Below are 56,365 nucleotides of genomic sequence, written 5' to 3' on the forward strand. Positions count from 1 at the left end.
TCACAAGCACCCACACGAATTGCTTGATTCGATTTGTTAAAGAGCGTTTGGTTAAGAGCTTTTCGTCTCAACCGAGGCGCGCATTCTACGCTTTCCTCATTTGCTGTCAAGCGTTTATTTTGAAGTTTTTTACAACCGGTTTCTTTCGAAACCCTTCAACCTCAACAACTTACCGCTTGCCTCGAAGCGTTCATCGCTGCGAGGAGGCGAATAATACGCGCTTTGAAATCAGAGTCAACACCTTGATCTGAAAAAACTTTCTGCCGGCGTTTGTCTCCTCGCCGGCAACTAATGAAAGCGCCGCGAATCTGTAGAGAAACACCCCCACGGAGCGTAGCGGCCATGAGCGATGCGCAAAGCGAGAAAACCCCGGGCCTGTCGGCGGACGAGGAGCAGGAAGTCAGCCTTAGCCAGCCGCCCCGCGCGGCAGTACTGCACGAGATCATTCGGTATCAGGGCGACCAGGAACTGGAGCGTACACTCGCCGCACTGTGGTGGTCGGCACTGGCCGCAGGCTTGTCCATGGGGCTGTCGCTCATGGCCATGGGCCTGTTCTACGCTCGTCTGCCGGAGGGGGACAGTGCTCAGGTGGTCGCCAGCATCGGCTACAGCGCTGGCTTCCTTGCAGTGATACTGGCGCGTCAGCAGTTGTTCACCGAAAACACCCTGACCGCCGTGTTGCCGGTAATGACCGCCCCCACCCTGGCCAACTTCGGGCGCCTGCTGCGCCTTTGGAGCGTGGTACTGCTTGGCAACCTCGCCGGCACCTTGCTGGTGGCCTGGGTAATGCTGGAACTGCCGATCTTCGACAGCAAGACCGACGTGGCCTTCCTGGAGGTGGGCCGCAAGGTCATGAAGAACGATATCAGCCAGATGTTCGCCAAAGGCATCGTATCGGGGTGGATGATCGCCACCATGGTCTGGATGATCCCGTCGATGGAACACGCCAAGATCTGGATCATCCTGATGATCACCTACCTGATGGCCCTGGGCGACTTCACCCATATCGTGGTCGGCTCGGTCGAGGTGTCCTATCTGGTCTGGGCTGGCGATGAAACCTGGCGCAGCTTCTGGTTGGAGTTCGCGCTGCCGACACTGGCGGGCAACATCATCGGCGGCAGCTTCATCTTCGGCTTGATCAGCCATGCACAGGTGCGCAGCGACAGCGGCAAACCGCCCTCACGGCTACTGAAAGAGGACCAGCCACCCTCCCCGCGCCGCAACAACGGCAACAAATGAACTTCAACGTGCCGCGACCACACGCTCGTTCGCCTGACCGCGCTGACGCACAGGCCGCGGCTGCCACCAGTTCTGCCCGGCGTGAGGAGAGTCGAGGCTGACCCGCTCCCCCATCTGCGGCGTGCTCAGGCGCACCTGTGCCTGGTTGGCCAACGCCAGGATGCGCTCGAACGGCTCCTGCCAGCCATGCATGGACAAGTCGAAGGTGCCGTTGTGAATCGGCAACAGCCAGCGCCCGCGTAGATCCAGATGGGCCTGCAGGCTCTGCTCCGGCTGCATGTGCACATCGGGCCAGGCGACGTTGTAGGCCCCGGTCTCGATCAGGGTCAGGTCGAACGGCCCGAAGCGCTCGCCAATCTGCTTGAACCCATCGAAGTAGCCGGTATCGCCACTGAAGAATACCCGCACATCCTCGTCGACGATCACCCACGACGCCCACAAGGTCCGGTTGCTGTCCAGCAGCCCACGCCCGGAAAAGTGCTGAGCCGGGGTGGCGACAAAGCGCACACCCTCGACCTCGCTTTCCTGCCACCAGTCCAGCTGCCGCACCTTTGCCGGTGCTACGCCCCAGGTCATCAGCAGGTTGCCTACGCCCAGCGGCGCCAGGAACACACTGGTGCGCGGTGCAAGTTGGCGAATCGCCTGTTCGTCAAGATGATCGAAGTGATCGTGGGACAGTACCACCGCAGCCAACGGCGGCAACTGGTCCAGCGCCAGGGGCGGCGCATGGAAGCGCAGTGGGCCGGCCCACTGCACCGGCGAGGCGCGCTCGGCGAATACCGGGTCGGTAATAAAGAAGCGCCCGCGCAGCTTGAGCAGTACCGTGGAATGGCCCAGGCGCCAAAGGCTGCGGTCGGGCGCATCGAGCACCTGCTGGCGGGTCATGGGCTGGAGACTGACCGGTGTGGCCGGCCGGGTTTCCGGCGGTTTGCGCAGGAACAGGTACTTGAGCCCGATGCGCAGCTTCTTCAATACGCCATCCTGTGGCAACGACGCCTGATTGTGAAAGCGCCCTTCCCGCTGAGGCGCCGGCTCGCCGGCAGGGTTGGCCAAAGGGACCATCAGCAACACTCCGAGCAACAGGAAAGCCTTCATGTTACCCCACAGTGATCGGATCAACCGTGAATTGGCTTGTAAGGTCATTTTTCGTCGATGAAACACTGTTCAACAATATTCATGCGAGTTATGCGATAAACGGTGCTTCAGCAGAAGAACGATGACCAATATGGATAAACGCAGCGGCAAAGGACTTTCATTCGCCAAACGCATCTACCTGCCGCGGGTCATCGGCCTGGGGATCGGTCTGTTCAGCGTCATGGCCGCCATGGCGCCGCTGTCACCGCCCACCTGGGCATGGCTGCTGTTACTGTTCAACGGCCTGCTGTGGCCGCATGTGGCCTACCTGTGGGCCGCCCGTTCGGCCATGCCCTATCAGGCAGAACAGCGCAACCTGGTGCTGGACTCCCTGATGGGTGGGTTCTGGACCGCCGCCATGCATTTCAATCCATTGCCCAGCGTGACCGTGCTGTCGATGATGACCATGAACAACGTCGCCGCCGGCGGCAAACGCATGGTCGTTCGCGGGGTGCTGGCCCAACTGGCGGGCATGCTCGTCGCCATCCTGCTGCTGGGCCCCGGCCTGCAACTGAACGCGACGCCCCTGCAGGTCTATGCCTGCCTCCCGATGCTGACCCTCTACCCGCTGGCGCTGGGCTGGGTCTGCTACCAGTTGGCGATCAAGCTGGCCGACCACAAGCGCCGGCTGAGCACCCTGAGCCTTACCGACAGCCTGACCGGGCTGCTCAACCACGGCGCCTGGAAAGACCTGCTGCTGCTGAAGTTTCAGGCTTGCCAGCAGCAACAGGGGCACGCGGTGATTGCCCTGATCGACATCGACCACTTCAAGACCATCAACGACACCTTCGGCCACGTGGTCGGCGACTGTGTGCTGCGCCAGCTCGGCGCCGAGCTGCGGCGCAATCTGCGCGAAGGCGACCAGGCCGGGCGTTACGGCGGTGACGAATTCTGCGTGATCCTGCCGGACACCAGCGAGGCCCAAGCCTGCCAGGCCATGGAGCGCCTGCGCGAGCAGGTCGCCAGCTACCGTAACCCGCAGTTGCCGCACCTGCGCATCAGCCTGAGCATCGGCCTTTCGGCACTCGAGGCCGACCTGGAGTCACCCGAACACTGGCTCGAACAGGCGGACAAGGCGCTGTACACCGCCAAGCATGCCGGGCGCGACCAGGTCAATTTTGCCCACAGAGACGCTGCGGCGCTCAGGCTGGCCTATCCTGATTGAACCTCCTTCCTGACCAACTGGCGGGAGGCTGCCTGAAGGAGCCGCTCGCGCATGGCCAGGACCGCCAACCTTCCACCCGCCAGCCCCACACCACGCTTCCAGGTGCGTCGCCTGATTGCCGGCTTCAGCACAGTTTTCGGTCTGGCCTGCCTGATCATCCTCGGCGCCCTGTTCAATATCGCGGGTACTCTTGACCATCAGGAACGCCAGCGCAGTGCCTCGCAGGCAACCAAGGCGCTGGAGCAACGGCTGCTCGCCTCGCGCCAGTTCCTGTCCAGCTATGCCGTGTGGGATGCTGCCTTCGAACACCTGGCGGGCCAGGCCGACTGGAAATGGGCCTACGAAGAAAAGAACGTGGGCGAGTCGCTGTACAGCGCCAGCGGCTATGAAGGGGTGTTCGTGGTGGAGGACGCTCGCACCACCTACGGTTTGTTCAAAGGCCAGCCTACCCAGGCAGCGGCCAATACCTATATTGATGCAGCGCTGCAGCCAATCATCGACCAGGCTCGGGCGGCGGCCATCCCACGTGAACAGATCACCCGTTTCGTCCTGTTCAACGGTTGGCCGGCAGTGCTCAGTGCCGCGGCGGTGCGCCCGGACCGGGATGTCACCGATAGCGAGGTGCGCCAGGCGCCGGTGATGCTGTTCGTCGACCAGCTCACCGAGGAAAAGCTGGCACAGCTGAGCAGCGGTGCCGGCCTGACCGGCATGCATGTGGAAAACGATGATGTGCGGGAGCACGGCCACCTGCGCATCGACCTCGGCGATACCGGCTACCACCTGTCCTGGAGCAGCCCGCTGCCAGGACACCAGTTGCTGCGTGCGGTGTTGCCGCCGCTGGCGGGTGCCTTGCTGATACTCGGCCTGGTCATGCTGTACCTGTTCCGCCATGCCTTGCGCAGTTCGCGGGCGATCGACCTCACGCTCGCCGATCTGCAGCAGAGCAACCAGGCCCTGGAGGCCAGCGAGCAGCGTTTTCGCGCGGTGGCCGAGTCGGCCTCCGACTGGATCTGGGAAACCGATCGGCAACAACGCCTGACCTACCTTTCGCAACGCTTCGTCAATGTCACCGGCTACCCGGTGGACGACTGGCTCGGCCACCCGCTCAATCAGTTGCTGGCCTGCGATACCACGCCGCTCTCGCCGTGGCTGGATGCCCTGGCCGCGGCCGACCCGCAACAACTGGCCAACCTGCGCTGCACCTACCGCGACCAGAATGGCCAGAACCGCTACTGCCGGATATCGGCCCGCGCCATCTGGTACGACGGCAAGCCCGTCGGTTTTCGCGGCACCGCCAGCGACATCACCGACGAAGTCGACGCTCATGCGCGCATCCAGCACCTGTCGCTGCACGACCCGCTGACCGGGCTGGCCAACCGCAACAAGCTCGCCCGGCACCTCGAGCAGGCCTTGTTGCGCGGCAGTGATTCGCCGCCACTGACCTTGCTGCTGCTGGACCTGGACAACTTCAAGCCGATCAACGACTCCCTCGGCCATGCCGCCGGTGACGCCGTGCTGCAGGAGGTAGCAACACGCCTGCGCGACAGCACCCGCGATGGCGACCTGGTCGCGCGCCTGGGCGGCGACGAGTTCCTCCTGGTGCTCGGCGGCATGGACAACCGCAGCGAGATCGACCGCTTCTGTGCGCGCCTGATCAGCCTGCTGCAGCAACCGATCATCTTCGATAACCAGCCCCTGCACGTTGGCGCCAGTATCGGTGTCGCCCAGACCCGTACCCAGGGCTTCGATGCCGGCGAGCTGATTCGCTGCGCCGATATCGCCCTGTACCAGGCCAAGGCCGACGGCAAGTGCACCTGGCGCTATTTCGCTGCCGAAATGAACCAGCAGATCCAGTACCGCCGCCAACTGGAGAACGACATGCGGCGGGCCCTGCGCAACCAGGAATTCGAGCTGCACTACCAGCCGCGCTATCGCCTCAGCGACCTGCGCATCGTCGCGGTCGAGGCTTTGCTGCGCTGGCAGCACCCGCAGGAGGGGTTGCTGGGGCCGGACACCTTCATTCCGTTGGCCGAACAGAGTGACATCATTGTTGCGCTGGGCCGCTGGGTGCTGCGCGAAGCCTGCCGCACCGCCCATGACTGGCCCGCCGATGTACTGGTTTCCGTGAACCTGTCACCGGCGCAGTTCCTGCGCAGCGATGTGGTGGCCGATGTACGCGAGATCCTGCTGGAAACCGCCTTCCCTGCCCAGCGCCTGGAGCTGGAGATTACCGAGAACGTGATGCTCAATGACATCGAAGGCGCGCTGGGCACCATGCTGTCGCTCAAGGAGCTGGGCGTGCGCCTGAACATGGACGACTTCGGCACCGGCTACTCGTCGTTGGGCTACCTGCGCACCTACCCGTTCGACAGCATCAAGATCGACAAACGCTTCATCGGCGGGCTGAACAACACCGCTGGCAGCGACCGCGCCGTGGTCCAGGCCATCATCAACCTGGGCGAAGCGATGGGGCTGACGGTGACGGCCGAAGGGGTGGAGAGCGAGCAGCAGCTCAGGGCATTGCAGAAGGACCGCTGCCATGAAGTGCAGGGCTATTACCTGAGCAGGCCGCTGGACAGTGCGGGGCTCGAGGCGTTGATGCAGCAGGCATCCCAGCGTTCGGCGCCCTAACTGTAGCGCGTGGAGGTAACTGTCTTGTCCAGGTTTGATACTTGCACACCCCCTGTGGGAGCGGGTTCACCCGCGAAGAATGCGACGCGGTATATGGCACCGGCTTCGCCGGTGTTCGCGGGTGAACCCGCTCCCACAGTGATGGTGCAGGTTTTCGGTATTCGAGCTAGGCAGTTACTCCGCTATTACAGAGCGGAATCCCGCTGCAAGCTGCGCTCTGCCACGATTTCCGGCAGGTCGCGCCGGCGCAGGTAGGTGCGCAGCGGTTCACCGATGTTCAAACGGTCATCCACATGCTGCTCCAGCAACAGCGCCAGCCGTTCGCGGCACAGGGCCATGCGCTGCCCTTGCTCGGGCCGCCAGACAAACTCGCTGCAGGGCGTGATGCTGGCGTCGGCCACGTCCATGCCGAACGAATCTTCGGAAAAACGCACGATGTGCACACCGCGCTTGCCATGAAAACCGACGAAGCCCTTGAGCTGGTCGGCAGCGTTGCAGATGTCCTGGGAAGTGATGGCCATGACGTAACCTCGCAATGAAATCGGAAGATACGCACGCCAGGCGGGGTGGTTGCCTCTGCCGGGCAACTCGTGACTGGCAGCCTAACGCAAGCCGTCGCACAGGCGCCACGGTTTTCATCGATCAGCGGTCACCGTCAACCTGCGAATGCAGCACCTCGCCCAGCCACTGCATGAAGGCCTGCACCCGGCGTGGCACGTGCCGTTGCCGGGCATACAGCAATGACACGGGCATGGCCGGGGCCTGCCAGCCTTCCAGTACCGAAACCAGCTCACCGCGCTGCAGGTGCTCGGCCACGCCCACCGCCGGCACCTGGATCAGTCCCAGACCGGCCAGGCAGGCCGCCGAGTAGGCCTCGGCATTGTTGACCGTGACCACACCGGCCATGGCCTGGAAGTGCAGTTCACCGCCCTGCAGGTATTCGAAACCGGCACTGCGCCCTCCCAGGGTGCGCACGTAATGCACCAGGTGATGCTCGGCCAGGTCCCGCAGCGTGCGCGGCACTCCATGGCGGGCCAGGTAGGCAGGGCTGGCACAGTTGCGCATGCTCAGTTGCCCGACCGGGCGCGCCACCACGTCCAGGTCATGCAGGGCACCAATGCGCATCACACAATCGAAGCCTTCACGCAGCAGGTCGACCTGGCGGTCGGTGCAACTGAGCTCCACCTCCAGGCGCGGGAAGCGCTGCAGAAACTGCGGCAGCGCCGGGATGATGACCCGGCGGGCCATCATGGTCGGCAGGTCGACCCGCAGGCGCCCGGCCAGCTCGGCATCGTCGGCGCAGAACAGGCTCTCGATTTCGTCCATGCCCGACAGCAGGTCCTTGCTGCGCTCGTACAGCAAGGCGCCATCCTGGGTTGCCTGCACCCGGCGGGTGGTGCGGTTGAACAGCTGCGTACCCAGCAAACGCTCCAGCGCCCTGACCTGCTCCGACACGGTAGAACGGGGTAGCCCCAGGCTCTCGGCAGCCAAGGTGAAACTGCTGACCTCACTGACCCGCACAAAGGTGCGCAACAACTCCAGCTTGTTCAATTCAGGCCTCATCTATCCGGTTTTACCGAACAGTATTTCCATATTTGCTGGATTTAACAGCACAACACCGACCAATAACCTGTGCTCATCAGCCCACCATGAGGTTTTCACCATGACCCGCAAGATTGCCCTGATCACTGGCGCCAGCCGCGGCCTGGGCCGCAACACTGCCGAACACCTGGCCGCACGCGGCATCGATGTCATCGGCACTTACCACAGCAAGGCCGAGGAAGCCCAGGCCGTGGCCGCGCGGCTGGAGCAGGCGGGGGTCAAGGCCGCCATGCTGCAACTGGACGTCAGCGACAGCGCCAGCTTTGCCGGCTTCGCCGAACGCCTGGGGGCAACCTTGCAGCAACACTTCGGTCGCGAGCGTTTCGATTTTCTGGTGAACAATGCCGGGATCGGCTTGAACGTGCCATACACCGAAACCAGCGAGGCGCAGTTCGACCAGTTGCTGAACATCCAGCTGAAAGGGCCGTTCTTCCTCACCCAGCGCCTGCTGCCGCTGCTGGTCGACAATGGCCGCATCGTCAACATTTCCACTGGCCTGGCGCGCTTTGCACTGCCGGGGTATGCCGCCTATGCCGCGATGAAGGGGGCGATGGAGGTGCTGACCCGCTACCAGGCCAAGGAACTGGGCGCGCGTGGTATTCGCGTGAATATTCTGGCGCCGGGGGCGATCGAGACGGACTTTGGCGGCGGCGTGGTGCGGGATAACCGCCAGGTGAATGAATACATTGCCGGCAACACGGCGCTGGGGCGGGTGGGCTTGCCGGATGATATCGGGGCAGCGATTGCGCTGTTGCTCGAAGATGGCAATGGCTGGATCAACGGGCAACGGCTGGAGGTTTCAGGCGGGATGTTCCTCTGAGGTCAGGTTTTCTGGGGCCGCTTTGCGGCCCATCGCCGGCAAGCCAGCTCCCACCTCGACTGCATCGACCTCAAGCATTGTGCAGTACCTGTGGGAGCTGGCTTGCCGGCGATGATGCCAGGACAGGCAACACAGGACAGTTGCTCCCAACACCGCATGAGCCTGGGCTGCCAGCGATCGGGCCACAGAGTAGCCACCTGCCTCATTGCTCATGCACCTGCACACTGGCCGTCATCCCCGCACTCAGGGTCACCCCCTCCGGCACCTGGTCCAGGCGGATCCTCACCGGTATCCGCTGCGCCAGGCGCACCCAGTTGAAGGTCGGTTCAACCTCCGGCAGCAACTGGCTGTCGGGGTTGCTGTTGCGGTCGGTGATACCACGGCTGATGCTCTCTACATGCCCTTGCATCGGCTCGCCTGCGCCCATCAGCCAGACCTTCACCGCATCCCCCACACGAATGCGCGGCAGCTTGGTTTCCTCGAAGTAGGCCTGGATATAGAAGGTTGAATCGTCCACCAGGGCCATCACCGATTCCCCGGTGTTCACATAGTTGCCCTCGGCCAGGCGCAGGTTGGTGATATGCCCGCTGCGCGGTGCCCGCACTTCACTGCGCGCCAGGTTGATTCTGGCAACCTGCAACTGTGCCTCGGCCTCATGCAGCTCACCGCGGGCGATGGCCGCATTGATCTGGGCGTTCTCCCGCAATTCGGCACTGATCGCCTCCGGCCCAAGGGCGGTACGCCGGGCCGCTTCACGCTCGCGCAGGCGCAGTTGCTGACTGCGGGTCTCGGTCACCGCGCTGGCCTGGTCGAAGGCCGCCTGGAAGCGTTCGCGGTCGATGCTCATCAGCAGGTCGCCGGCCTTGACCTGCTGGTTGTCACGGGCCTTCAGCTCGCGCACCCAGCCGGACACATCGGGAGCGATCACCACCACATCGGCGCGCACACGGGCATCGCGGGTCCAGGGGGTGAGCATGTAGTACTGCCACAGCTGATAGCCGGCGAAGACGGCAAGGGCCACCACACACAAGGTGACCAGGGTACGTACGGCCGCACGCATCGAAACACTCCTTTATAAAGCTCCCAGCAGTCGCACTACCAGGAACAACACACAAACGAACAACGCCGCATCGAACAGCGCTTCATGCCAGATCCAGCGCCCCAACGGCGTGGCCTGCACCACCAGACGCAACACGCCGGTAAGCACCAGCGCCAGCAACACATAAACCAGGAAAGGGCTGAACAGCACGCCGCCCAATTCCCACTCACGCAACCCCATGGGCTTCCTCCTGCCAGTGGCACCACTTGCCCCAGCTTTTTTGCAGTTGCAGCACCGCCCCTTCGGCCAACCGCAGCGGATCGCTGGAGGGTAGACGGCGCAAGGCGCCAATGAACTGTTCGCTTGCGGCATCCAGGCTCTGTCCACGCCCTGGCGCCGGCCCTTTGGCCAGCACTGCCTCTACCTGCTGCAGGTATTCGCGCTCGGCCCGCCCCAACGGGGCTTGGGCAACCGCCAGGCACATGCGCAGGTGCACCAGTTCGTCGCCGATATCCAGGCCGTGCAGGCCGTCGTCCCAGCGCTTGCGTTCGCTCTCGGGCAGTTCGCCGGCATGCCGCGCCAGTTGCATCAGGCGGTCGGCCATGCGCCCGCCAAACCAGCTGTCGGCCCCGCGCAGGTCGCGCCGGGTCAGGCGCACCAGGTCGTTCTGGGTCGCCGCACGCAGGCGCCGGCCCAGCCAGGCCGGGTGGCGGAACACCAACAAACGGAAGGCCATCACCGCTGCCGACACACCCACCAGCATGGCCAAGGCACTGTTGAGCATGGTGGCCACGCCGAACTGCATGGCATTGAGCGGCGACACCAGCACGATGAAATGCAGGCAATAGGAGGTGGCCGTGGCCCCGGTCCGCGGGTGAGCCATGCCCAGCGCACCAAGAAACAGCGGCACGCCCATGCCCAGGCAGAGCATGGCGAAGCTGCTCCATTGCGGCAGCAGAATCTGCCCGACCAGAAACGCCGCAGGTATCGCCAGGAAAATCCCACGCAAGAAGCTCAGGCCGATCTGCGCGCCGTTCTCGCGGCTGGCGAACAGGCTGCAGACCACGCAGGTCAGCACCAGGCCACCTGGTGCCGAAGGCCAGGCGGTGGCCAGCCAGAAGCCACTCATTACCAGAAAGGCCAGCGCACTGCGTGAGCCGAACAGCAAAGCCAGCGACCAGTCGCGGTGCGCGGCCAGGCCTTGGGACACATCTTTGGGCGCCCTGCCCGCCTCCACATCGTCCAGCGCCTGGCTGGCAGCCATGGCGTAGTCCAGCAGCAGCGCCATGCGCGCCAGGCAGAAGTGCTCCGCCGGGCTGATCTGTTCATCGTGGGCAGCATCCCAGATGCGCTGGCGCAGCAACAACAGGTTCGGCTGGTCGGGCTTGCCCAGCAGTGCACGCACTTCCTCCAGCCAGGGTGCCAGGCGTTCGGCCTCGCGCTCATCAAGTTGCCGCCACTGCCGGCGCACCGAACGGGAAATGCGCAACAGCACCATCAGTTTCTGGCTCAGGCCACGAATGGCACGAGCGCGCTGGCGCCCGCGGTTGCCTTCGAACCAGGCGTGTTCGCGTTGGCTGTCGATGGCAACGATACGCCCCAGGCTTTCCAGCAGGCCTTTGCGCGCCTCGTCTTCGCCGCCCAGCATGGCACTGGCGGCCTGCAGGCCGTTCTGCCAGGCCTGGCGGGCCTGCCCGCCCAGTTGCTGCTCTACCCGCATGGGCCAGAGCAAGGCACTGCTGGCGGTGGCACAGAAGATACCCAGGCAGATCTCGGTGCAGCGCGCCACGGCCTGGTCGAACACATGCAACGGGTGGTCGATGGCCGGCAGGGCAATGATCGCCGCGGTGTAGCCTGCCAGCACGAAGGCATAGGCCCAGGCGCTGCGCAGTTGGGTGGAGGCGGCGGTGCACAGGGCCAGCCACAGGGCCAAGGTGAGCAGGAACAGCCATGGGGTCTGGGCAAACAGGCCGATGAACAGCACCGACGCAAACGTGCCGACCAAGGTACCGGCCAACCGCGCCAGGCCCTTCTGCACCACCATGCCCGACAACGGCTGGGCGACGATGAAAGCGGTCATCAGTGCCCAGGACGGTTGCTCCAGGCCCCAGCGCATCGCCAGCCACAGCGCCAGGCCGCCACCGAGCAGGGTCTTCATGGCGAACTTGAGGGCGAGGCTGCTGGGGGCGAATAGGGCCTGGAGGGTGATGGGCACGAGACGGACCTTGCGGGGATGGTCTTGTAGAAAGATAGACAATGGGGGAAGGATAAAGCGGAAACGATTAATTAGCTAGCTAATCATCTTTGTTGTGGACAGGCTTTCCTGTGCTGCCCTCTTCGCGGGCACGCCCGCTCCCACATGGGACCGCGCACAGTCCGAATCCTGTGAAGTCATTGTGGGAGCGGGTTTACCTGCGAAAAGGCCGGTACAGGCAACACCAAAATTGCAGGCAAAAAAATGGGCGACCGAAGTCGCCCTAAATGCCTTGCGTGCTCGTGTACCCGGAAGGTCAGCGCGGCTTGCGCTTGTTCGAGTCCTTCCAGATGAAAATGCCCAGACCGGCAAAGAAGACGACCATCAACCCGACCGTTACCACTCCGGCGATAACCACGTTGTCGAAGAACATGCTGGCCTCCCCATTCGTTTGCCGTTGTCCGATGGGTGCAAGTTAACCAATGTGGGGGCGGGGAAAATTGATCGGTGTCAATGGTGCCCGGGGCCGGGCACGCGAGGCGGGTGCAGGGTTGACCTGCGTCAAGTTTCAGCGCTTCTTCGGCTTGCCCTTGGGCTTCTTTTTCTTGGCGGTGTTCAACGGCAGGGCCTGCTCGAACGCATTGCGCATTTCGTTCAGGCGCTTTTCCTTGAGGTCGTGGACGCGCTTGGCGCGTTCGGCATCGAAATCGATGAGGTTGTCTTGGCTCATGGGTGGGCTCGACGATCAACTGAGACTTGCATGATGAAGCCAGGCGCTGGCGCTGACCAGCCCCATGTCAGACTTCGATGTCCACCAGCAGCCCCTGGCGTACATGCTCGCCCATCAACGGCGCCACCGGCACGGTATTGTCGGCGTTGACCTCGTCACCGGGCATCGCACTGTAGCGTTCGTCGTCGCCCTTCTGCCGGCGTTGCTGCTGGCGGCGCTGCTCGTCGCGCAGCAGCAGCGCCTGCTCCTGTGGGTCACGCTGGTGCTTGAGGTCGATGGCACTTTCACCGGATGCAGGCTGCGTCGGCACCACCGGCTTGATGTCGGGTGTCGGCTTGACCGGGTCCTGTTGCGAGGTCACCGGCGCGGCACTGAGCGGAATGATCGGTGGCAGCATGGACGTTCTCCTATGCCCACTGTATCGGCAGGCGCGGGCTTACCTTGATGGCAGGCACAACACTTATTCGGCTTCGTCGTCAGGGTCGTCGTCGCTTGGCGGGCTGGCCTCGCTCCAGGGCCGCTTGTACACCTGCTGCCAGACCGCGTCCATGTGCTCGCGAAGCACCTGCGGCGCGGCCTTGAGCGAAGCGCTGTCCTCACGCTCACCGCCGATCGGCTCTTCACCCGCCGGGGTGATCAGCGACTGGCCGGTGATACTGTAGCTGGCCTGCCCTTCACGCATCTCGATGGCGATGTCGTGCGGGTCGATGCCACCGCCGCAGAAGGCATGGCTGGCGACCGTCACCTCGGCGACACCGTCCTTGTTCAGGTCGCCGACATCGCTTACGTCGTTATAGAAGTCCACGTCCAGGTCCAGGCCCGGGCAGGTGGTTTCCTGTTCGATCTGCCAGCGCGCCTTGAACGCGTCGTTTTCGGCGGTGCGCCCGTAAAGCGTGGCCTTGAGTACCACCTTGTCCACTTCCTGCTCGCTTTCCGGGTCGCTGGCCTGGCCATCGCTGCGGCTCAATACCAGCAGGCCTTCACCGTCGCGGTCACGAAAGTGCACGCTCTTGATCGGCGTCTGCACGCCCAGTACCTCGAGCTGCTCGATCGGGATGGCGGGCAAGGTCTCGAAGTTTTTCTGCTCGCAGGCGGCCAGCAGCAACAGGCTGCCCACGGCCATCGAAGTGCTGATCCAGCGGTGCTTGGCAGACATGTTGATCCGGGGCCCTCGTCGGCAGCACGGTGGGGGCGATGAAGCGGCTAGACTGTTGCTACCTATCGCACTTCGGCACCTTTCGATGCGCTCGGCACTTTGGTCTGACCGGCCGATCCGTTAACATAACCGGCTTTTTCATCGCGGGAGTTCAGGCAGTATGGCGCAGCAGTATCAACCGGGGCAACGCTGGATCAGCGACAGCGAAGCCGAGCTCGGCCTGGGTACCATCCTGGCGCAGGATGGCCGCCTGTTGACCGTGCTCTACCCGGCCACTGGCGACACCCGCCAGTATTCCCTGCGCAATGCGCCGCTGACCCGCGTGCGCTTCTCGCCAGGTGACCAGATCACCCACTTCGAAGGCTGGAAGCTGACCGTGCGCGAGGTCGAGGACATCGACGGGCTGATGGTCTACCACGGCCTGGACGGGCAGAACCAGCCGCGCACCCTGCCGGAAACCCAGTTGTCGAACTTCATCCAGTTCCGCCTGGCCAGCGACCGCCTGTTCGCCGGGCAGATCGACCCGCTGTCGTGGTTCAGCCTGCGCTACAACACCCTGCAGCACACCAGCAAGCAGATGCAGTCGGCGCTGTGGGGCCTGGGCGGCTGCCGTGCCCAACCCATCGCCCACCAGTTGCACATCGCCCGCGAAGTCGCCGACCGCAGCGCGCCGCGCGTCTTGCTGGCCGACGAAGTGGGCCTGGGCAAAACCATCGAAGCCGGCCTGGTGATCCACCGCCAGCTGCTGTCGGGCCGCGCCAGCCGCGTTCTGATCCTGGTACCGGAAAACCTCCAGCACCAGTGGCTGGTGGAAATGCGCCGCCGCTTCAACCTGCAGGTGGCCCTGTTCGACGCCGAGCGTTTCATCGAAAGCGACGCCAGCAACCCGTTCGAGGATGCCCAGCTGGCGCTGGTGGCCCTGGAGTGGCTGGTCGACGACGAAAAGGCCCAGGACGCGCTGTTCGCCGCCGGCTGGGACCTGATGGTGGTGGACGAAGCCCACCACCTGGTCTGGCACGAAGACCAGGTCAGCGCCGAATATGGCCTGGTCGAACAGCTGGCCCAGGTGATCCCGGGCGTGCTGCTGCTCACGGCCACCCCCGAGCAGCTCGGCCAGGACAGCCACTTCGCCCGCCTGCGCCTGCTCGACCCCAACCGTTTCCACGACCTGGCCGCCTTCCGCGCCGAGAGCGAGCACTATCGCCCGGTGGCTGAAGCCGTACAGGAACTGCTCGACGAAGGGCGCCTGTCGCCCAAGGCCCACGCCACCATCCAGGGCTTCCTGGGTGCCGAAGGCGAAGCCCTGCTGGCCGCGGTCAGCGACGGCGATACCCAGGCCAGCGCGCGCCTGATCCGTGAGCTGCTCGACCGCCACGGCACCGGCCGCGTGCTGTTCCGTAACACCCGCGCGGCGATCCAGGGCTTCCCTGAGCGCCAGCTGCACCCTTACCCACTGGCCACACCCGAGCAGTACCGCGACCTGCCAACCGGCGAACATGCCGAGCTGTACCCGGAAGTCGCCTTCCAGGCCCAGGGCGAGGTGGCCGATGACGAGCGCTGGTGGCGTTTCGACCCGCGCGTCGACTGGCTGATCGACACCCTGAAGATGCTCAAGCGCACCAAGGTGCTGGTGATCTGCGCCCATGCCGAAACCGCGATGGACCTGGAAGACGCCCTGCGCGTGCGCTCCGGCATCCCGGCCTCGGTGTTCCATGAAGGCATGAGCATCCTTGAACGCGACCGCGCCGCCGCCTATTTCGCCGACGAAGAGTTCGGCGCACAGGTGCTGATCTGCTCCGAGATCGGCAGCGAAGGCCGCAACTTCCAGTTTGCCCACCATCTGGTGATGTTCGACCTGCCGGCGCACCCCGACCTGCTCGAACAGCGCATCGGCCGCCTCGACCGTATCGGCCAGAAGCACACCATCCAGCTGCATATCCCGTACCTGCAGGACAGCCCGCAAGAGCGCCTGTTCCAGTGGTACCACGAAGGCCTCAACGCCTTCCTCAACACCTGCCCTACCGGCAACGCCCTGCAGCATCAGTTCGGCCCACGCCTGCTGCCACTGCTCGAAGGTGGCGAAAGCAAGGCCTGGGAAGCCCTGGTGGCCGATGCCCGCAGCGAGCGCGAACGCCTGGAAGCCGAACTGCATACCGGCCGTGACCGCCTGCTGGAACTCAACTCCGGCGGTGCCGGCGAAGGCCAGGCGCTGGTCGAGGACATTCTCGAACAGGACGACCAGTTCGCCCTGCCGATCTACATGGAAACCCTGTTCGACGCCTTCGGCATCGACAGCGAAGACCATTCCGAGAACGCCCTGATCCTCAAGCCGAGCGAGAAGATGCTCGACGCCAGCTTCCCGCTGGGCGACGACGAAGGCGTGACCATCACCTACGACCGTGGCCAGGCGCTGTCGCGCGAGGACATGCAGTTCCTCACCTGGGAGCACCCGATGGTGCAAGGCGGCATGGACCTGGTGCTGTCCGGCTCGATGGGCAACACCGCCGTGGCGCTGATCAAGAACAAGGCGCTCAAACCCGGCACCGTGCTGCTTGAACTGCTGTTCGTCAGCGAGGTGGTGGCACCGCGCAGCCTGCAACTGGGCCGTTACCTGCCACCGGCGGCATTGCGCTGCCTGCTCGACGCCAACGGCAACGACCTGGCGTCCCGCGTGGCCTTCGAAACCCTCAACGACCAGCTGGAAAGCGTGCCACGCGCCAGCGCCAACAAGTTCGTCCAGGCGCAGCGCGACGTGCTTGCCCAGCGCATCAGCAGTGGCGAGGCCAAGGTCATGCCGGCCCACGTCGAGCGCGTGGCCGAGGCCCAGCGTCGCCTGACAGCGGAAGCCGACGAAGAACTGGCGCGTCTGGTCGCGCTGCAAGCGGTCAACCCGAGCGTGCGCGACAGCGAGATCGAAGCGCTGCGCAAGCAGCGCGAAGAGGGCCTGGCGATGCTGGAAAAGGCCGCCCTGCGCCTGGAAGCCATTCGCGTGCTGGTGGCTGGCTAATACAGGTCAGACACCGCCGCCTTTGTGGGAGCGGCCTTGTGTCGCGAAAGGGCCGCAACGCGGCCCCAGAATTGACGCGCAACAGTTGAAATTGCTGGGGCTGCTTTGCAGCCCTTTCGCGACACAAGGCCGCTCCCACAGGGGAGACCAACTTTCAGAACCCATTTACATATTCCAGGCTGCGATCAGGTTCATAACCAAATCGTAGGAATCAATGTGCCATTAGTCAGGAAGGGTTAAACACCTCTTCCTATACTGCCTCTGGACAGTCTGCACAGGGTTGTAGCGCAGACGAGTGAAAACTCGATCATGAGGCATTCCATGGAATGGCTGGGGCTGCAACTGTTCGCCGACCTGCCGGCAACCGGGCGCATCGTCATTGATTGCCGGCATGAACCGTTCCTGGTTCTGCTCGCCTACCTCGTCGCCTGTGCGGCCTGCTTCGCCACCCTGGACATGGCCGAGCGCCAATCCCACAGCGAAGACCCCACCGCCCACCGACAATGGAACATGCTCGGTGCCTGCTGCCTTGCTGGTGGCATCTGGGCCATGCACTTCATCAGCATGCTGGCCTTCCAGGCGCCAGTTGAAGTGCATTACGACGCGTCCCTGACCATACTTTCGCTGCTCATCGCCCTGGCCGTCGCCTGGCTGGCCATGCACAGCCTCGACCGCAGCCAGATGCAAACACACCATTACCTGCAAAGTGCGGTACTGATCGGCCTGGGTATCATCGTGATGCATTTCGTAGGCATGGCCGCCCTGGAAACCGGCGCCCGCCAGTACTACCAGTCCGGCCTGCTGCTGGCCTCGGCCACCATTGCCCTGCTCACCAGCCTGACCGCGCTGTACCTGGCCCGCTACTTCCGCCATGGCAGCGGTACCCTGCACCAGGCCATGAAGTACGGCGCCAGCCTGCTGATGGCCGGCGGTATCGTCGCCACCCACTTCACCGCGATGTCGGCCATGACCCTGGTCATCCCGGCAGACACCGCCCTGCGCCTGCCCTCTGGCGATAACAGCCTGCAACTGGCGCTGGGCATCGGCTTCATCACCCTGCTGATCAGTGCTGCCAGCATCAGTACCGCGCTGGCCGACAAGAAGCTGCAAAGCAAGGAACACGACCTGCGCCGGGTCAGCGTGCTGCTCAGTCAGCTCGACCAGGCCCGCGCGTCGCTGCAGCAGGCCGCGCACTACGATGCCCTGACCAGCCTGGTAAACCGCCGCGGTTTCAACCAGGTGTTCGCCGAACGCCTGGCCGAACACCAGGCCACGGAAAGCCACCTGGCAGTGATGTTCCTAGACATCGACCATTTCAAGCGCATCAACGACAGCCTCGGTCACGACGCCGGCGACGAACTGCTCAAGGTGATCGCCAGCCACATCAAGGCCGCCACTCGCAACCACGACCTGGTCGCACGCTTTGGCGGCGACGAGTTCTGCGTGGTCACCAGCCTCAACAACCGCGACGAAGCCCGCCACCTGGCCCAGCGCATCATGCAGAGGATGAAAGAGCCCATCAACCTGGGCGGCCGGCGCATGGTCATGACCACCAGTATCGGCATCAGCATCTTCCCCGACGACGGCACCACCGCCGAAGAGCTGCTCAAGCATGCAGACCTCGCCCTGTACCAGTCCAAGGGCAACGGGCGCAACAGCCTGAACTTCTTCAACGACAGCCTGAAGACCCAGGCCTCGATTGCCCTGCAACTGGAAGAGGAACTGCGGGTGGCCCTGCTCGAGGAGCATGGGCTGTGCGTGCACTACCAGCCGATCTTCGACCTGCGCAGCAGGCAAGTGGCCAAACTGGAGGCCCTGGTGCGCTGGCGACACCCGCAACACGGCCTGCTCGGGCCCGATCGTTTTGTCGCTATCGCCGAAGCCAACGGGCTGATCATCGACCTCGACCTGTGGGTGCTGCGCCACGCTTGCGCCGACCTGGCCTACCTGCAGCGCCACGGCCATGGCAACCTCAAGGTCACGGTCAATTGCTCGGCCGTCACTCTCAGCCACGACGAACTGCCCAACGAAGTGGAAAAGGCGCTGTTCCACGCCGGTCTCGCGCCTCGGCAGCTGGAACTGGAAGTGACCGAGAACGCCCTGATGGGTGATATCCAGCGTACGGTCAACCTGCTCAAGCGCGTGCGCGCCCTGGGCGTGGCGCTGTCGATCGATGACTTCGGCACCGGCTACTCGTCACTGGCCTACCTCAAGCGCCTGCCGCTGGACGTGCTGAAGATCGACCGCAGCTTCCTGCAGGATGTGCCGGGCAGCCAGAAGGACCGCGAGATCGTCCAGGCGATCATCGTCATGGCGCATACCCTGCATCTGCAGGTGGTCAGCGAGGGCGTGGAAACCGCCGAACAGCTGGCGTTTCTCGAAGCCCACGGCTGCGACTACCTGCAGGGCTACCTGCTGGGCCGCCCGGAGCCGCTGGCCGAACTGCGCTCGCTGCTGGAGCGGCTGCAGCACCAGGGCGGCGTGTTCAGCTCCTGCTGCGATACAGCTCAACCAGGGTCGCCGGATCTTTTTGCAGGTACCCCTGGCTCGCGTGCAGGCGCATCAATTGTGCGGCAAGGCCACTGAGCGGCGTCGCCGAGCCTTGCTCGCGAGAAAACTTGACCGCGCCATCGAGGTCCTTGAGCAGCGTGCGCACGTGCCACTTGATCGGCTCGAAGCGGCTTTCGGCCATTTGCGGGGCGAGGATCTGCAACGGTTTGGAATCGGCAAAGCCGCCCGCCAGCGCTTCGGCGATCAGCGTCGCATCGACCCCGGACTGTTCAGCCAAGGCCACCACTTCGGCGATCACCAGGGCATTGCAGGCCACGATCATCTGGTTGCAGGCCTTGGTCACCTGGCCAGCGCCCACCGCCCCCATGTGCGTCACCCGCTGGCCGAGTACCTGCAGTACCGGGCGTGCCCGCTCCAGGTCGGCCGCCTCGCCACCGACCATGATCGCCAGAGTGCCGGCTTCGGCCCCCGGCGTGCCGCCGGAAACTGGCGCGTCCAGCCAGGCCATGCCGCACAGCGCTGCCAGTTCGGCGGCCATTTCACGGGTGGCGGTTGGCTCCAGGCTGGAGAAATCGATCAGCAACTGGCCGCTGCGCCCGCCCTGGGCGATGCCTTGCTCGCCGAACACCACTTCGCGGACCACGGCCGTGTCGGCCAGGCACAGCAGCAGCATGTCGCTGTCGCGGCACAGTTCGGCAGGGCTGCTGGCCAGGCGCGCGCCGGCGGCGACCAGTGCAGCGCACTTGTCCGGGCTGCGGTTCCACACGGTCAGCGGGTAACCCGCTGCCAGCAGGCGCCGGCACATGGGCAGGCCCATCAGGCCGATGCCGGCGAATCCAAGCGAAGGTAGTTTTGAGTTCATCAATGACTCCGGACAAATTCGATATCGATCCGGGCCGCTTTGCGGCCTTCGCGGGCATGCCCGCGAAGGGCTGCAAGGCAGCCCCCATTACGCATCCCGTAAACTGTTACCGCCACGCCGAATTGTTACTTCCCTCTACCCGCCTTGAGCGCCCTCGAGCACCAAAACGGGGCTGCTGCGCATTTTCGCGCACCAAAAGCGATCACTCCTCTGCCGGGGGCTTCACCTGGATCACGATGAACGGCGAAACCACCACCGCCCAGATCTCTGGATCGCGGCTTTGCAGGTCATGGGCCTGCTCGGCGGTCACCGGCCCAACAGTGCCATCACTACGCCACTTGGCGAAGATCTCGCTGCGATTCTCGGCCATCGCCTCAGCAACGGCGATCAGGTCGAGGCTCGGGTCGACCCAAATCAGGTCACCCTTGGCCCAGAAACGCTCCAGCGCTTTCCACTCGATGATTGCCGTCTCGCCAAGCAATTTGGCATAGAGGGTGCTTGTTTGATCAGTCATGGGTGGTTTCCGCAAAAATCGGCCAATAAAAAAGGTCGGCATTTTTGCAGAAAAACCCGGTTTCAAATATGTAATTTGGTCGATTGATCCCGAACTTGTGGGGCGGGGTCGCAGATGCAGGCAGTTTGATGGCGCCTTTCTGTATCTTTGTGTCGACCATGCGACAACCCAGGAAGCAGGCACTTTTCGACCGCTTTTCAAGCGCTCGAACAGCGCTCTACACTGTACCGGTACAGTTCCGGGACATGTTCCGGGGGAAGGTGGGCTTGCGCGTTGGCATGGCCACGCCGCAAATCCCGCCCGGTCTGTAGCCCTGGCCGCCAGGACTATAAGAATTACAACAGAATGAGTGGAGCACTATGATCAAGATTTCCAAGCTGTTCGCCGCAATGGTTCTGGCAGGGGTAGCCAGCCATTCGTTTGCCGCCGATACCATCAAGATAGGGATTGCAGGTCCCAAGACCGGCCCTGTGACCCAGTACGGCGACATGCAGTTCATCGGCGCAAAGCAAGCCATCAAGGATATCAACGCCGCGGGCGGCGTGGATGGCAAGATGCTCGAAGCCAAGGAATACGACGACGCCTGCGACCCTAAACAGGCCGTTGCAGTCGCCAACAAAGTGGTCAACGACGGCGTCAAGTTCGTCATCGGCCACCTGTGCTCCAGCTCCACCCAGCCTGCGTCCGACATCTACGAAGACGAAGGCGTGATCATGATCACCCCGGCCGCCACCTCCCCGGAAATCACCGCCCGCGGCTACAAGCTGATCTTCCGTACCATCGGCCTGGACAGCGCCCAGGGCCCGGCTGCCGGCAACTACATCGCCGACCACGTCAAGCCGAAGGTGGTAGCCGTCCTGCACGACAAGCAGCAGTACGGTGAAGGCATCGCTACCGCGGTCAAGCAGACCCTGGAAGGCAAAGGCACCAAGGTTGCCGTGTTCGAAGGCCTGAACGCCGGTGACAAGGACTTCTCCTCGATCATCCAGAAGCTCAAGCAGAACAACGTCGACTTCGTCTACTACGGCGGCTACCACCCAGAGCTGGGCCTGATCCTGCGCCAGGCTCAGGAAAAGGGCCTGAAAGCCAAGTTCATGGGCCCGGAAGGCGTGGGCAACGACTCCATCTCGCAGATCGCCCAGAACGCCTCCGAAGGCTTGCTGGTGACCTTGCCGAAGTCGTTCGACGCGGACCCTGCCAACAAGAAGATCGTCGACGCCATCAAGGCTGACGGCAAGGACCCAAGCGGCCCGTTCGTGTTCCCGGCCTACTCGGCTGTCGAGCTGATCGCCCAGGGCATCAAGGCCGCCAAGTCCGAAGACGCCGAGAAGGTGGCCGAGGCCATCCACGCCGGCACCTTCAAGACCCCGACCGGCGAATTGTCCTACGACGCCAAAGGCGACCTGAAAGACTTCAAGTTCGTGGTGTACGAATGGCACTTCGGCAAGCCGAAGACTGAAGTCTCCCCTCAGTAACTGCGTGACTAATAGCTGACCGTAGAAGCCCACTGTGCGAGCAGTGGGCTTTGTTTTACGAGGTTCATGGGCCTGATCCCCGCGATCCGGGGGCGGGCTCACCTGAAAATCTTAAAACCGTCACCCGCGGTTTCCTGGCCTACCCCCGCCAGCGAAATGCAAATCAGGTTTTTAGGAGCGCTGTAATGCCTGAGATCTACCATTTCTTCCAACAACTGGTTAATGGATTGACCATCGGCAGCACCTATGCCTTGATCGCCATCGGCTACACGATGGTGTACGGCATCATTGGCATGATCAACTTCGCCCACGGCGAGGTGTACATGATCGGTTCCTACGTGGCCTTCATCGCCCTGGCGGGCCTGGCCATGATGGGTATCCATTCGCTGCCGATCCTGATGACCGTCGCCTTCGTCGCGACGATCTTCGTCACCAGTGCCTATGGCTACAGCATCGAACGGGTTGCCTACCGCCCCCTGCGCAACAGCAACCGACTGATCCCGCTGATTTCCGCCATCGGCATGTCGATCTTCCTGCAGAACACCGTCTTGCTTTCGCAAGACTCCAAGGACAAGTCCATCCCCAACCTGATCCCCGGAAGCTTCTCGTTCGGGCCGGGCGGCGCGGAGGAAGTACTGATCAGCTACATGCAGATCCTGGTGTTCGTGGTCACCCTGGTGGCCATGACCTGCCTCACCCTGTTCATCTCCCGTTCCCGCCTGGGCCGCGCCTGCCGCGCCTGTGCCGAGGACATCAAGATGGCCAACCTGCTGGGCATCAACACCAACAACATCATCGCCCTCACCTTCGTCATCGGTGCCGCCCTGGCGGCGGTGGCGGCCGTGCTGCTGAGCATGCAGTACGGGGTGATCAACCCCAACGCCGGTTTCCTGGTGGGCCTGAAGGCCTTCACCGCGGCGGTGCTGGGTGGCATCGGCAGCATCCCGGGCGCCATGCTCGGCGGGCTGGTGCTGGGCGTGGCCGAAGCGTTCGGTGCCGATATCTTCGGCGACCAGTACAAGGACGTGGTGGCATTCGGCTTGTTGGTTCTTGTCCTGCTATTCCGGCCGACCGGCATCCTGGGCCGCCCGGAGGTTGAAAAAGTATGAACAGAAATCTCAAACAGGCGTTCTTCAGCGCCTTGCTGGTATGGGCCGTGGCCTTCCCGGTACTGGGCCTGAAACTGAGCATCGACGGCATCAGCCTGTCCGTGCACAGCCAGGGCTCGTTCAACCTCAGCATCATTGCCCTGTGCTCGGTGCTGATGTTCCTGCGCGTGCTGTTCGACAAGCAGTGGAACTCGGTAATGGGCCGCCGTTCGGATCGCAAGCTGATCCCGCCGGCGGTCAGCAACTACCTGACCCTTCCGAAAACCCAGCGCTACGTGATCATGGGCCTGATCGTCGCGGCACTGGTGTGGCCGTTCTTCGGCTCGCGCGGTGCGGTCGACATTGCCACGCTGATCCTGATCTACGTGTTGCTGGGCCTGGGCCTGAACATCGTGGTCGGTTTGGCAGGCCTGCTCGACCTCGGTTACGTCGGCTTCTACGCCGTCGGCGCCTACAGCTACGCCATGCTCTCGCACTACCTGGGCTGGAGCTTCTGGGTATGCCTGCCGATCGCCGGCCTGATGGCCGCTACCTTCGGCTTCCTGCTCGGCTTCCCGGTGCTGCGCCTGCGCGGTGACTACCTGGCGATCGTGACCCTCGGCTTCGGCGAGATCATCCGCCTGTTCCTGCGTAACCTCACCGACTGGACCGGCGGCCCCAACGGCATCAGCAACATCCCCAAGCCAGAGCTCTTCGGCCTGACTTTCGAACGCCGTGCCGCCGAGGGCATGCAGACCTTCCATGAGTTCTTCGGGCTGGAATACAACTCGATCAACAAGGTCATCTTCCTCTACCTGGTGGCCCTGCTGCTGGCCCTGCTGGCGCTGTTCGTGATCAACCGCCTGCTGCGCATGCCGATCGGCCGCGCCTGGGAAGCCCTGCGCGAAGACGAGATCGCCTGCCGTGCACTTGGCCTGAACCCGACCGTGATCAAGCTGTCGGCATTCACCCTGGGCGCCTGCTTCGCCGGTTTCGCCGGCAGCTTCTTCGCTGCGCGCCAGGGCCTGGTGACGCCGGAGTCGTTCACCTTCATCGAGTCGGCGATCATCCTCGCCATCGTCGTGCTCGGCGGCATGGGCTCACAACTGGGCGTGATCCTCGCGGCCATCGTGATGATCCTGCTGCCCGAGCTGATGCGTGAGTTCAGCGAATACCGGATGCTGATGTTCGGTGCGCTGATGGTGTTGATGATGATCTGGCGTCCGCAAGGCCTGCTGCCTATGCAACGTCCACACATGGAGCTGCGTCGATGAGCCGCGAAATTCTGCAAGTCAGCGGCCTGAGCATGCGCTTCGGCGGCTTGTTGGCGGTCAACGGCGTGGGCCTGACCGTCAAGGAAAAACAGGTGGTGGCACTGATCGGCCCGAACGGCGCCGGCAAGACCACGGTGTTCAACTGCCTGACCGGCTTCTACAAGCCCAGCGGCGGCACCATCCTGCTCGATGGCCAGCCGATCCAGGGCCTGGCCGGGCACCAGATCGCCCGCAAGGGCGTGGTGCGGACCTTCCAGAACGTGCGCCTGTTCAAGGAAATGACCGCGCTGGAAAACCTGCTGATCGCCCAGCACCGCCACCTGAACACCAACTTCTTCGCCGGCCTGTTCAAGACCCCGAACTTCCGCCGCAGCGAGAAGGAGGCCATGGAGCGCGCGCAGTACTGGCTGGAGAAGGTCAACCTGACCGAGTTCGCCAACCGTACCGCCGGCACCCTCGCCTACGGCCAGCAGCGCCGCCTGGAAATCGCCCGCTGCATGATGACCCAGCCGCGCATCATCATGCTCGACGAACCGGCAGCGGGCCTGAACCCGAAGGAGACCGAAGACCTCAAGGCGCTGATCGCCTACCTGCGTGAGTCGCACAACGTCACCGTGCTGCTGATCGAGCACGACATGAAGCTGGTGATGAGCATTTCCGACCATATCGTGGTGATCAACCAGGGCACCCCCCTGGCCCACGGCACGCCGGAAGAGATCCGCGACAACCCTGACGTGATCAAAGCCTACCTGGGGGAAGCGTAAATGCTGAAGTTCGAGAACGTTTCCACCTTTTACGGCAAGATCCAGGCGCTGCACAGCGTCAACGTGGAGATCAACCAGGGCGAGATCGTTACCCTGATCGGCGCCAACGGTGCCGGCAAGTCGACCTTGCTGATGACCCTGTGCGGCTCGCCGCAGGCGCACAGTGGCAGCATCAAGTACCTGGGTGAAGAACTGGTCGGCCAGCCGTCCTCGCACATCATGCGCAAGAGCATCGCGGTGGTGCCGGAAGGCCGCCGTGTGTTCTCCCGCCTGACCGTCGAGGAAAACCTGGCGATGGGTGGTTTCTTCACCGACAAGGGCGATTACCAGGAGCAGCTGGACAAGGTGTTGCAGCTGTTCCCGCGCCTGAAGGAGCGTTATATCCAGCGTGGCGGCACCATGTCCGGTGGCGAGCAGCAGATGCTCGCCATTGGCCGGGCGCTGATGAGCAAACCCAAGCTGCTGCTGCTCGACGAGCCCTCGCTGGGCCTGGCGCCGATCATCATCCAGCAGATCTTCGACATCATCGAACAGCTGCGCCGTGATGGCGTGACGGTGTTCCTGGTGGAGCAGAACGCCAACCAGGCGCTGAAGATCGCTGACCGGGCCTATGTGCTGGAGAACGGCCGGGTGGTGATGCAGGGTACTGGGGAAGCACTGTTGACCGACCCGAAGGTGCGCGACGCGTACCTGGGGGGTTGACCGGGAAAAGGGCCATCTACTGGCCCTTTTTTCTACCTGTCAGAAATGTATTGCCTGTACTGGCCCTATCGCCGGCTGCCAGCTCATGGCTGACGCCCCCAGCGACCCGAACATCGGCACCACGCGCATGCAGGGCGAGCTGCGTGCCGCCGGTGGCCAGCTGCTGTTCAAGCCGTGCAGCGAAAACCGCACTTTCGTGATCAACGACGTCGCCGCCACCGGCATCCTGCAGGAAGCCGCCAACCTCGCCAAGGACGCCAACGACAAGCTGTTCGCCGACGTCCGTGGCCGCCTCACCGGCAGCAGGCAGGCCAACAACGACGGCCAGCTGGAAGTTCGCCGCCTGTACCGCCTGGAACCTTCCACCCGCGCTTGTGAAGACCCCAACTTCAAGCAGCTGACCCTGCGCGCCAACGGCCACGAGCCGGAATGGGACATCAAGGCCAGCGGCAAAGGCATGGTGCTCAACCGCGTCGGCCAGGACCCCCTGCCCCTGCCCTTCCTGGAAGAAGAAGTGCCCGGCGGCGGCCTGACCCTGACCAGCGAAGCCAACGGCCAGCACGTGGAGCTGTGGGTCGCGCCACAACGCTGCGTAGACACCGCCACCGGTGCCATCCACCACCTGCGCGCCGAACTGCGCATCGACGGCAAGACCCTGCAGGGCTGCGGTTACTACGGCGGTGCGCGCGACAACTGATCGCCGGGCGCTTTTATCCTGCCAGTCGGGGCGGCGAACAGCTTATACTTGGCGGTTTGTGTAAAGCCGCCGGCCGCCCATGGCCGGGATACTGGACCCTGCCATGCTACGAATCACCGAACTGAAGCTGCCCCTGGACCATCCCGACGAAGCCCTGCGTGAAGCCATCGTCCAGCGCCTGGGCATCCGCGACGAGCAACTGCTCAGCTTCAACCTGTTCAAGCGCAGCTACGATGCGCGCAAGAAGAACAGCGAACTGCTGTTCATCTACACCATCGACCTGGAAGCCAGCAACGAAGCCGAACTGCTCAGCAAGTTCGCCGACGATCGCAACATCGGCCCGGCGCCAGACGTGACCTACAAGTTCGTCGGCCAGGCCCCTGCTGATCTGCAGGAGCGCCCGATCGTGGTCGGCTTCGGCCCGTGCGGCATCTTCGCCGGCCTGTTGCTGGCACAGATGGGCTTCAAGCCGATCATCCTCGAGCGCGGCAAGGAAGTGCGCCAGCGCACCAAGGACACCTGGGGCCTGTGGCGCAAGAGCGTGCTCAACCCCGAGTCCAACGTGCAGTTCGGCGAAGGCGGCGCCGGTACCTTCTCCGACGGCAAGCTGTACAGCCAGATCAAGGACCCGCAGCACCACGGCCGCAAAGTGCTGGAAGAGTTCGTCAAGGCCGGTGCGCCGGACGAGATCCTGTACATCAACAAGCCACACATTGGCACCTTCCGCCTCACCGGCATGGTCGAGCAGATGCGTCAGGACATGATCGCCCTCGGCGCCGAAGTGCGCTTCCAGCAGAAGGTCACCGACCTGCTGATCGAGGATGGGCAGCTGACCGGCGTGGTGCTGGAGAGCGGCGAACAGCTGCACTCGCGCCATGTGGTGCTGGCCCTGGGCCACAGTGCCCGCGACACCTTCCGCATGCTGCACGCCAAGGGCGTGTACATGGAAGCCAAGCCGTTCTCGGTGGGCTTCCGCATCGAACACCCGCAAACGCTGATCGACAAGGCGCGCCTGGGCAAGTACGCCGGTCACCCGAAACTTGGTGCCGCCGACTACAAGCTGGTGTACCACGCCAAGAACGGCCGTTCGGTGTACAGCTTCTGCATGTGCCCGGGCGGCACCGTGGTCGCCGCCACCAGCGAGCCAGGCCGGGTGGTTACCAACGGCATGAGCCAGTACTCGCGTAACGAGCGCAACGCCAACTCCGGCATCGTCGTCGGCATCGACCCCGAACGCGATTACCCGGGCGGCCCGCTGGCCGGCATCGAGCTGCAGGAGCGCCTGGAAGCCCACGCCTACGTGATGGGCGGCAGCAACTACCAGGCCCCGGCGCAGCTGGTGGGTGACTTCGTCGCCGGCCGGCCGTCGACTGCACTGGGCAGTGTCGAGCCGTCCTACAAACCGGGCGTGACCCTGGGCGACCTGGCGCCAAGCCTGCCGGACTTCGCCATCGAGGCCATTCGCGAGGCACTGCCGGCGTTTGACCGGCAGATTAAGGGCTACAACCTGCATGATGCAGTGTTGACCGGGATCGAGACCCGCACCTCGTCGCCGCTGCGCATTACCCGCGGTGAGGACTTCCAGAGCCTGAACCTGAAGGGGCTGTTCCCGGCGGGTGAAGGGGCCGGGTATGCGGGCGGGATCCTGTCGGCGGGTGTCGATGGCATTCGCATCGCCGAGGCGGTGGCGCGGGATATGCTCGGTCTCTGAGCCTTTATTGCCTGCCAAGGCCCTTTCGCGGGCTCGCCCGCTCCCACAGGTGCCGCGCCAGATCTGAATGTGGCGCGGTACCTGTGGGAGCGGGCAAGCCCGCGAATAGGCCCTGACAGGAATCAGAATTATCCAACCCAGAGATCAGACTCTCCCTCCCCCTTCCTTCCCCATCTGCATCTAGGCTTCCCTCAGCCCAGCCAGTAACAACATATAACAAAAACGAATATAGTTTTTGTTTGAAAGCATATCGTCACAGGCTAGGGTGTACGCCCGTTCCATCGTCAACTGCTCATGGAGAGCCTATAGCCCGTGCGTAGCCTGTTCACCCGCTTCTTCCAGCTCGAAGCCGCCAGCGGCCTGCTGCTGATCGCTGCGGCCATCCTGGCCCTGGTCATCAACAACTCGCCGCTGTCCTACCTGTACAGCGGCCTGCTCGACGTCCCCGTCGCCGTCCAGGTCGGCGCGCTGCACATCGCCAAACCGCTGCTGCTGTGGATCAACGACGGCCTGATGGCGCTGTTCTTCCTGCTCATCGGCCTGGAGGTCAAGCGCGAGGTGGTCGACGGCCACCTGTCCAAGCCCTCCCAGGTGATCCTGCCTGCCACCGCCGCCGTGGGCGGCATGGTGATACCGGCACTGATCTACTGGTTCATCAACCGTGACAACCCGGCGGCCGTGGCCGGCTGGGCGATCCCCACCGCCACCGACATCGCCTTCGCCCTCGGCGTACTGGCCTTGCTGGGCAAGCGCGTGCCGGTGTCGCTGAAACTGTTCCTGATGACCCTGGCGATCATCGACGACCTGGGTGCGATCATCGTCATTGCCCTGTTCTACTCGGGCACCCTGTCGAGCGTGTCGCTGCTGCTGGCCGCCGCCTGCCTGGTAGTGCTGGTGGCCATGAACCGGCTTGGCGTGGTCAAGCTTGGGCCGTACATGGTCGTTGGCCTGATCCTGTGGGTCTGCGTGCTCAAGAGCGGTGTGCATGCCACCTTGGCCGGGGTTGCCCTGGCCCTGTGCATCCCGCTGCGCACGCGCCATGCCGAACGCTCGCCACTGCTCGCCCTGGAGCACGCCCTGCATCCTTGGGTCGCCTACGCCATCCTGCCGCTGTTCGCTTTCGCCAACGCCGGTGTATCGCTGGCAGGCATGACCGTAGAAAGCTTCACCCACCCAGTGCCACTGGGCATCGCCGTCGGGCTGCTGCTGGGCAAGACCGTGGGTGTCTTCGGCCTGACCTGGGTCGCGGTCAAGCTGCGCCTGGCCGCGCTGCCTGCAGGCGCCAGTTGGGGGCAATTGCTGGGTGTGGCGATACTTTGCGGTATCGGCTTCACCATGAGCCTGTTCGTTGGCTCGCTCGCCTTTGTGCCTGGCAGCAGTGATTACGCCGGAATGGACCGCATGGGTATTCTCACCGGCTCGTTCTTCGCCGCCGTGATCGGCTATGCGGTAACCGCCATGGCCAGCCGCAAGCCCAACGTCGGCTGACCTGGCCGCAGCATGAAAAAACCCCGACTGGCGAACGCCATGTCGGGGTTTTGTCTTGTTGGGCTACGGTCAGTGCGTGACGCGGCTGGTGCCATCGACGGTCATGATGCGCACGCGGTCGCCAACGCGGAAGATCTCGTTCTGCTGCACGGCCTGCACATAGGCACGCATGCTGCCATCATCCTCACGCACGGTGATTTCGACACCTTGGGTACGAGTCAGGCCTTCTTCGGCGGCGGAACCGGCCAGGCCACCGGCAACGGCACCGATCACGGCAGCGACGATGCTGCCACGGCCACCGCCCACGGCGCTGCCGGCCACGCCACCGACGATGGCGCCAGCACCACCGCCGATCGGGGTCTTGGTGCCCTCGATCTTGACCGGGCGCAGGGACTCGATGGTGCCCATGCGCACGGTTTGCACGCGGCGGGCCTCATCACGGGAGTAGCTGTCACCGGTCAGGCTCGAGGCACAGCCACCCAGCAACAACGACATGGTGGTAAAGGTCGCCACCAGCAAAGCGGATTTACGCATGGGTAAAGTCTCCATAAGTCAGGTGCTCATTAGACGCTGCACGTTGACGGCTGTCACGGTACAAACGTAATAAAATTGTTTTCATTCAGCCAAGGGACAGCCTGCGTGGCTGTGTCGAGGCCTTTCAAGTGAGACCAAGGATAGCCATGGATTACTTCATCGTCGTGGTCACCACCGTTGCGGGGTTGTACTTCCACTGGTGGCTGTATGTGCGCATGCGCCGCTGGATGGACCGTGACCTGGCGTTGTCGCTGGCTGGGGCGGACCCTGGAAAACGCGCTTATATGCTGCAAAGGCTGGAGCAGGCGCGGGTGGAGAAGGTGGGGCGCAAGCAGTTGGTGGGGTGGTTGGAGCGGGAGGCTGCGGGGTATCCGGGGTAGCCTTGGAGATTGCTGGGGCCGCTTTGCGACCCTTTCGCGACACAAGGCCGCTCCCACAGATTGGGTCTGCGCTGTACCTGTGGGAGCGGCCTTGCGTCGCGATGGGCTGCGCAGCAGCCCCCGGAATCTCAGGGCGCCAACCGCTCCCGCAGCCACTGCCCATCCACCAGCCGGTAGTTCAGTCGGTCATGCAGGCGGCTGGCCCGCCCCTGCCAGAACTCGATGCGTTCAGGCAGCAAACGATACCCACCCCAATGTTCCGGGCAATGCGGCTGGGTGTCGGAGAAGCGCGCCTCGGTGGCTTTGACCAGCCCCTCCAGCTCCTCACGGCCGGCAATCACCTGGCTCTGCGGCGAAGCCCAGGCCCCCAGGCGGCTGCCCAGCGGGCGCACCTGGTAGTAGGCGTCCGACTCCTGGGGCGTGACCTTTTCCACCCGCCCTTCGATGCGCACCTGGCGCTCCAGTGCCGGCCAGAAGAAGGTCATGGCGGCGAAAGGGTTGACCTGCAGTTGCTGGCCCTTGGCACTATCGTAGTTGGTGAAGAAGGTGAAACCACGCTCATCGAGCCCCTTCAGCAGCAAGATACGGCAGTGAGGGCGGCCTTCACCATCGACAGTGGCCAAGGTCATGGCGTTGGCTTCCACCGGTACCTGCTCGGTTTTCACCGCATCGGCGAACCACTGGTGGAACAGGGCGAACGGCTCCCCCGGGGCCTGGGCTTCGGCCAGGCCATCACGGGTGTAGTCGCGGCGCATATCGGCCAGGGATTGGGTCATTGCTGCGTTCCTTGACGATCAGTTGGTCTTCGCAGGGCTGTTGGCAGCTACTTTCTTGTCAGTGGTAGCTTTCTTGGCGACGGGCTTGGCCGGCGCGGCTTTTTTCTTGGCCGTGGTCTTGGCTGGCGCCTTGGCCTTGGCTTTGGTTACAGGCTTCTTCGCCGCAGCCTTGGTGGCCGGCTTGCTGTCGGCAGCCTTGGCGGCAGGCGCCTTGACGTCCTGCACCGCCACCATCGGGGCCCGTGCCGGGGCGGCTTGCTGGTACTTGGCCAGCAGGGCGACCATGGTGTTCTGCGGGGTCAACAGCATTTCCACACGGCGGTTCAGGGCACGGCCCTCGGCGCTGTCGTTGGCGGCGCGCGGCATTTCCGAGCCCATGCCCTTGAGGTTCAGGCGATCACGCTGCAGGCCGCTGAGGCGGAAGATGGCCGACACCGAAGCGGCGCGCTCCAGGCTGAGCTTCTGGTTGGCGGCAGCGACGCCACTGCTGTCGGCATGGCCGAGCACCAGCACGGCGGTCTTGGCATCGCCCTCGACAGTCTTGGCCACACGGGTGATCGGGCCCAGAGTCATCGGCAGCAGCATGTTCGGACGATCAGGGTTGTACGAGCTGTCCACCGGGATGGTTACCGCCAGCACGTTGTCACGGCGCTCCAGTTCCAGCTTGCTGCCCTTGATCGCCTCACGCAGCTTGGGCTCGTACTCGTCCAGCCAGGCCTGGGTGGCCTTCTGGTCGATCTTCGGTACCACCGGCCCCTTGGCCTGCTTCTCTTCACCGCCGAACGGCCACCACCAACGGCTGGCGTTGTCCGACTTGGCGTCGGCCTTGGCCACGTTTTCCGTGACGGCTTGCTTCACTTCCTGCTCGGCAACCTTGTCCGAACCGAAGGGCCACCAGCTCGAGGCGCTGTCCTTCGAGCCGTCCTGGGGGTGACTGGCGCAGCCGGTAACGGCGGTCAGGCACAGGGCGAGTGCTAAGGTTTTGTGTGAAGACATCAGCGATACACCATGAAATAGAAAGAAATTTTGCCTACGCTTTTCAGGCGTTGGCATTGAGGATAGTCAAAGGGGTGGGGCAACACCCGCATTACCCGATCAAAGGCAACTGGCAAGGACACGTACCAGTTTCTGGGCTCGCGGGTCCATGAGCACATAAGGGCCAAGGGTATTGACCACGAAACCGAAGGCCACATCGTGTTCCGGGTCAGCGAAACCGACCGAGCCGCCGGCGCCTGGGTGGCCGAAGGCGCGGGGCCCGAGGCCGAAGGTGGCATTGGCCACGTCGGGCTGGTCGAGCATGCAGCCCAGGCCAAAACGGGTCTGGGTGAGCAGGGTGCGATCCTGGCCGAGGCTGTGCTCACGGGTCAGTTCGTCGAGCAGTTCGGATTCGAGCAGGCTGCCGTCCAGCAACCCGGCATAGAAGCCCGCCAGGCTGCGCGCATTGCCATGGCCATTGGCCGCTGGCTGCTGCATGCGCCGCCACTCCGGCTTGTTGGTACTGGTCAGGATCGCCGGCGGGTTGGTGAAGGCACGGGTCGACAGGGCCTCGGGCTCGCGCATGGTCACCTGCAGCAGACGCTGCGCCGCAGCGTCCCCGGCGTTGCCCTTGCCACGGGCGATGTGCGCCACGCGATAAAACTCATCGTCAGCCAGGCCGACATGAAAATCCAGCCCCAACGGCCGAGCGGTACGGGCCACGATCGAGTCGCCGGGGCCACGGCCGTCGGCACGGCGGATCAGCTCGCCGATCAGCCAGCCGTAGGTAATGGCGGCATAGCCGTGCTCGGTGCCGGGTGTCCACCAGGGCGTTTCGGCAGCCAGCGCATCGACCATGGCCTGCCAGTCATACAGCGCTTCGGCCGGCAGCAGCTCACGGATGGCCGGCAAGCCGGCACGGTGGCTGAGCAGCTGGCGCAGGGTGATCGCCTGTTTGCCTGCCTGGGCGAACTCGGGCCAGTAGTTGGCCACCGGCGCATCGAGGGCCAGCTTGCCCTCGCCGACCAGTTGCAGGGCGGTGACAGCGGTGAAGGTCTTGGTGCAGGAGAACAGGTTGGCGATGGTATCGCTGTGCCAGGCCTGCTGGCCGTCCTTGTCGGCACTGCCGGCCCACAGGTCGACCACGGTTTCGCCACCAACCTGGATGCACAGCGCGGCGCCACGCTCCTGGGGATCATCGAACAGCGCGGCGAAGGCTTCGCGCACTGCTTCGAACTTCAGCTCATAGTGACCCTGGATCTGCACCCGCTGTTCTCCGTACGACCAATTCCGAAAATGGTGTGCATTGTTTCAGTAGTTGCGTGTTTTGCAAACTGGCTTGGGCCAAGTGGTCGCGACGAATGGCAGCCAGGACGAACGGTGCCCCTGTAGGAGCGGCCTTGCGTCGCGATGGGCTGCGCAGCAGCCCCGGCAATTTGTGCATTGCGGCTGAGATCCTGGGGCTGCTGCGCAGCCCATCGCGACACAAGGCCGCTCCTACACCAGACCGCGTCAGCCGGTTGCTAGGGCGCCGGCTTTTCCAGTAGGGCGCGCAGCTGGCTCATTGCCTGCAAGTTGCTCTTGCGCACGGCATCGACAAACCCCGGATATGGCATATCGGTGATCGCCACCAACCCGAGGTGGCCGTTCTCGCCATCGAGCAGGCGGCCGCTGGCCGGCTGGTCGAGGTACTGGAACCAGTGCGCGCCAACGATCATCGGCTGCGCCAGGGCCGCCTTGAGGAAGTTGCCGTAGGCCGGGCCACGGTCTTCTTCCCGCGCCACTTCCAGCGGCCCCGGCCAGAACGGCCCGCGATCGCGCGAGCCGAACTGGAACTCGGACACCAACACCGGCTTGTCCAGCTCGGCCAGGCGGGCGAAGTCGTAGCCATCCTGCGGCTTGAGGGTATAGAAGTTGAAGCTGAGCACATCGCAGAACTCCGCGCAGGCCTTGACCGCCTCCGGCGTGCTGACGGCATAGCGGCCCCCCAGCAGCAGGTGATTGGGCGCATGCCACTTCAACGAGTCGGCAATGGTCCTGAAGTAGGTTTCGGCGAACACCTGCTGGAAGTGCTGGTAGTCACGCTCGATTTCCGGATGCTCCGGGTCGGGCAACGGTGCCTCGAAGCCCGGGTCCTCCATCAGTTCCCAGGCGGTCAGCTCGATGCCCCAGGCCTTGGACAGCCCTTCCTGGTTGCGGTACTTGTCACGCAACTGCTTGAGGAAGGCGCGCTTGGCCGGTACATCGGTGGTCAGGCGCAAGGTACCGTAGGCCAGGCCGTAACGCGCCTTCGGGTCGCTACCGGGGGCGGCCCAGGCCAGTTCGTTGTCGGCGAAATAGCCGATCAGCCAGGGGTCGTCACGGTGATCGCGGGCGGCAATGGCCACGGCGCGCTCGGTAGCCATGGCAAAACGCGGGTCGAACGGGTCGGGCATGCGGCCCCACCAGTCCATGCCGGTGCTGATGCTGGCGTAATCCCCCACGATCGATAGCGGCAAGGTGTACGGCATGCGCCTGGCTTGGCCCAGGGCCGGCTCGCTCCAGTTGCCGACCGTGTTGAAACCCCAGGCCTGCAGGCGGTCGAGCGCATGCGCCTGCCAGCGGGCGGTATCCAGCGCAAATGGTGGGCAGTTGGCCGGCTGCCCTTCTACCGCAGGCGGGCAGGGTTTGCCATAGGTGCGCTGCAGGTTGGCGGCATAGAAATCGAACCAGCGCCCCTGTTTGAAGTTGCGTCCTTGCGACGAGGGGTTGCCGTCGTCGTTGTTGCCTTCGCCATAGAATGCGGCCAGTGCATCACCCTCGCCCGGCAACGCCTTGAACATCCCTTCACGCCCGGCGACGTAGGTACGCCCGCCATCCGCGGCCACGGCATTCACCCCCAGGGAATAGAACGGATGCCCCTCGGGCGTTACCAGGTACCAGCGGCCGTCACGCTTTTCGGTGCGGAAGAAGCCTTTGGCCTCGAACGCCGGCCCGGCCAGCAGGCCACCGTATGCATCCAGCTGCTGCTTGCCACGCTCTGCCAGCCAGCCTTTGAGCTGTTGCTGCTCGCGTGCATCGGCCGCCTTGAGCTGCTCGTCATTGGCAACCTTTTCAGGCCAATGGCCGCGGGTGGACTGGCCATAGGCATCGATCAGCTCATGGTAGGCCGCCTTGTAGGCCTGGTCGTCATCCTGGATGCCGACCCGCTCGATCAGCAGGTTCTGCGCCACCTTGGGGTTGGGGATACTCAGGCTGACCGACGTCACCTGCTTGAGGTCGACCGCGCCGGCGCTGCTGGTCAGCAGCAGGCGCTGGCCGCCATGGTTCCAGGGCATGGGCGGGCCGGCACGCATGCCCTGGCTCAGCGGCGAGCTGGCCCTCAGCGGTACCATCACGGTTTGCGCAGGACCGGCCGGAAGGTCGATGCGACTGGTCAACGTGCGGCCATCACTGCCCTGCACCATGACGTCCACGGTCAGCGCCCAATCCATCGCGCTTTGCAGGCGCAAGGTCAGAAACTGACCGCCGGACCAGTCCCACACACCGCTTTGCGGGCTGAGGCGCAGGGTCGGCCGCTGGGCCGGATTGAACACCACGCGCCGCAACACTTCGCCTTCGGCCGTCTGCTCCGCGTTGTACTGCGGCATGCCGGCATCCTCGGTCGCCACGTTGACCACCGAGGCCGGGCGCACGAAGCTGAACAGCGTCTGCTGCCCAGCCAGCAAGGGCGAGCTGAACAACAGGGCGAAAATGGCGGGCAGGGTACGGCGGACCATAAGGCTGGGGCTCTCCTTCAGGGCCCTCATGGCCCACGACTGAGTAATGGACATCGCGCCGGAGCAAGTGTGCTCCGGCGGTCAGGAAATCTCCCGCCGGAACGGCGGCAGCGCATTGAGAATAGCCTTGCCGTAGCGCTGGGTGACCAGGCGCCGGTCAAGCAAGGTGATGACACCGCGATCCTGTTCGGTTCGCAGCAGGCGGCCGCAGGCCTGGATCAGCCGCAGCGAGGCGTCGGGCACGGCAATTTCCATGAACGGGTTGCCGCCGCGAGCTTCGATCCACTCGGCCAACGCCGCTTCGACCGGGTCGTCGGGCACGGCAAAGGGAATCTTGGCGATCACCACGTGCTCGCAGTAGGCACCCGGTAGGTCGACACCCTCGGCAAAGCTGGCCAGGCCGAACAGCACGCTGTGCTGGCCATCGTCGACCCGCGCCTTGTGCTTGTTAAGGGTTTCCTGCTTGGACAGGTTGCCCTGGATCAGCACCAGCTTGCGCCAGTCACGGTCCAGGCCATCGAACACGTCCTGCATCTGCTTGCGCGAGGAGAACAGCACCAGCGCGCCGCGGGCATCTTCGACGATGTTCGGCAGTTCGCGGATGATCGCTGCGGTATGCGCCGCCGCATCCCGCGGGTCGGCCTTGAGGTCGGGGACCCGCAGCAGGCCGGCATCGCCATGCACGAACGGGCTGGGCACCACGCAGGTGACCGCGTCACGCGGCAACCCCGAGCGCATGCGGAAGCGGTCGAACTTGCCCAGCGCGGTCAGCGTCGCCGAGGTCACCAGCGCGCCATGGGCCACGCTCCACAGGCTGCGGCGAAGCATTTCGGCGGCCAGGATGGGGCTGGCGTTGACTTCGATGTCGAACAGCGCACCGCTCTCGGCCAGGGTCAGCCAGCGGGCCATGGGCGGGCTGTCTTCCGGGTCTTCGGCGGTAAAGGCCGTCCACAGCTCCCAGTTGCCCTGGGCACGGGTGACCAGGCTACCGAACAGTGGGTACCACTCCTCGGCCTGGTGGCTGGCGATGCCGATGTTGACCTCACCATCCATGCCTTCCTTGAGCAGGTCGGCCAGGCGGGTGAATAGGTCGTTGAGGCGGGCAAAGCCCTTTTTCAGCTCGATGCCCACTTCGCGAATCTGCTCCGGCACCACGCCACCTTCGAAGCGGTAGCGCGGGCGCTCACGGCCTTCGTTGTCCTCGCTGGGGCGGAAGTCGGCAACCTGCTCGCACAGGGTGAACATGAACTGCTGCTGGGTGCGCACTTCCCGCGCAAGCTCCGGCACCTGTTCGATGTACTTGCCCAGGTCACCGGGCAGCGGGTGCTGGGCCAGCAGCTTGGTCAGGTTCTTGGCGGTCTGTTCCAGCCAGTCGGCAGTGGAGCGCAGGCGCGAATAGTGGGCGAAATGGCCGATGGCCTTGTCCGGCAGGTGGTGGCCTTCGTCGAACACGTACATGGTGTCGCGCGGGTCGGGCAATACCGCGCCGCCGCCCAGGGCCAGGTCGGCCAGCACCATGTCGTGGTTGGTGACGATCACGTCGACCTTGCCCATGCCTTCGCGGGCCTTGTAGAACACGCACTGCTGGAAGTTCGGGCAATGACGGCCGGTGCACTGGCTGTGGTCGGTGGTCAGACGCGCCCAGTCCTGGTCTTCCAGGGCTTCGGGCCAGCTGTCGCGGTCACCGTCCCAGCGGTTGCCGGCAAGCTTCTCGATCATGCTGTTGAACAGCTTCTGGCTGCGCTCGTCGACTTCGATGTGAAAGCCTTCTTCCTCGAACAGCTGGGCGGTGGCCGATTGGGCGTGGCCTTCCTGCAGCAGGATGTCGAGCTTGGACAGGCACAGGTAGCGGCCACGGCCCTTGGCCAGGGCGAAGCTGAAGTTCAGCCCGCTGCTGCGCATGAGGTCGGGCAGGTCCTTGAAGACGATCTGCTCCTGCAGCGCCACGGTGGCGGTGGCAATCACCAGGCGCTTGCCGGCGGCCTTGGCGGCCGGAATGGCAGCCAGGCTGTAGGCCACCGTCTTGCCGGTACCGGTGCCCGCCTCCACTGCCACCACGGCAGGCTCGCCGGCACGGCGGCCTTCTTCGTCGCAGGCGATGTCGCCGAGCACCTTGGCCACTTCGGCGATCATCAAGCGCTGGCCATAGCGCGGCTTGAGGCTCTTGGCTTCGAGAAAACGCGTATAGGCGCCCTGGATGGTGGCTTTGAGTTCGTTGCTGATCATGGTCTGCAGGCGCCCGGCGGGCTGGATATATTTTCAGTGTTTCGCATGGGGCGGCTATCATACCCCGCTATTGCCCTTTATGCCGCATGGAGATCCGGATGCTTGCCTTTGCCCTGCCCTACACACTGCATGTCCTGGCCGCCCTGGTGTGGGTCGGCGGCATGTTCTTCGCCTGGCTGGTGCTGCGCCCGGCAACGGTTGCAGCCCTTGAAGGGCCTGCCCGGCTGCGCTTGTGGGTGGAAGTTTTCCGACGCTTCTTCGGTTGGGTCTGGCTGGCCGTGGCGATTTTGGCGATAAGTGGTATCGGCATGTTGCACATGCGCTTCAGCGGCTTCGAGACTGCACCGAAGTATGTGCAGGTGATGATCGGTGGGGGCATCGCCATGTTTGCCCTGTTCATGCGCATCCAGGCGTTGCTGCTGCCGGAGTTGAGGGCGGCGGTGCAGGCCGAGGACTGGCCGGCAGGTGCGGCAGTGCTGGGGCGGATTCGGCGGATGGTGGGGATCAACCTGCTGCTGGGCCTGGCGGTGGTAGCCGTGGCCAGTTCGCGGCTGATGCTCTGACAGGATCTGCGCGGCCCCTGTAGGAGCGGCCTTGTGTCGCGATGGGCTGCGCAGCAGCCCCGGCAATTTGTGCGAAGGCGCTGAAATCCTGGGGCTGCTGCGCAGCCCATCGCGACACAAGGCCGCTCCTACAGGGGGCGCGGCAAGGCTTCAGAGGCGCTGCAGAATCAGCTCACCTGCAGCCCCGGCCAACCCAGGCTGGCCCGGCTGCCCCGGCCGGCCGTTGGCGCCGGCGTCTGTGCGGTACACCAGGCAACCCTTGCTAGCCCCGCCCTTGCCGGCCTTGCCTGCAGCCCCGGCCTTGCCCGGTGCGCCGCCGTCCAGGCGCACCACGATGCGTTCTTGCGGGAAGCCCTGCGGCACGCTCAAGCGGATGCGCCCACCCGGCGCACCATCGTGCCCGTTGCCGCCGTCATCGCCATTGGCACCGCGGCTGGCCTGGCCCCAGGTGCAGCCACCGGCCTGGCCGTTGGCGCCATCGAGCCCCACGTACCCCGGCGCACCGGCACCGCCACGGGCATCGATGGCCAGGCGCTCGGCATCCACTTCAGCCAGTTTCAGGTCCAGGCTGCGGCCCGACCGGGCTCCCCGCTGGTAAGTACCCGCCGCTCCCGGCGCACTGAATTCGCTACCCTCACCCAGCCGCGCACTGCGCGCCTCGATCAGCAACGGGCTATCGGAAGGTGCAATGGCGATACGTGCATCGCGCCCCAACTCCAGCTGGTCGACCTTCAACTCAGCGAGCGTGGCAGGCAGCAGCAGGGTTGCGGCATCGGCGACACGCAACTGTGCCAGGTGCACGCTTGCCGACTTGTCGGGCAGGCGCAGCATGGAATTGGCAGCGACCTCCAGGCTTTCGGCCTGGGCCAGGGGAACGGCCAACATGGCCAGCAACATCAGATTACGCATTTCGCGGCGCCTCCTGCACACGGGGGATGGACATGACATGGAAGATACCCGTCAACAGGATCTGCAAACGATCGAACCAGCGGTGGCTGCGGCCGCGCAGGCTGCCATTGAAGAACAGCACTTCGAGCAGGTGCAGGCCCAGCAAGGTGATGCCGGCGGCGTTGATCAGCAGATTGAAGGGCAAGGGTTGTGGCATCAACTGATTGAACAACACCACACCCCAGAAAGCGACTGTCAGGACCTTGCCCAAGCCCAGGATGAACTTCATATCCCGCCCCCATGGATTGTTGTTATGTCGAGACAGCCCGTTCGAGCGGGCCGTGCGACCAACATTAACTGCAATGTCAGGACAGGCGCCAGCACCACTCAGTTGAGGTGCAGTTCCACCCGTCGGTTGCGGGCGCGGCCCTCCTCGCTTTCGTTGTCGGTGAGCGGTTCACTCTCGCCGCGCCCCTGGCTGGTGACCTTGCCCGCCTCCAGCCCCTGGCTGATCAGGTAAACGGCCACGCTGCTGGCGCGGCGTTCGGAAAGTGCCTGGTTGTAGCTGTCGGAGCCTACGTTGTCGGTATGCCCGATCACGCTCACTTTCGCCACCGTCGGTGAATCGAGCTTCGCCACCAGGCCTTGCAGGCGCTGCTGGGCCGCCGGGGTCAGCTCGGCGGAATCGAAGGCGAACATCACCGCGCCGTTGTCATCCAGGATGATCACCTCTGGCGACGGTTCAGGTTCAGTGGCAGGCGGCGATGCGGGGTACACCTTCAACGGGCAACCCATGTGGTCGACCGCAGTGTTGGCGGGGGTATCGGGGCAACGATCGCGGCGGTCGAAAATACCGTCGCCATCTTCGTCGCCATCCTGGGCGTAACAGATCAGGCCCCCGGCAATGGCGCCAAGGGCACCGCCGCCAGCCGCCCAGCTCGAACTTTCGATGGCGCCCAGGCCACCACCGACCAGGCCGCCGAGCAGGCTGCAGATGGGCCAGGTCCTCTGGTTGAGCGGCGCGCCGCCATCGCTGTGGGTGGCGCAGCCCGCGAGCAGGCTGGCAGCCACCAACAGCGGCAGCGCCGCCTTCGACGTCACACTCATGCTGAATGCTCCTGTGTCATTGGCCACGGACGGTTGACCGCCGTGAAGGCGCGCCCGTGCCACTGCTCAAGGCACGGGCGCACGCCGCTCTACCGCTGGATCTTGATCTCGGTACGGCGGTTCATGGCGCGCCCATCGGCCGTGGCGTTGTCTGCCACCGGCTGGGTTTCACCGGCACCGACCACCGAAACGAAGCTGCTGCGCGGCACACCGCTCTCGACCAGGTAATCGGTCACCGAGTGGGCACGGCGCTCGGACAGTTTCTGGTTGTAGCTGTCGGAGCCGACGCTGTCGGTATGGCCGCTGACGCTCAGGCGGGCGGACGGCGCTTCCTGTTTCAGGCGCGTGGCAATGGTGTTGAGGCGCTCCTTGTCGCTGGCGGTCAGGCGCGCAGAGTCGAACTCGAAGTGCACATCGCGGATGACGATGACTTCTTCCTTCTGCACCACCACTTCCTCGACCACCGCGGCCGGCTCTGGCGGGCAGCCGTTGGCATCGACCTGCACACCGCGCGGGGTGCCTGGGCACTTGTCACGGCTGTCCGGCACGCCGTCGCCATCCTCGTCGCCATCGCCATGGGCCCAGCAATAGCCCGCCGCCAGGCCACCGCCCAGCAACGCGCCCCAACCAGCCCAGCTGGAGCTCTCGATGGCGCCCAGGGCAGCGCCGCTTACACCCCCGACGGCGGCACATTTCGGCCAGTCGGTCTTTTGCAAACCTGCACAACCAGTCAACACACTGGTGAGCAGAACCAGGGGTATCGCTGTGCGTACTATGCTCATTTCATTGCTTCTCCTAGGGGGAATCGGCATAAGGCCGATTTCAGGGAGTAAAGACCGAGCATCTGATCCCTGCCACCAATAAGCCACGACACAGTCACATGCCTCTTTGCCCGCACGCTGCGGCCCGCTAGTCTTGGACGACTTCAACGAGGATTGCCAATGACCGACGGTTTTTCCCAGCGCACCCCGCAGCAGGCCCTGGCGGCCCTGCTCGAGCGCTTCACCCCGCAACGCCTGCTGCTGGTGGGCACGCGCTTCCCGGCGCTGGACGCCTTCGCCCAGGCGCACCCACAGGTAACCATCGCCACGGCCGCCCCAGGCCCGCTGCCGGCCGAACTGGCAGCCCAGCGCTTTGACCTGGCGGTACTGGTGGACTGCCTGGAGCACCTGCCCAAACGCACCGGCCTGGAATTGCTCGGCGGCATTCGCAACCTCAATGCCAGCCGGGTCGCGGTGCTGGCCGACCTGGCCGCCTGTGGCTGGCAAGACACCGATTTCTTTGCCCTGGCCCTGTCGGCCAGCGAGAAATTCCGCCGTGACCAGCAGGTATTGAGCCTGTTCACCTATGATTTACATGACTACAAGCAGGTACCGGACTGGCTGAATGCCAAGTTCTGGGCCAACCCTGAAAACTTCGGCAAGTACTGGTGGTGATGATGAGTGTCTCGGTCTGCCCTTGTGGCAGTGGCAACCTGCTCGACGCCTGCTGCGGGCATTACCATGCCGGCACCCCGGCACCGGATGCCCAGGCGCTGATGCGCTCACGCTACAGCGCTTACGTGCTGGGCCTGGTCGACTATCTGGTGGCCACCACCCTGCCCGCCCAGCAAGCCGGCCTGGACCGTGCCGCCATGGCCGCCTGGAGCGCCCAGAGCACCTGGCTGGGCCTGGAGGTGGAAAGCGCAGAGGTGCTGGGCGGCCAGCCGGAGCACGGTTTTGTCACCTTCACTGCACGCTGGCACGACCAGGAGGGTGACCATCAGCACCGCGAGCGCTCGGCATTCGTCCAGCATGCCGGGCGCTGGTACTTCATCGACCCCACGGTCGGGCTCAAGGCCGGGCGCAACGACCCCTGCCCCTGCGCCAGCGGCCAGAAGTTCAAGAAATGCTGCGCCAGTTACGTGGGTAGCTGAACATGATCGCCCGCACCCGCCCGCTGCTGCTCGCCACCTTGATGGCATGGCTGGCACTGCTGGCGGGCTGCGCCAGCTGGGGCAGTGACGACTGGCGCGAACCCGAGGTGCACCTGGTCGAGGTGGAGACGGTCAAGGCCAGGTTGCTGGAGCAGGAGTTCGTGCTGCATCTGCGAATCGACAACCCCAATGACAGCCGCCTGTTCATCCGCAACCTGTCGTATGCCATACGCCTCAACGACCTGTTGCTGGTGCAGGATGAAACCAGCGTGTGGCGCAGTGTCGGCGGGCATGCCCAGCGTACTTTCAAGATCACCGCGCGGACCAACCTGTGGCAGCACCTGAAACCACTGGCCAAGCTGCTGAAAAGCGAACAACCGCTGCACTACAGCCTGCAGGGCGAGCTGGCGACCGGGTTGCTCATCCATCGGGACCTGCACTTGTCGCGCAGTGGTGAGATAATCCCCGGCGATTACAACCCGGAGTAACCCTGCAATGTCCCAGCAACCCCACGTTCATGGCCCTGACTGCAACCACGATCATGATCACCACCACGATCATGGCCATGTACACGGCCCGCACTGCAACCACGGCCACCAGGAGCCGGTACGCAACGCCCTGAAGGACGTTGGCCGTAACGACCCGTGCCCGTGCGGTAGCCAGAAAAAGTTCAAGAAGTGCCACGGCGCCTGACCTGAACAGCACTTGCGCGTCCCTGCCGCGGGCCGCGCAGTGGGTAGCCGGGGCCTAGCTGGCCCTGGCAGGCCCTGAAACCTTGCGCTGCAGCACCCCTGCGGTAGCCATGAGCAGCACGATGCACAGGGCCATGCAAATGGCATTGGTGCCATCCCAACCGACCGTGCCCAGCAACAGCGACGGGCTGAATGCGCCAATGGTCGCGAACACCGCGATGGCCAGATCGTTCTTCCCCTGCATCTGCATCGCTGCCGGGCTGTTTTGCAGCGTCTGCGCCAACAGCGCCCCACCGCCCACGTAGGTCAGGTTCCAACCCAGGCCCAGGGCTATCAGTGACAAGGTCATCATCGCGTAGCTGTGCGACCACATGTTCATGGCCGTGCAACCGATCAGCAGGCCCAGGCCGAGACAGATGGTGGCCCTGATGCCGAGCTTGTGGATGATGGCGCCGGTGAAGAACGACGGCGCAAACATGGCAATCACATGCCATTGAATCGCCAGGCGAACGTCGGAAAAGTCCTCATGCATGTGTTTCATGTGCATGGACGCCTGGATCATCAGCAAATTCATGATCCCATAGCCCAGCGCGGCCACTGCCATGGCCACGGCAACCACCGGGCTCAGCGGCTCGGCGGTGGTGCCAGCCGGTTTCGCTGCACGGTCGTTACTGGCGGTGCCGGTATCGCCGGGCAGGCAGGCCGCTGTCAGCAACGACATCACCGCCAGGCCGACAAAAGCGGCGTAGCACAGCGAAAACAGCGGATATCCACCAACGTCCCTCAACCACTCGGTGAGCGCCGGCCCGACCACGGCGGCGATCACCCCACCGGCCACCACCAGGGAAAGCGCCTTGGGCTTCAGGTTCTGGGCCAGATTGTCGGTGGCCGCGAAGCGGTTGAAGTTGGCAAACGCAATGTAGATGCCCAATGCCGAATGGCTGATCACCAGCATCGGGAACTGCTGGTACTGCACCGCCAGGTAACCACTGATGCCAGACACCGCCAAAGGGATCGAGCCCAGCATGAAGGCGCGCTTGCGGCCAATACGGCTCATCAGCCTGGAGACCGGATAGGTGGCCAGCATCAGGCAGAGGAACTGGAAACCATAGGGCACGGTGGACCACGTGGCGGCAGGCGCCAGCGCCGCCCCGACAATGGCCGCCATGGTCACGGACATGACCGCAGTCGTCAGATTGATCGATTGCGCGGTGAAATACAGGTACGTGCGCCGCGGAAGTGTGCTCGACATAGCGTGTGCTCACGGTTGGTGGACGGGTCGATTCGGCATTGGGAAAGATGCCGACAGGTGCATGGTCGCATCTGCCGCGCCCTGAAATTCGAACAGTCGACGCGCTTTCCGGTTAACTGTTAGGCTGTTTTTTCTAACAGCTGCTGGACCCGCCATGCGCCCGCACAGCCTTAATGACCAGTTGAAACAGCGCCTCGAAGCCGGCGAATGGCTGCCCGGCCAGCGCATGCCGTCCATCCGCAAGCTGACGGCGGCGGTTGGCTGCAGCTACCACGATGTCGTCTCCAGCTATGCCCGGCTGGTCAGCGAAGGTGTGTTGACTGCCATTCCTGGCCGCGGCTACTTCGTCGCCAGCCACACACGGCAAGCCAGCGCGGTGGATGCGCCCGCAGGCATGGCCGGCGACCCGCTGTTCAAGCTGCTGCAGGGTGGCCAGCACTACATCAAACTGGGCAGCGGCTGGCTGCCACCCGCCTGGCGTGACACCGAGCTGCTGGCCAAGGCGATTCGGCGCACGGCGCGGCTGGAGCAGAGTTCGCTGGCGGAATATGGCGACATCCAGGGCTACCTGCCCATGCGCAAACAACTGTGCGTGCACCTGAAGCGCCTGACCCGTGTCGATGCCCGGCCAAGCCAGTTGCTGACTACACTGGGCGCCACACAAGCGCTGGACCTGGTGGCGCGGATGTTGATCAAGCCAGGCGATCACGTGTTCGTCGACGAGCCCGGCAACGGCAACCTGATCAAGCTGATCCAGTTGGCCGGCGGCCACGTGGTCGGGGTGCGCCGAACCCAGGACGGACCAAGCGTGGAAGACATGCAGGAGCACCTGGCCAGGCACAAGGTGAAGGCGTTCTTCTGCAACAGCACCTTCCACAACCCGACCGGCGGCAACATCAGCCCGCACAATGCCTTTAGCGTCCTGCGCCTGGCGGTGGAACACGACTTCTTCGTGGTCGAGGACGATGTCTACGGCGACTTCAGCCCGGGTGTGCGCCAGACCTTTGCCGAACTGGACAACCTTGAGCGGGTCATCTACATCGGCAGCTTCTCGAAATGCCTGTCCGCTTCATTGCGCGTGGGCTACATCGCCTGCTCGGCAGAGCTGATAGAGCCGCTGACGCGCCTGAAGCTGCTGACCTGCGTGGCGGTGCCGGCGTTTTGCGAACGCTTCGTCAACACCATCTTGTCCGACGGCACCTATGCCCGGCACATGCAAGACCTGCAGCAGCGCCTGATCCGGCAGCAGGCGCAGACCCAGCAGTTGTTGCGGGCGCGTGGCTGGCAGTTCGACATAACGCCCCAAGGCGGCATGTTCCTGTGGGTCTACCACCCCGAACTGGCCGACCTGCAGCCTTTCATGCGTCGCCTGGAACAGACCAAGGTGCTATTGATGCCAGGCTCGGCCTTCGCCGTCAGCCGTGACTATCAACGCCTTGCTCGCATCAATTGCACGCACTTTTCCGACGCCGTGGCCGAACATTTCAAGGTTTGAGTCGGCACTGGCAAATAAACCGCCCAGGGACCTTGCACGGCGCCTGCGCGCTCACTACCTTAGCGCCTTTCGAAACCCGCCACGCCTTGCAGGAGCCCTTGTCATGGCCGCCCCCGCCTTTCCTCCATTCCGCCCGCGGTTCGCAACCGCTGCCACGCTGCTCGGCATGCTCGGGCTGGCCGGCTGCCAGACGGGCGGCTACCAGGGCAGCGTGCCACCGACCAGCGGCGTGCAGCCGCTCAAGGGCCTGGCGCAGAACGTCTCGGTACGGCGCAACGCAATGGGCGCACCACTGATCGAAAGCAGCAGCTTCCATGACGCCCTGTTCAGCCTGGGCTATGTGCATGCCGGCGACCGCATCGAGCAGATGGTCGCCATGCGCCTGCTGGCCCAGGGCCGCCTGGCCGAACTGGCCGGCAGCGACGCGCTGGACATCGACCGCCTGATGCGCGCGGCCAACCTCAAGCAGAGCGCCGCCCAGCAGTACGCCGACGCCTCGCCACGGCTCAAGCGCTTCTTCGAAGTGTATGCACGCGGGGTCAACGCTTACCTGTTCCGCTACCGCGACAAGCTGCCCGCCGGCCTGGCCAGCAGTGGCTACCGCCCCGAATACTGGAAGCCCGAAGACTCGGCGCTGATCTTCAGCCTGTATGCGTTCAGCCAGTCGGTGAACCTGCAGGAAGAACTGAGCGCCCTGACCCTGGCGCAGAAAGCCGGCAGCGACAAGCTGGCCTGGCTGCTGCCCGGTGCCCCGGACGAGCCGTTGGCCGAAGCCGAAGTGGACAAGCTCAAGGGCCTGAACCTCGCCAGCCAGTTGCCGGGGCTGCCGGCCCTGGCAGCTGCCAGCCAGAAGCTGGCCGACCTTGACCTACTGGGCAGCCCGGGCTCGGCCAACCTGGCCCTGGCGCCGCAGCGCAGCCGCAGCGGCAAGAGCCTGCTGGCCAGCGACAGCCGAGCCGCCTGGGCCCTGAGCCCGGTACAGATCCACACCGGCAAGTACCAGGTCGCCGGCCTGTCGTTGCCAGGCCTGCCGATCGTGCTGGCCGGCTACAACGGCAAGCTGGCCTGGAGCAGCAGCGCGGTCATGGCCGACAACCAGGACCTGTACCTGGAGCAACTGCGCCACCAGGGCAGCCAGCTGAGCTACCTGGCCGACGGCAAATGGCTGCCGGCCCGCGCCCGTAGCGAAACCTTCTTCGTCCGCGGCCAGCGCCCGCTGCGCGAGGTGATGTACGATACCCGCCACGGCACCCTGCTGGCCCAGCCAGACAATGCCAGCCTGGGCCTGGCGCTGAACCTGCCACAGTTCAAGGGCGACCGCAGCCTGGATGCGCTGTTCGACCTGACCCGTGCCAAGAGCGTGGAGCGTGCCTTCGACAGCACCCGTGAAGTGACCGCCGCCGCCCTCAACTTCGTCTTCGCCGAACCCGAGCACATCGGCTGGCAAGTCAGTGGCCGCTACCCCAACCGCCGCGAAGGCCAGGGCCTGCTGCCCTCGCCGGGCTGGGACGGGCGCTACGACTGGGACGGCTATGCCGACCCGATGCTGCACCCTTACGACCAGGACCCGCCCGCCGGCTGGATCGGCCACGCCAACCAGCGCAGCCTGCCGCGTGGCTATGGCATGCAGCTGTCCAGCACCTGGTACTACCCCGAGCGCGCCGAGCGCCTGGCCCAGCTGGCCGGCAATGGCCGCCACGACAGCCGCAGCCTGATGGCCCTGCAGAACGACCAGACCACACTGCTGGCCGACAAGCTCAAGCAGATGTTCGACGCCCCGGGCATGGCCCAGCCGCTCAAGCAGGCGATCGACGCCCTGCCCGCCGCACAGCGCGACAAGGCCAGCGACGCGCTGGCCCGGCTCAAGGCCTTCGGTGGCCGCCTGAGCCCGGTATCGGCCGATGCCGCACTGTACGAACTGTTCCTCCAGGAAGTGGCCCGGCAAACCTTCCTCGACGACCTGGGCCCGGAATCCGGCCCGGCCTGGCAGGCTTTCGTCAGCAATGCGCGGTTGTCGTTCTCGGCGCAGGCCGACCACCTGCTGGGCCGCGACGACAGCCCGTTCTGGGATGACCGCAGCACGCCGCAGAAAGAAGACAAGCCGGCAATTCTCGCCCGCAGCCTGGCTGGCGCGGTGGATGCCGGCACCGCGCAACTGGGCGCCGACCGCCGCGCCTGGCAGTGGGGCAAGCTGCACCAATACCGCTGGCCTGCACCGGCCTACCATGGCCTGGGCGACGCCCTCGGCCGCTCGCCGCTGGCTGCCGGTGGCGACTTCACCACCCTGGCCCTGACGCCATACGCCTGGGGCAGCGACTTCGACACCCGCCTGCCGGCCTCGGCGCGGATGATCGTCGACTTCGGCCAGGCCGAGCCGTTGCAGGTGCTGACCAGCAGCGGGCAGTCCGGCAACCCGGCCAGCACGCATTACAGCGACGGGCTGGATGCCTGGTTCAAAGGGCGCTTCATGAGCCTGCCACTGCAGCAGCAGAACTTCGGGCGGGCGTATGGCAACCAGCGTTTGACGTTGGTACCTGGGCGCTAGTGGAGCCTTTCCTGCTTACCGGCAGCCGCCCAGCTACCTAGCATCCTCGGTGCCGCACTGTTCCCGGACAGGTGCGGCACACTTTCCATCAAGAGGATGATGAACATGGCTACAGAAACCCTGAAAATTGAAATTTCCTGGCCTGATACGCTCAAAGTTCCAGCTGGCGCTACCGTCAATGCACAACTTTGGGTGGGAACCGCAATCGCCGACTACCGCATGATCAGCGACGGAGATGCCTGCGCCCCTGCGGTTACTTCACCCGTCACCCTGGAAATCACTTACGACACCGAGGACCTGCTGCCAAACAGCGTCGATACCACTTGGGATCACTTCCGTGCTTCGCCATATCTGATGCATGACGGCAAACGCCTGAACATCGCCCGCGTCGCCAAGATCTGTATCGAAGAAGCCCGAAAAACGGGCTGGAAGGTCGCTATTTCCTGACGCGGGTCTGGCAGCCCTCGAGAGGGCTGCCTCACACATAGAACTTGTCGCGGGCCTCGACACTCTGACCTAGCAAGCCCTACTCCAGACGTTGAGCCATGGACCTCGTCATCGCCCGCCCCGAAGGCCTGTACTGTCCGCCCGGTGATTTCTACATCGACCCCTGGCGGCCAGTGGAGCGTGCCGTCATCACCCACGGCCACGGCGACCATGCCCGCGTCGGCAACCGCCATTACCTCACCGCCGCCCCAGGCGCCGGCATCCTGCGCAGCCGCCTGGGCCAGGACATCAACCTGCAAACCCTGCCGTACGGCGAACGCCTGCTGCACCATGGCGTAACCCTGAGCCTGCACCCGGCCGGGCATGTACTGGGCTCGGCGCAAGTGCGCCTGGAGTACCAGGGCGAGGTCTGGGTCGCCTCCGGCGACTACAAAGTGGAACCCGACGGCACCTGCACGCCGTTCGAACCGGTGCGCTGCCACACGTTCATCACCGAATCGACCTTCGGCCTGCCCATCTACCGTTGGCCCAGCCAGGGCGAGATCTTCACCGGCATCAATACCTGGTGGCGCGCCAATAGCGAACAGGGCAAAGCCAGCGTGCTGTTCTGCTATGCCTTCGGCAAGGCCCAGCGAATCCTCCACGGGCTGGACGCCAACATTGGTCCTGTCCTCGTGCATGGCGCTGTCGAACCACTCAACCGGGTGTACCGGGACGCTGGCGTCTACCTTCCGCAAACCCGCTATGTCGGCGATATCCCACGCAACGACCCGCTGCTGCGCCAGGCACTGGTCCTGGCACCGCCTTCGGCGGGTGGCAGCAGCTGGATGCGCCGTTTCGGCGACTACAGCGATGCCTTTGCCAGTGGCTGGATGCTGTTGCGCGGCACCCGCCGCCGGCGCGGGGTAGACCGAGGTTTCGTGCTCTCGGACCATGCCGATTGGCCGGGGTTGCTCTGGGCCATCGGCCAGACTGGCGCAGAACGCGTGATGGTCACCCATGGCTCGGTCAATGTGCTGGTGCGCTACCTCATCGAACAAGGCCTCGATGCCCGCGCCTTCGTGACCGAGTACGGCGAGGAAGATGACGTGGTAGCCGCGGAGCCAGACGCATGAAAGCATTCGCCGAGCTGTACCTGAGGCTGGATGCGACTACCTCCAGCACTGCAAAGCTCACGGCGCTACGCGACTACTTCAGCACCGCCCCGGCTGGGGATGCCGCCTGGGCGGTGTACTTCCTGGCAGGTGGCCGCCCTCGCCAACTGGTGCCTACACGCGTGCTGCGGGAGCTGGCCGGCAGATTGGCGGGGCTGCCTGACTGGCTGTTCGAGGAATGCTACCAGGCCGTTGGCGACCTGGCCGAAACCATTTCCCTGCTGGTACCGGAAAGCCACCACCCTGGCGACGAGGGCCTCGCCCGCTGGGTCGAAGCGCATCTGTTGCCATTGCGTGGCCTGCCGGTCGAGGAGATCCAGCAACGCCTGCCACCTCTTTGGGCCCAGTTGGACCGCCCCAGCCTGATGCTCTGCCTGAAACTCATCACTGGCAGCTTTCGCGTGGGGGTATCGAAGCTGTTGGTCACTCGCGCCCTCGCACAACTGGCCGGGCTGGATGCCAAACGCGTGGCCCAGCGCCTGGTTGGCTACACCGACATCAGCCACCGCCCGACGGCAGCCAGCTATCAACGGCTGATAGCCCCGGAATCAGACGATGAACATAGCCAGCGTGGCGGCCAGCCCTACCCGTTTTTTCTGGCCCACCCCCTGCAGGTACCAACCGACCAGCTCGATGCACTGCTCGGGCCGCCAAGCGAATGGCAGATCGAATGGAAATGGGACGGCATTCGCGCCCAGGTGGTCAAGCGCGAAGGCCAGCTGTGGGTCTGGTCGCGCGGTGAGGAACTGGTCACCGAACGCTTCCCCGAATTGCACAGCCTGGCGCAGACGCTACCCGACGGTGTCGTGCTCGATGGCGAGATCCTGGTGTGGAAACCCGGCGGCTCAGCGGCTGAACTGGCTGTACAACCCTTTGCCATGTTGCAGCAGCGCCTGGGTCGCAAGACCTTGGGCAAGAAGCTGCTGAGCGACGCGCCGGTCGTGCTGCAGGCCTACGACCTGCTGGAATGGCAAGGCGAGGACTGGCGCAGCCGGCCGCAGCATGCACGCCGCCAACAGCTGGAACACGTGCTTGAGGAGCACCCATTGGCCCCGGTGTTGCTCTCGCCTCTACTCGAAGGCCGGGACTGGGCCGACCTTGCCTGCCAGCGCGAACAGTCCCGCAGCCTGGGGGTGGAAGGGCTGATGCTGAAACAGCGCGAGGCCTTGTATGGCGTGGGGCGCACCAAGGACATGGGCACCTGGTGGAAGTGGAAGATCGACCCGTTCAGCGTCGATGCCGTGCTGATCTATGCCCAGCGCGGCCACGGCCGGCGGGCCAGCTTGTACAGCGACTACACCTTCGCCGTGTGGGACGCGCCAGCCGGTACGCCGGGGCGGGCACTGGTCCCCTTTGCCAAAGCCTATTCAGGGCTCAGTGACGAAGAGATGCGCAAGGTCGACGCCATCATCCGCAAGACCACGGTTGAAACCTTCGGGCCGGTGCGCAGCGTGACGCCGACGCTGGTGTTCGAGCTTGGCTTCGAGGGCATCGCGCTGTCCAGGAGGCACAAGAGCGGCATTGCCGTGCGCTTTCCGCGGATGCTGCGCTGGCGGCTGGACAAGCCAGTGGAAGAAGCGGATGACCTGGCTACATTGCAGGCGCTGCTGGCCTGAAATCAATTCGATACCGGGTTGGCTTTTTCGCGGGCTCGCCCGCTCCCACAGGTTCATCACAGGCCCGAGGATTGTGAGGTTCCTTGTGGGAGCGGGCGCGCCCGCGAAGAAGCCGACGCGGTAATCGGGCCGCAATCGAAGGAGGCGCAAGCCCGAAAACTGTGCTTCCATCTCTGTGCCGACTGTGTCGCAGACCGTTTTCGCCACGCACCCAGGACCACCATGCACCATTCAACTCACGACCTGCTCTCGCCCGTTCCGGGCATTACCCGCCAGTTGCACAGCTTCCACTTCGGACCTCGCGGTGGCGGCAAAGTCTATATTCAGGCCTCGCTGCATGCCGACGAGCTGCCCGGCATGCTGGTGGCCTGGCACCTCAAGCGCCGCCTGGGTGAACTGGAACAGCAAGGCCGCCTGCAGCGCGAGATCATCCTGGTGCCGGTGGCCAACCCGGTCGGCCTGGAACAAGTGCTGCTGGACGCGCCGCTGGGACGTTTCGAACTGCAAAGTGGCGAGAACTTCAACCGTAACTTCGTCGACCTTTCCGACAGCATCGGCGACCAGATCGAAGAACACCTGACCGACGACCCGGCACATAACCTCGCACTGATCCGCGAATATCTGCGCCGGGGGCTGGACGCACACCCGGCGCGCACACCGCTGCAGGCCCAACGCCTGATACTGCAGCGCCTGGCCTGCGATGCCGACATGGTGCTGGACCTGCACTGCGACTTCGAGGCGGTCGAGCACCTGTACACCACGCCAGACGCCTGGCCGCAGATCGAACCGCTGGCCCGCTACCTGGGAGCCCAGGCAAGCCTGCTGGCCACCGATTCGGGCGGGCAGTCGTTCGATGAATGCTTCAGCCTGGTGTGGTGGCAGTTGCAGCAACGCTTCGGCAAACGGTTCCCGATTCCGCTGGGCTGCTGCTCGGTCACCGTCGAGCTGCGCGGCCAGGCCGATGTCAGCCACGACCTGGCCAGCAAGGACTGCCAGGCGATCCTCGATTTCCTGACCCATGCGGGGGTCATCGAAGGCGCAAGCCCGGCCCTGCCCGACTTGCGCTGCCCGGCCACGCCGCTGGCCGCCGTCGAACCGGTGATAACGCCACTGGGCGGGCTGCTGGTGTACCACGCCCGGCCAGGCCAGCATCTGGAAGCGGGCCAGTTGATCGCTGAAGTCATCGACCCTCTCAGCGACCGGGTCACAGCCATCCGCAACAGCCACCCCGGCCTGCTGTATGCACGTAACGTACGGCGCATGGCTACCGCCGGCATGGTCATCGCCCACGTCGCAGGCGAGCAGGTGTGCCGCAGCGGCTACCTGCTGGCGAACTGATCCGGTAAAACCATTGCACCTGGCTGGTTGTCTGTAGAAACACAGCCACCGAAGGACCCTATGCCCCATGCCCGCCGCCACCGACCTTGCCAAGGCCTGGTTCGCCAAGCGTGGCTGGAAGCCTTTCGCTTTCCAGCGCCGTGTATGGGCAGCCGTGGACCGGGGCGAATCCGGCTTGCTGCATGCCAGTACCGGTGCCGGCAAGACCTACGCCGTATGGCTCGCCGCGCTGCGGGCCTTCAAGGCCGAAGCCCAGGGGCGTCTGGCTGCACCGTTGCAGGTGGTGTGGGTTACCCCCATGCGTGCCTTGGCCGCCGACACCGCCCGCGCGCTGCAGTTGCCGCTGGACGACCTGGGCCTGCCCTGGAGCGTGGGCGTTCGCAGCGGCGACACCGGCAGCGCCGAACGTGCCCGGCAAGCACGGCGCCTGCCCAGCGTACTGGTCACTACCCCTGAAAGCCTTACGCTGCTGTTGACCCGGGCACAAGCCCGCGAAGACTTCGCCACGCTGCGCCTGGTAGTGGTGGACGAATGGCACGAACTGCTGGGCAACAAGCGCGGGGTACAACTGCAACTGGCGCTGGCCCGCCTGCGCCACTGGCACCCGAGCCTGCCGACCTGGGGCCTGTCCGCCACCCTCGGCAATCTTCAACATGCGCTGGACGTATTGCTGCCACAAGGCGGCTTGCTGGTACAAGGCCGACAAGACAAGCCGCTGCAGGTCGATACCCTGCTGCCAACGGCCATCGAGCGCTTCCCCTGGGCAGGGCACATGGGCTTGAAGATGCTCGACCAGGTCAGCGGGGAGATCGATGCCAGCACCAGTTGCCTGGTATTCACCAACACGCGGGCGCAGGCCGAACTCTGGTACCAGGCCCTGCTCGAAGCACGCCCCGACTGGGCCGGCCTGATTGCCTTGCACCATGCCTCGCTGGCCCGCGATACCCGTGACTGGGTCGAGCGCAGCCTCAAGCAAGGCAGCCTGAAGGCAGTGGTCTGCACCTCCAGCCTGGACCTGGGGGTGGACTTCCTGCCCGTGGAGCGAGTACTGCAGATCGGTTCCGCCAAGGGCATTGCCCGCCTCGTGCAACGGGCCGGGCGCTCCGGCCACGCGCCGGGGCGGCGCTCCCGGGTTACTCTGGTGCCCACCCACAGCCTGGAACTGGTGGAAGCAGCCGCCGCCAGGCAGGCCTTGGCAGCCGGGCACATCGAGGCCCGTCATTCGCCGCGCTTGTGCATGGACGTGCTGGTGCAACACCTGGTCAGCATGGCCCTGGGCAGTGGCTTTCACCCGGAGCAGTTACTGGCCGAAGTGCGCAGCACCTGGGCCTTTCGCGAGTTGCGCGACAGCCAGTGGCAATGGGCGCTGGACTTCGTCTGCCATGGCGGCAGTTCACTCAGCGCCTACCCGGACTACCAGCGCGTCGAGCGCCAGGCCGACGGTGCTTACCGGGTTGCCAGCGAACGCCTGGCACGTCGCCACCGCATGAGTATCGGTACTATCGTCAGCGACGCCAGCCTGCAGCTCAAGTACTGGAGCAAGGGCGGCGGAGGCAAGGCGCTGGGCAGCGTCGAAGAGGCGTTCATTGCCCGTTTGCGCCCTGGCGATACCTTGGTGTTCGCCGGGCGAGTGCTGGAACTGGTGCGCGTGGAAAACATGACCGCCTACGTACGCCGCAGCACCGCGCGCAAGGCAGCGGTCGCTCGCTGGAATGGTGGCCGCATGCCGCTTTCCAGCGAACTGGCCGACGCACTGGTCGAGCAGCTTGGCGCAGCATCCCAGGGGCGCTTCCAAGGCCCGGAGATGCGTGCAGTGCGCCCTCTGCTGACCTTGCAGGCGCTATGGTCGGCGCTGCCCACCCCCGGCACGCTGCTGGCCGAGACCTTCAAGTCGCGCCAAGGTTGGCACCTGTTCCTGTACCCGTTCGCCGGACGCATGGCCAACCTTGGCCTGGCCAACCTGATTGCCTGGCGAGTGAGCCGCGTGCAGCCGCTTTCGGTTTCGATTGCCGTCAATGACTACGGGTTCGAACTGCTCAGCCCGGGCAACGTGGACTGGGCAACGCATCTGCCACAGGCGCTGGTTACCGACCACCTGCTGGAAGATGTGCTGGCCAGCCTCAATGCTGGAGAAATGGCATTGCGCCGTTTTCGCGAGATCGCGCAGATTGCCGGGCTGGTGTTTGGCGGGTATCCGGCGGCGCAGAAGAGCCTGAGGCAGATCCAGGCCTCCAGCGGTTTGTTCTATGAGGTATTTCGCAAGCACGACGCCGGCAACTTGCTGCTGGCTCAGGCACGGGACGAAGTGCTGAATGAGGAACTGGAGATCGAGCGGCTGCACCGTCAATTGCTGAAAATGGGGCAGTTACGGCTGGAGCTGCGCCAGCTTGAGCGGCCCGGGCCGTTGGCATTTGCCTTGCTGGTGGAAGGCATGCGCGAAACGTTGAGCACCGAGAAACTGGCGGACCGGATTGCCAGGATGGTCGCGGAACTGAACAGTGCGGCGGACGCTACGGAATGACCAACTTCCTATCCATCGAACACCATGGCCAGGTGCTCTGGCTGCTTTCGGACAAGGCCATCTACTGGCCAGCCCGTCGTGCCCTGCTGGTGGCCGACGTGCACATCGGCAAGGCAGCAAGCTATCGCGCCCTGCACCAACCGGTACCACGCGGCACCACCGAAGCGACACTCGAGCGCCTGGATGCATTGCTGGCCGCGCATGATTGCGAGCAACTGATCGTTCTTGGCGATTTCCTGCATGCCCGAACAGCGCGGGCGCCGGCAACGCTCACCAGGCTGCAGACATGGAGGGAACGGCACAAGGCCCTGAAAATCGTGCTGATACGCGGCAATCATGATCGCAACGCCGGTGATCCACCCGTGTCGCTCGAAATAGAA

At 64.4% G+C, this 56,365-nt stretch carries 51 protein-coding genes (1 of these 51 cut by a window edge); 28 read left to right on the top strand and 23 right to left on the bottom strand.

The annotated features are described in order from the left end of the window. The first annotated feature begins 342 nt into the window (after positions 1-342). On the top strand, positions 343-1,239 hold the full coding sequence (locus tag CAG22_RS20060; protein WP_085706020.1) for a formate/nitrite transporter family protein: 897 nt from the start codon (positions 343-345) through the stop codon (positions 1,237-1,239). A gap of 3 nt (positions 1,240-1,242) precedes the next feature. On the opposite strand, the gene CAG22_RS20065 is transcribed toward CAG22_RS20060, so the two are convergent. Continuing rightward, positions 1,243-2,334, bottom strand: a complete 1,092-nt coding sequence (locus CAG22_RS20065; protein WP_085590165.1) for an MBL fold metallo-hydrolase — start codon at positions 2,332-2,334, stop codon at positions 1,243-1,245. A 130-nt stretch (positions 2,335-2,464) separates the two neighbouring features. Between CAG22_RS20065 and CAG22_RS20070 the strand changes: the two genes are divergently transcribed. Beyond that, positions 2,465-3,538, top strand: coding sequence for a diguanylate cyclase (locus CAG22_RS20070; RefSeq protein WP_085706053.1), 1,074 nt, complete (start codon positions 2,465-2,467; stop codon positions 3,536-3,538). A gap of 51 nt (positions 3,539-3,589) precedes the next feature. Then, a complete protein-coding gene (locus CAG22_RS20075; protein ID WP_085706021.1) occupies positions 3,590-6,169 on the top strand; it encodes an EAL domain-containing protein in 2,580 nt (859 codons plus the stop codon). A 185-nt stretch (positions 6,170-6,354) separates the two neighbouring features. Here the strand turns inward: CAG22_RS20075 and CAG22_RS20080 are convergent, their stop codons facing one another. Both CAG22_RS20080 and CAG22_RS20085 read right to left on the bottom strand, forming a co-directional pair. After that, positions 6,355-6,690, bottom strand: coding sequence for a DUF2025 family protein (locus CAG22_RS20080; RefSeq protein ID WP_013973906.1), 336 nt, complete (start codon positions 6,688-6,690; stop codon positions 6,355-6,357). 121 nt (positions 6,691-6,811) lie between these two features. Further along, on the bottom strand, positions 6,812-7,720 hold the full coding sequence (locus CAG22_RS20085) for a LysR family transcriptional regulator (RefSeq protein WP_085706022.1): 909 nt from the start codon (positions 7,718-7,720) through the stop codon (positions 6,812-6,814). Between the two features lie 112 nt (positions 7,721-7,832). Between CAG22_RS20085 and CAG22_RS20090 the strand changes: the two genes are divergently transcribed. After that, complete coding sequence (locus CAG22_RS20090; RefSeq protein WP_085692249.1) at positions 7,833-8,591, top strand: SDR family NAD(P)-dependent oxidoreductase; 759 nt, start codon at positions 7,833-7,835, stop codon at positions 8,589-8,591. 202 nt (positions 8,592-8,793) lie between these two features. Here the strand turns inward: CAG22_RS20090 and CAG22_RS20095 are convergent, their stop codons facing one another. The 7 genes from CAG22_RS20095 to CAG22_RS20115 all read right to left on the bottom strand — a co-directional run bounded on the left by CAG22_RS20095 (position 8,794) and on the right by CAG22_RS20115 (position 13,710). Next, complete coding sequence (locus CAG22_RS20095) at positions 8,794-9,651, bottom strand: HlyD family secretion protein (RefSeq protein WP_075046110.1); 858 nt, start codon at positions 9,649-9,651, stop codon at positions 8,794-8,796. Positions 9,652-9,663: 12 nt separating this feature from the next. After that, positions 9,664-9,870 (bottom strand): DUF1656 domain-containing protein, encoded by a 207-nt coding sequence (locus CAG22_RS20100; RefSeq protein WP_085706023.1) that lies wholly within the window; start codon positions 9,868-9,870, stop codon positions 9,664-9,666. Next, positions 9,857-11,845, bottom strand: a complete 1,989-nt coding sequence (locus CAG22_RS20105) for an FUSC family protein (protein WP_085706024.1) — start codon at positions 11,843-11,845, stop codon at positions 9,857-9,859. Before CAG22_RS20105 ends, CAG22_RS20100 begins: the two co-directional genes overlap by 14 nt. A gap of 295 nt (positions 11,846-12,140) precedes the next feature. Beyond that, a complete protein-coding gene (gene ccoM, locus CAG22_RS28900) occupies positions 12,141-12,257 on the bottom strand; it encodes a cytochrome c oxidase subunit CcoM (protein WP_025340347.1) in 117 nt (38 codons plus the stop codon). A gap of 135 nt (positions 12,258-12,392) precedes the next feature. Further along, a complete protein-coding gene (locus CAG22_RS28540) occupies positions 12,393-12,554 on the bottom strand; it encodes a hypothetical protein (RefSeq protein ID WP_075046112.1) in 162 nt (53 codons plus the stop codon). 67 nt (positions 12,555-12,621) lie between these two features. After that, entirely contained in the window at positions 12,622-12,951 is a 330-nt protein-coding gene (locus CAG22_RS20110) for an aspartate-semialdehyde dehydrogenase (protein ID WP_085590175.1), read from the bottom strand. A gap of 63 nt (positions 12,952-13,014) precedes the next feature. Continuing rightward, on the bottom strand, positions 13,015-13,710 hold the full coding sequence (locus tag CAG22_RS20115) for a M949_RS01915 family surface polysaccharide biosynthesis protein (RefSeq protein WP_025340349.1): 696 nt from the start codon (positions 13,708-13,710) through the stop codon (positions 13,015-13,017). A gap of 160 nt (positions 13,711-13,870) precedes the next feature. On the opposite strand from CAG22_RS20115, the gene rapA reads away from it, so the two are divergent. Both rapA and CAG22_RS20125 read left to right on the top strand, forming a co-directional pair. Continuing rightward, on the top strand, positions 13,871-16,717 hold the full coding sequence (rapA, locus tag CAG22_RS20120) for an RNA polymerase-associated protein RapA (protein ID WP_085706025.1): 2,847 nt from the start codon (positions 13,871-13,873) through the stop codon (positions 16,715-16,717). Positions 16,718-17,038: 321 nt separating this feature from the next. Continuing rightward, positions 17,039-19,303 (top strand): bifunctional diguanylate cyclase/phosphodiesterase, encoded by a 2,265-nt coding sequence (locus CAG22_RS20125; protein WP_085706026.1) that lies wholly within the window; start codon positions 17,039-17,041, stop codon positions 19,301-19,303. Here CAG22_RS20125 and CAG22_RS20130 read toward each other — a convergent pair. Both CAG22_RS20130 and CAG22_RS20135 read right to left on the bottom strand, forming a co-directional pair. Continuing rightward, complete coding sequence (locus tag CAG22_RS20130; RefSeq protein WP_085706027.1) at positions 19,203-20,090, bottom strand: NAD(P)-dependent oxidoreductase; 888 nt, start codon at positions 20,088-20,090, stop codon at positions 19,203-19,205. The two genes, CAG22_RS20125 and CAG22_RS20130, sit on opposite strands and share 101 nt — an antisense overlap. 202 nt (positions 20,091-20,292) lie before the next feature. Beyond that, positions 20,293-20,604: a DUF2288 domain-containing protein gene (locus tag CAG22_RS20135; RefSeq protein ID WP_085706028.1), complete on the bottom strand. Its 312-nt coding sequence runs from the start codon at positions 20,602-20,604 to the stop codon at positions 20,293-20,295. 359 nt (positions 20,605-20,963) lie between these two features. On the opposite strand from CAG22_RS20135, the gene CAG22_RS20145 reads away from it, so the two are divergent. The 8 genes from CAG22_RS20145 to nhaA all read left to right on the top strand — a co-directional run bounded on the left by CAG22_RS20145 (position 20,964) and on the right by nhaA (position 29,803). Continuing rightward, positions 20,964-22,079 (top strand): branched-chain amino acid ABC transporter substrate-binding protein, encoded by a 1,116-nt coding sequence (locus CAG22_RS20145; RefSeq protein ID WP_075046119.1) that lies wholly within the window; start codon positions 20,964-20,966, stop codon positions 22,077-22,079. 185 nt (positions 22,080-22,264) lie between these two features. After that, positions 22,265-23,188, top strand: coding sequence for a high-affinity branched-chain amino acid ABC transporter permease LivH (livH, locus tag CAG22_RS20150; protein ID WP_025340356.1), 924 nt, complete (start codon positions 22,265-22,267; stop codon positions 23,186-23,188). Further along, a complete protein-coding gene (locus CAG22_RS20155; RefSeq protein ID WP_025340357.1) occupies positions 23,185-24,441 on the top strand; it encodes a high-affinity branched-chain amino acid ABC transporter permease LivM in 1,257 nt (418 codons plus the stop codon). Before livH ends, CAG22_RS20155 begins: the two co-directional genes overlap by 4 nt. Continuing rightward, positions 24,438-25,205 carry a high-affinity branched-chain amino acid ABC transporter ATP-binding protein LivG gene (gene livG / locus CAG22_RS20160; protein WP_025340358.1) on the top strand — a complete coding sequence of 256 codons (768 nt, stop codon included), beginning with the start codon at positions 24,438-24,440 and terminating at the stop codon, positions 25,203-25,205. The genes CAG22_RS20155 and livG overlap by 4 nt, the downstream gene beginning before the upstream one ends. Further along, on the top strand, positions 25,206-25,907 hold the full coding sequence (locus CAG22_RS20165) for an ABC transporter ATP-binding protein (protein WP_013973921.1): 702 nt from the start codon (positions 25,206-25,208) through the stop codon (positions 25,905-25,907). A gap of 49 nt (positions 25,908-25,956) precedes the next feature. Further along, the gene (locus CAG22_RS20170; RefSeq protein WP_371916771.1) at positions 25,957-26,604 is read left to right on the top strand and encodes a COG3650 family protein; all 648 of its coding nucleotides are present in this window, start codon (positions 25,957-25,959) and stop codon (positions 26,602-26,604) included. A 103-nt stretch (positions 26,605-26,707) separates the two neighbouring features. After that, positions 26,708-28,315, top strand: coding sequence for an NAD(P)/FAD-dependent oxidoreductase (locus tag CAG22_RS20175; protein ID WP_046614721.1), 1,608 nt, complete (start codon positions 26,708-26,710; stop codon positions 28,313-28,315). Between the two features lie 312 nt (positions 28,316-28,627). Continuing rightward, on the top strand, positions 28,628-29,803 hold the full coding sequence (nhaA, locus tag CAG22_RS20180; RefSeq protein WP_085614184.1) for a Na+/H+ antiporter NhaA: 1,176 nt from the start codon (positions 28,628-28,630) through the stop codon (positions 29,801-29,803). 69 nt (positions 29,804-29,872) lie between these two features. Here nhaA and CAG22_RS20185 read toward each other — a convergent pair whose 3' ends face one another. Continuing rightward, positions 29,873-30,337: a glycine zipper 2TM domain-containing protein gene (locus CAG22_RS20185; protein WP_013973925.1), complete on the bottom strand. Its 465-nt coding sequence runs from the start codon at positions 30,335-30,337 to the stop codon at positions 29,873-29,875. A 146-nt stretch (positions 30,338-30,483) separates the two neighbouring features. On the opposite strand from CAG22_RS20185, the gene CAG22_RS20190 reads away from it, so the two are divergent. Beyond that, positions 30,484-30,717, top strand: coding sequence for a hypothetical protein (locus CAG22_RS20190; RefSeq protein ID WP_085706029.1), 234 nt, complete (start codon positions 30,484-30,486; stop codon positions 30,715-30,717). Between the two features lie 128 nt (positions 30,718-30,845). On the opposite strand, the gene pdxH is transcribed toward CAG22_RS20190, so the two are convergent. From pdxH to dinG, 5 genes are all read right to left on the bottom strand, one after another. Next, the gene (pdxH, locus tag CAG22_RS20195; RefSeq protein WP_085706030.1) at positions 30,846-31,493 is read right to left on the bottom strand and encodes a pyridoxamine 5'-phosphate oxidase; all 648 of its coding nucleotides are present in this window, start codon (positions 31,491-31,493) and stop codon (positions 30,846-30,848) included. 18 nt (positions 31,494-31,511) lie between these two features. Then, complete coding sequence (locus tag CAG22_RS20200) at positions 31,512-32,489, bottom strand: OmpA family protein (RefSeq protein WP_085590191.1); 978 nt, start codon at positions 32,487-32,489, stop codon at positions 31,512-31,514. 99 nt (positions 32,490-32,588) lie between these two features. After that, a complete protein-coding gene (locus CAG22_RS20205; protein WP_085706031.1) occupies positions 32,589-33,734 on the bottom strand; it encodes a serine hydrolase domain-containing protein in 1,146 nt (381 codons plus the stop codon). A 257-nt stretch (positions 33,735-33,991) separates the two neighbouring features. After that, the gene (locus tag CAG22_RS20210; RefSeq protein WP_085706032.1) at positions 33,992-36,226 is read right to left on the bottom strand and encodes a beta-galactosidase; all 2,235 of its coding nucleotides are present in this window, start codon (positions 36,224-36,226) and stop codon (positions 33,992-33,994) included. A gap of 81 nt (positions 36,227-36,307) precedes the next feature. Continuing rightward, a complete protein-coding gene (gene dinG, locus CAG22_RS20215; RefSeq protein WP_013973931.1) occupies positions 36,308-38,452 on the bottom strand; it encodes an ATP-dependent DNA helicase DinG in 2,145 nt (714 codons plus the stop codon). Between the two features lie 98 nt (positions 38,453-38,550). Between dinG and CAG22_RS20220 the strand changes: the two genes are divergently transcribed. After that, positions 38,551-39,015 carry a CopD family protein gene (locus tag CAG22_RS20220; RefSeq protein WP_003258897.1) on the top strand — a complete coding sequence of 155 codons (465 nt, stop codon included), beginning with the start codon at positions 38,551-38,553 and terminating at the stop codon, positions 39,013-39,015. 150 nt (positions 39,016-39,165) lie between these two features. On the opposite strand, the gene CAG22_RS20225 is transcribed toward CAG22_RS20220, so the two are convergent. The 4 genes from CAG22_RS20225 to CAG22_RS20240 all read right to left on the bottom strand — a co-directional run bounded on the left by CAG22_RS20225 (position 39,166) and on the right by CAG22_RS20240 (position 41,792). After that, positions 39,166-39,924 (bottom strand): collagen-like triple helix repeat-containing protein, encoded by a 759-nt coding sequence (locus CAG22_RS20225; RefSeq protein ID WP_075046127.1) that lies wholly within the window; start codon positions 39,922-39,924, stop codon positions 39,166-39,168. Continuing rightward, complete coding sequence (locus CAG22_RS20230; RefSeq protein ID WP_025340369.1) at positions 39,917-40,192, bottom strand: DUF1145 domain-containing protein; 276 nt, start codon at positions 40,190-40,192, stop codon at positions 39,917-39,919. Before CAG22_RS20230 ends, CAG22_RS20225 begins: the two co-directional genes overlap by 8 nt. Before the next feature lie 98 nt (positions 40,193-40,290). Then, positions 40,291-41,010 (bottom strand): OmpA family protein, encoded by a 720-nt coding sequence (locus CAG22_RS20235; protein ID WP_085706033.1) that lies wholly within the window; start codon positions 41,008-41,010, stop codon positions 40,291-40,293. An 89-nt stretch (positions 41,011-41,099) separates the two neighbouring features. Next, a complete protein-coding gene (locus tag CAG22_RS20240) occupies positions 41,100-41,792 on the bottom strand; it encodes an OmpA family protein (RefSeq protein WP_025340371.1) in 693 nt (230 codons plus the stop codon). 159 nt (positions 41,793-41,951) lie between these two features. On the opposite strand from CAG22_RS20240, the gene CAG22_RS20245 reads away from it, so the two are divergent. Genes CAG22_RS20245 through CAG22_RS20260 form a run of 4 tightly spaced genes read left to right on the top strand, consistent with a single transcriptional unit; the run spans position 41,952 to position 43,618 of the window. Continuing rightward, positions 41,952-42,446 carry a DUF6231 family protein gene (locus CAG22_RS20245; protein WP_025340372.1) on the top strand — a complete coding sequence of 165 codons (495 nt, stop codon included), beginning with the start codon at positions 41,952-41,954 and terminating at the stop codon, positions 42,444-42,446. A 2-nt stretch (positions 42,447-42,448) separates the two neighbouring features. After that, positions 42,449-42,925: a YchJ family protein gene (locus CAG22_RS20250; protein ID WP_015271542.1), complete on the top strand. Its 477-nt coding sequence runs from the start codon at positions 42,449-42,451 to the stop codon at positions 42,923-42,925. 2 nt (positions 42,926-42,927) lie between these two features. Further along, a complete protein-coding gene (locus CAG22_RS20255) occupies positions 42,928-43,413 on the top strand; it encodes an LEA type 2 family protein (protein ID WP_085706034.1) in 486 nt (161 codons plus the stop codon). Between the two features lie 7 nt (positions 43,414-43,420). After that, positions 43,421-43,618: an SEC-C metal-binding domain-containing protein gene (locus CAG22_RS20260; protein ID WP_003258907.1), complete on the top strand. Its 198-nt coding sequence runs from the start codon at positions 43,421-43,423 to the stop codon at positions 43,616-43,618. Positions 43,619-43,672: 54 nt separating this feature from the next. Here CAG22_RS20260 and CAG22_RS20265 read toward each other — a convergent pair whose 3' ends face one another. Beyond that, entirely contained in the window at positions 43,673-44,869 is a 1,197-nt protein-coding gene (locus CAG22_RS20265; protein WP_025340374.1) for an MFS transporter, read from the bottom strand. Positions 44,870-45,023: 154 nt separating this feature from the next. On the opposite strand from CAG22_RS20265, the gene CAG22_RS20270 reads away from it, so the two are divergent. The 8 genes from CAG22_RS20270 to pdeM all read left to right on the top strand — a co-directional run. Further along, complete coding sequence (locus CAG22_RS20270; RefSeq protein ID WP_085706035.1) at positions 45,024-46,364, top strand: PLP-dependent aminotransferase family protein; 1,341 nt, start codon at positions 45,024-45,026, stop codon at positions 46,362-46,364. Positions 46,365-46,467: 103 nt separating this feature from the next. Continuing rightward, positions 46,468-48,909: a penicillin acylase family protein gene (locus tag CAG22_RS20275; protein WP_085706036.1), complete on the top strand. Its 2,442-nt coding sequence runs from the start codon at positions 46,468-46,470 to the stop codon at positions 48,907-48,909. 105 nt (positions 48,910-49,014) lie between these two features. Further along, complete coding sequence (locus tag CAG22_RS20280) at positions 49,015-49,356, top strand: hypothetical protein (RefSeq protein WP_085590203.1); 342 nt, start codon at positions 49,015-49,017, stop codon at positions 49,354-49,356. A 98-nt stretch (positions 49,357-49,454) separates the two neighbouring features. Next, a complete protein-coding gene (locus tag CAG22_RS20285; RefSeq protein ID WP_085706037.1) occupies positions 49,455-50,471 on the top strand; it encodes a ligase-associated DNA damage response exonuclease in 1,017 nt (338 codons plus the stop codon). Next, a complete protein-coding gene (locus CAG22_RS20290; protein WP_085706038.1) occupies positions 50,468-52,126 on the top strand; it encodes an ATP-dependent DNA ligase in 1,659 nt (552 codons plus the stop codon). The genes CAG22_RS20285 and CAG22_RS20290 overlap by 4 nt, the downstream gene beginning before the upstream one ends. A gap of 222 nt (positions 52,127-52,348) precedes the next feature. Further along, complete coding sequence (locus tag CAG22_RS20295) at positions 52,349-53,464, top strand: succinylglutamate desuccinylase/aspartoacylase family protein (protein WP_085706039.1); 1,116 nt, start codon at positions 52,349-52,351, stop codon at positions 53,462-53,464. Between the two features lie 67 nt (positions 53,465-53,531). After that, entirely contained in the window at positions 53,532-55,985 is a 2,454-nt protein-coding gene (locus tag CAG22_RS20300) for a ligase-associated DNA damage response DEXH box helicase (RefSeq protein ID WP_085706040.1), read from the top strand. Then, positions 55,982-56,365 carry the 5' portion of a ligase-associated DNA damage response endonuclease PdeM gene (gene pdeM / locus CAG22_RS20305; protein WP_025340383.1) on the top strand. 270 nt of this gene lie beyond the right edge of the window, so only the first 384 of its 654 coding nucleotides appear in the window; its start codon is at positions 55,982-55,984; its stop codon lies beyond the right edge, outside the window. Before CAG22_RS20300 ends, pdeM begins: the two co-directional genes overlap by 4 nt.

It is taken from the genome of Pseudomonas sp. B8(2017), assembly GCF_002113575.1.
GTDB lineage: Bacteria > Pseudomonadota > Gammaproteobacteria > Pseudomonadales > Pseudomonadaceae > Aquipseudomonas > Aquipseudomonas putida_Z.

What these genes read in the sequence shown, in the direction of transcription:
- CAG22_RS20155 (WP_025340357.1), top strand. Translation starts at nt 23,185, where the DNA reads ATGAACAGAAATCTCAAACAGGCGTTCTTCAGCGCCTTGCTGGTATGG.
- CAG22_RS20185 (WP_013973925.1), bottom strand. Translation starts at nt 30,337, where the DNA reads ATGCGTAAATCCGCTTTGCTGGTGGCGACCTTTACCACCATGTCGTTG.
- CAG22_RS20290 (WP_085706038.1), top strand. Translation starts at nt 50,468, where the DNA reads ATGAAAGCATTCGCCGAGCTGTACCTGAGGCTGGATGCGACTACCTCC.
- CAG22_RS20100 (WP_085706023.1), bottom strand. Translation starts at nt 9,870, where the DNA reads ATGGGGTTGCGTGAGTGGGAATTGGGCGGCGTGCTGTTCAGCCCTTTC.
- CAG22_RS20240 (WP_025340371.1), bottom strand. Translation starts at nt 41,792, where the DNA reads ATGAGCATAGTACGCACAGCGATACCCCTGGTTCTGCTCACCAGTGTG.
- CAG22_RS20090 (WP_085692249.1), top strand. Translation starts at nt 7,833, where the DNA reads ATGACCCGCAAGATTGCCCTGATCACTGGCGCCAGCCGCGGCCTGGGC.
- CAG22_RS20265 (WP_025340374.1), bottom strand. Translation starts at nt 44,869, where the DNA reads ATGTCGAGCACACTTCCGCGGCGCACGTACCTGTATTTCACCGCGCAA.
- CAG22_RS20165 (WP_013973921.1), top strand. Translation starts at nt 25,206, where the DNA reads ATGCTGAAGTTCGAGAACGTTTCCACCTTTTACGGCAAGATCCAGGCG.
- livG (WP_025340358.1), top strand. Translation starts at nt 24,438, where the DNA reads ATGAGCCGCGAAATTCTGCAAGTCAGCGGCCTGAGCATGCGCTTCGGC.
- CAG22_RS20230 (WP_025340369.1), bottom strand. Translation starts at nt 40,192, where the DNA reads ATGAAGTTCATCCTGGGCTTGGGCAAGGTCCTGACAGTCGCTTTCTGG.
- livH (WP_025340356.1), top strand. Translation starts at nt 22,265, where the DNA reads ATGCCTGAGATCTACCATTTCTTCCAACAACTGGTTAATGGATTGACC.
- CAG22_RS20065 (WP_085590165.1), bottom strand. Translation starts at nt 2,334, where the DNA reads ATGAAGGCTTTCCTGTTGCTCGGAGTGTTGCTGATGGTCCCTTTGGCC.
- CAG22_RS20260 (WP_003258907.1), top strand. Translation starts at nt 43,421, where the DNA reads ATGTCCCAGCAACCCCACGTTCATGGCCCTGACTGCAACCACGATCAT.
- CAG22_RS20075 (WP_085706021.1), top strand. Translation starts at nt 3,590, where the DNA reads ATGGCCAGGACCGCCAACCTTCCACCCGCCAGCCCCACACCACGCTTC.
- pdxH (WP_085706030.1), bottom strand. Translation starts at nt 31,493, where the DNA reads ATGACCCAATCCCTGGCCGATATGCGCCGCGACTACACCCGTGATGGC.
- CAG22_RS20235 (WP_085706033.1), bottom strand. Translation starts at nt 41,010, where the DNA reads ATGAGTGTGACGTCGAAGGCGGCGCTGCCGCTGTTGGTGGCTGCCAGC.
- CAG22_RS20145 (WP_075046119.1), top strand. Translation starts at nt 20,964, where the DNA reads ATGATCAAGATTTCCAAGCTGTTCGCCGCAATGGTTCTGGCAGGGGTA.
- ccoM (WP_025340347.1), bottom strand. Translation starts at nt 12,257, where the DNA reads ATGTTCTTCGACAACGTGGTTATCGCCGGAGTGGTAACGGTCGGGTTG.
- rapA (WP_085706025.1), top strand. Translation starts at nt 13,871, where the DNA reads ATGGCGCAGCAGTATCAACCGGGGCAACGCTGGATCAGCGACAGCGAA.
- CAG22_RS20060 (WP_085706020.1), top strand. Translation starts at nt 343, where the DNA reads ATGAGCGATGCGCAAAGCGAGAAAACCCCGGGCCTGTCGGCGGACGAG.
- CAG22_RS20250 (WP_015271542.1), top strand. Translation starts at nt 42,449, where the DNA reads ATGAGTGTCTCGGTCTGCCCTTGTGGCAGTGGCAACCTGCTCGACGCC.
- CAG22_RS20275 (WP_085706036.1), top strand. Translation starts at nt 46,468, where the DNA reads ATGGCCGCCCCCGCCTTTCCTCCATTCCGCCCGCGGTTCGCAACCGCT.
- CAG22_RS20245 (WP_025340372.1), top strand. Translation starts at nt 41,952, where the DNA reads ATGACCGACGGTTTTTCCCAGCGCACCCCGCAGCAGGCCCTGGCGGCC.
- CAG22_RS20300 (WP_085706040.1), top strand. Translation starts at nt 53,532, where the DNA reads ATGCCCGCCGCCACCGACCTTGCCAAGGCCTGGTTCGCCAAGCGTGGC.
- CAG22_RS20110 (WP_085590175.1), bottom strand. Translation starts at nt 12,951, where the DNA reads ATGCTGCCACCGATCATTCCGCTCAGTGCCGCGCCGGTGACCTCGCAA.
- CAG22_RS20070 (WP_085706053.1), top strand. Translation starts at nt 2,465, where the DNA reads ATGGATAAACGCAGCGGCAAAGGACTTTCATTCGCCAAACGCATCTAC.
- CAG22_RS20255 (WP_085706034.1), top strand. Translation starts at nt 42,928, where the DNA reads ATGATCGCCCGCACCCGCCCGCTGCTGCTCGCCACCTTGATGGCATGG.
- CAG22_RS20135 (WP_085706028.1), bottom strand. Translation starts at nt 20,604, where the DNA reads ATGACTGATCAAACAAGCACCCTCTATGCCAAATTGCTTGGCGAGACG.
- CAG22_RS20130 (WP_085706027.1), bottom strand. Translation starts at nt 20,090, where the DNA reads ATGAACTCAAAACTACCTTCGCTTGGATTCGCCGGCATCGGCCTGATG.
- CAG22_RS20095 (WP_075046110.1), bottom strand. Translation starts at nt 9,651, where the DNA reads ATGCGTGCGGCCGTACGTACCCTGGTCACCTTGTGTGTGGTGGCCCTT.
- CAG22_RS20220 (WP_003258897.1), top strand. Translation starts at nt 38,551, where the DNA reads ATGCTTGCCTTTGCCCTGCCCTACACACTGCATGTCCTGGCCGCCCTG.
- CAG22_RS20125 (WP_085706026.1), top strand. Translation starts at nt 17,039, where the DNA reads ATGGAATGGCTGGGGCTGCAACTGTTCGCCGACCTGCCGGCAACCGGG.
- CAG22_RS20280 (WP_085590203.1), top strand. Translation starts at nt 49,015, where the DNA reads ATGGCTACAGAAACCCTGAAAATTGAAATTTCCTGGCCTGATACGCTC.
- CAG22_RS20115 (WP_025340349.1), bottom strand. Translation starts at nt 13,710, where the DNA reads ATGTCTGCCAAGCACCGCTGGATCAGCACTTCGATGGCCGTGGGCAGC.
- CAG22_RS20285 (WP_085706037.1), top strand. Translation starts at nt 49,455, where the DNA reads ATGGACCTCGTCATCGCCCGCCCCGAAGGCCTGTACTGTCCGCCCGGT.
- CAG22_RS28540 (WP_075046112.1), bottom strand. Translation starts at nt 12,554, where the DNA reads ATGAGCCAAGACAACCTCATCGATTTCGATGCCGAACGCGCCAAGCGC.
- dinG (WP_013973931.1), bottom strand. Translation starts at nt 38,452, where the DNA reads ATGATCAGCAACGAACTCAAAGCCACCATCCAGGGCGCCTATACGCGT.
- CAG22_RS20210 (WP_085706032.1), bottom strand. Translation starts at nt 36,226, where the DNA reads ATGGTCCGCCGTACCCTGCCCGCCATTTTCGCCCTGTTGTTCAGCTCG.
- CAG22_RS20225 (WP_075046127.1), bottom strand. Translation starts at nt 39,924, where the DNA reads ATGCGTAATCTGATGTTGCTGGCCATGTTGGCCGTTCCCCTGGCCCAG.
- CAG22_RS20270 (WP_085706035.1), top strand. Translation starts at nt 45,024, where the DNA reads ATGCGCCCGCACAGCCTTAATGACCAGTTGAAACAGCGCCTCGAAGCC.
- CAG22_RS20295 (WP_085706039.1), top strand. Translation starts at nt 52,349, where the DNA reads ATGCACCATTCAACTCACGACCTGCTCTCGCCCGTTCCGGGCATTACC.
- CAG22_RS20080 (WP_013973906.1), bottom strand. Translation starts at nt 6,690, where the DNA reads ATGGCCATCACTTCCCAGGACATCTGCAACGCTGCCGACCAGCTCAAG.
- CAG22_RS20175 (WP_046614721.1), top strand. Translation starts at nt 26,708, where the DNA reads ATGCTACGAATCACCGAACTGAAGCTGCCCCTGGACCATCCCGACGAA.
- CAG22_RS20200 (WP_085590191.1), bottom strand. Translation starts at nt 32,489, where the DNA reads ATGTCTTCACACAAAACCTTAGCACTCGCCCTGTGCCTGACCGCCGTT.
- CAG22_RS20190 (WP_085706029.1), top strand. Translation starts at nt 30,484, where the DNA reads ATGGATTACTTCATCGTCGTGGTCACCACCGTTGCGGGGTTGTACTTC.